This window comes from Sphingobacterium corticibacterium, from assembly GCF_004208525.1.
In the GTDB taxonomy this organism is placed as follows: Bacteria; Bacteroidota; Bacteroidia; order Sphingobacteriales; family Sphingobacteriaceae; genus Sphingobacterium; species Sphingobacterium corticibacterium.
On the sequence record NZ_SGIT01000002.1, the window covers coordinates 634387 to 692057 of the forward strand.

At 44.0% G+C, this 57671-nt stretch carries 38 protein-coding genes (2 of these 38 only partly in view); 2 read left to right on the forward strand and 36 right to left on the reverse strand.

Annotated elements, in window-relative coordinates; translation table 11 throughout:
* Nucleotides 1-764, reverse strand: the 5' portion of a protein-coding gene (gene glk, locus EWE74_RS11430; RefSeq protein WP_130141679.1) for a glucokinase. The gene continues 274 nt to the left of window position 1, outside the view; 764 of the gene's 1038 nt are visible here — the first part of the coding sequence; it begins with the start codon at nucleotides 762-764; the stop codon falls past the left edge of the window.
* A gap of 52 nt (nucleotides 765-816) precedes the next feature.
* Here glk and EWE74_RS11435 point away from each other — a divergent pair, with 52 nt between their 5' ends.
* Nucleotides 817-1215 (forward strand): hypothetical protein, encoded by a 399-nt coding sequence (locus EWE74_RS11435; protein ID WP_130141680.1) that lies wholly within the window; start codon nucleotides 817-819, stop codon nucleotides 1213-1215.
* 733 nt (nucleotides 1216-1948) lie between these two features.
* Here the strand turns inward: EWE74_RS11435 and EWE74_RS11440 are convergent.
* The 20 genes from EWE74_RS11440 to EWE74_RS11535 form a co-directional block, all read right to left on the reverse strand.
* Nucleotides 1949-3268: a DUF4302 domain-containing protein gene (locus tag EWE74_RS11440; RefSeq protein WP_130141681.1), complete on the reverse strand. Its 1320-nt coding sequence runs from the start codon at nucleotides 3266-3268 to the stop codon at nucleotides 1949-1951.
* Between the two features lie 6 nt (nucleotides 3269-3274).
* Complete coding sequence (locus EWE74_RS11445; protein ID WP_239018630.1) at nucleotides 3275-4168, reverse strand: zinc-binding metallopeptidase; 894 nt, start codon at nucleotides 4166-4168, stop codon at nucleotides 3275-3277.
* 8 nt (nucleotides 4169-4176) lie between these two features.
* Nucleotides 4177-5763, reverse strand: a complete 1587-nt coding sequence (locus tag EWE74_RS11450) for a RagB/SusD family nutrient uptake outer membrane protein (RefSeq protein ID WP_130141682.1) — start codon at nucleotides 5761-5763, stop codon at nucleotides 4177-4179.
* 24 nt (nucleotides 5764-5787) lie between these two features.
* Nucleotides 5788-9402 (reverse strand): SusC/RagA family TonB-linked outer membrane protein, encoded by a 3615-nt coding sequence (locus tag EWE74_RS11455; RefSeq protein WP_239018631.1) that lies wholly within the window; start codon nucleotides 9400-9402, stop codon nucleotides 5788-5790.
* 194 nt (nucleotides 9403-9596) lie between these two features.
* Entirely contained in the window at nucleotides 9597-10757 is a 1161-nt protein-coding gene (locus tag EWE74_RS11460; RefSeq protein WP_130141684.1) for a FecR family protein, read from the reverse strand.
* 192 nt (nucleotides 10758-10949) lie between these two features.
* Nucleotides 10950-11486 carry an RNA polymerase sigma-70 factor gene (locus EWE74_RS11465; RefSeq protein ID WP_130141685.1) on the reverse strand — a complete coding sequence of 179 codons (537 nt, stop codon included), beginning with the start codon at nucleotides 11484-11486 and terminating at the stop codon, nucleotides 10950-10952.
* A 197-nt stretch (nucleotides 11487-11683) separates the two neighbouring features.
* The gene (locus EWE74_RS11470; RefSeq protein WP_130141686.1) at nucleotides 11684-12334 is read right to left on the reverse strand and encodes a hypothetical protein; all 651 of its coding nucleotides are present in this window, start codon (nucleotides 12332-12334) and stop codon (nucleotides 11684-11686) included.
* A gap of 21 nt (nucleotides 12335-12355) precedes the next feature.
* Nucleotides 12356-13900, reverse strand: coding sequence for a right-handed parallel beta-helix repeat-containing protein (locus EWE74_RS11475; protein WP_130141687.1), 1545 nt, complete (start codon nucleotides 13898-13900; stop codon nucleotides 12356-12358).
* Between the two features lie 15 nt (nucleotides 13901-13915).
* Nucleotides 13916-15688: a RagB/SusD family nutrient uptake outer membrane protein gene (locus tag EWE74_RS11480; RefSeq protein WP_130141688.1), complete on the reverse strand. Its 1773-nt coding sequence runs from the start codon at nucleotides 15686-15688 to the stop codon at nucleotides 13916-13918.
* 22 nt (nucleotides 15689-15710) lie between these two features.
* Nucleotides 15711-18911 (reverse strand): SusC/RagA family TonB-linked outer membrane protein, encoded by a 3201-nt coding sequence (locus EWE74_RS11485; RefSeq protein ID WP_130141689.1) that lies wholly within the window; start codon nucleotides 18909-18911, stop codon nucleotides 15711-15713.
* Nucleotides 18912-18920: 9 nt separating this feature from the next.
* Entirely contained in the window at nucleotides 18921-20372 is a 1452-nt protein-coding gene (locus tag EWE74_RS11490; protein ID WP_130141690.1) for a fasciclin domain-containing protein, read from the reverse strand.
* Nucleotides 20373-20454: 82 nt separating this feature from the next.
* Nucleotides 20455-20910: a hypothetical protein gene (locus tag EWE74_RS11495; RefSeq protein ID WP_130141691.1), complete on the reverse strand. Its 456-nt coding sequence runs from the start codon at nucleotides 20908-20910 to the stop codon at nucleotides 20455-20457.
* A gap of 41 nt (nucleotides 20911-20951) precedes the next feature.
* Nucleotides 20952-22595: a fasciclin domain-containing protein gene (locus EWE74_RS11500; protein ID WP_165384696.1), complete on the reverse strand. Its 1644-nt coding sequence runs from the start codon at nucleotides 22593-22595 to the stop codon at nucleotides 20952-20954.
* A gap of 19 nt (nucleotides 22596-22614) precedes the next feature.
* Nucleotides 22615-24108, reverse strand: coding sequence for a RagB/SusD family nutrient uptake outer membrane protein (locus EWE74_RS11505; protein ID WP_206365207.1), 1494 nt, complete (start codon nucleotides 24106-24108; stop codon nucleotides 22615-22617).
* A gap of 16 nt (nucleotides 24109-24124) precedes the next feature.
* Entirely contained in the window at nucleotides 24125-27397 is a 3273-nt protein-coding gene (locus tag EWE74_RS11510) for a SusC/RagA family TonB-linked outer membrane protein (RefSeq protein ID WP_130141693.1), read from the reverse strand.
* Between the two features lie 9 nt (nucleotides 27398-27406).
* Entirely contained in the window at nucleotides 27407-29635 is a 2229-nt protein-coding gene (locus EWE74_RS11515; protein ID WP_130141694.1) for a fasciclin domain-containing protein, read from the reverse strand.
* A 454-nt stretch (nucleotides 29636-30089) separates the two neighbouring features.
* A complete protein-coding gene (locus EWE74_RS11520; protein ID WP_130141695.1) occupies nucleotides 30090-32963 on the reverse strand; it encodes a glycoside hydrolase family 2 TIM barrel-domain containing protein in 2874 nt (957 codons plus the stop codon).
* A gap of 90 nt (nucleotides 32964-33053) precedes the next feature.
* Nucleotides 33054-36053 (reverse strand): glycoside hydrolase family 2 TIM barrel-domain containing protein, encoded by a 3000-nt coding sequence (locus tag EWE74_RS11525; protein WP_130141696.1) that lies wholly within the window; start codon nucleotides 36051-36053, stop codon nucleotides 33054-33056.
* Between the two features lie 227 nt (nucleotides 36054-36280).
* Nucleotides 36281-37507: a hypothetical protein gene (locus EWE74_RS11530; RefSeq protein ID WP_130141697.1), complete on the reverse strand. Its 1227-nt coding sequence runs from the start codon at nucleotides 37505-37507 to the stop codon at nucleotides 36281-36283.
* A 73-nt stretch (nucleotides 37508-37580) separates the two neighbouring features.
* Nucleotides 37581-40343 carry an exo-rhamnogalacturonan lyase family protein gene (locus EWE74_RS11535; RefSeq protein WP_130141698.1) on the reverse strand — a complete coding sequence of 921 codons (2763 nt, stop codon included), beginning with the start codon at nucleotides 40341-40343 and terminating at the stop codon, nucleotides 37581-37583.
* A 34-nt stretch (nucleotides 40344-40377) separates the two neighbouring features.
* On the opposite strand from EWE74_RS11535, the gene EWE74_RS11540 reads away from it, so the two are divergent.
* A complete protein-coding gene (locus EWE74_RS11540; RefSeq protein ID WP_130141699.1) occupies nucleotides 40378-41073 on the forward strand; it encodes a DUF6250 domain-containing protein in 696 nt (231 codons plus the stop codon).
* A 110-nt stretch (nucleotides 41074-41183) separates the two neighbouring features.
* Here EWE74_RS11540 and EWE74_RS11545 read toward each other — a convergent pair whose 3' ends face one another.
* From EWE74_RS11545 to EWE74_RS11615, 15 genes are all read right to left on the reverse strand, one after another.
* Nucleotides 41184-42506, reverse strand: coding sequence for a rhamnogalacturonan acetylesterase (locus EWE74_RS11545; protein ID WP_130141700.1), 1323 nt, complete (start codon nucleotides 42504-42506; stop codon nucleotides 41184-41186).
* 95 nt (nucleotides 42507-42601) lie between these two features.
* Nucleotides 42602-43555 carry a glycoside hydrolase family 43 protein gene (locus tag EWE74_RS11550; protein ID WP_130141701.1) on the reverse strand — a complete coding sequence of 318 codons (954 nt, stop codon included), beginning with the start codon at nucleotides 43553-43555 and terminating at the stop codon, nucleotides 42602-42604.
* Between the two features lie 10 nt (nucleotides 43556-43565).
* A complete protein-coding gene (locus EWE74_RS11555) occupies nucleotides 43566-44597 on the reverse strand; it encodes a family 43 glycosylhydrolase (RefSeq protein WP_239018632.1) in 1032 nt (343 codons plus the stop codon).
* Nucleotides 44598-44659: 62 nt separating this feature from the next.
* Nucleotides 44660-47614, reverse strand: coding sequence for an exo-beta-1,4-galactosidase (locus EWE74_RS11560; RefSeq protein WP_239018633.1), 2955 nt, complete (start codon nucleotides 47612-47614; stop codon nucleotides 44660-44662).
* A 65-nt stretch (nucleotides 47615-47679) separates the two neighbouring features.
* Nucleotides 47680-48849 carry a Gfo/Idh/MocA family protein gene (locus EWE74_RS11565; protein WP_130141702.1) on the reverse strand — a complete coding sequence of 390 codons (1170 nt, stop codon included), beginning with the start codon at nucleotides 48847-48849 and terminating at the stop codon, nucleotides 47680-47682.
* Between the two features lie 18 nt (nucleotides 48850-48867).
* Nucleotides 48868-49860 (reverse strand): sugar phosphate isomerase/epimerase family protein, encoded by a 993-nt coding sequence (locus EWE74_RS11570; protein ID WP_130141703.1) that lies wholly within the window; start codon nucleotides 49858-49860, stop codon nucleotides 48868-48870.
* Nucleotides 49861-49894: 34 nt separating this feature from the next.
* Nucleotides 49895-51181 carry a Gfo/Idh/MocA family protein gene (locus tag EWE74_RS11575; protein ID WP_130141704.1) on the reverse strand — a complete coding sequence of 429 codons (1287 nt, stop codon included), beginning with the start codon at nucleotides 51179-51181 and terminating at the stop codon, nucleotides 49895-49897.
* Between the two features lie 203 nt (nucleotides 51182-51384).
* Nucleotides 51385-52899 carry an alpha-L-fucosidase gene (locus tag EWE74_RS11580; protein WP_206365208.1) on the reverse strand — a complete coding sequence of 505 codons (1515 nt, stop codon included), beginning with the start codon at nucleotides 52897-52899 and terminating at the stop codon, nucleotides 51385-51387.
* A 358-nt stretch (nucleotides 52900-53257) separates the two neighbouring features.
* On the reverse strand, nucleotides 53258-53632 hold the full coding sequence (locus EWE74_RS11585) for a type II toxin-antitoxin system VapC family toxin (protein ID WP_130141705.1): 375 nt from the start codon (nucleotides 53630-53632) through the stop codon (nucleotides 53258-53260).
* The gene (locus EWE74_RS11590; protein WP_130141706.1) at nucleotides 53626-53844 is read right to left on the reverse strand and encodes a hypothetical protein; all 219 of its coding nucleotides are present in this window, start codon (nucleotides 53842-53844) and stop codon (nucleotides 53626-53628) included. The genes EWE74_RS11585 and EWE74_RS11590 overlap by 7 nt, the downstream gene beginning before the upstream one ends.
* 307 nt (nucleotides 53845-54151) lie before the next feature.
* Nucleotides 54152-54349, reverse strand: a complete 198-nt coding sequence (locus EWE74_RS11595; RefSeq protein ID WP_130141707.1) for a hypothetical protein — start codon at nucleotides 54347-54349, stop codon at nucleotides 54152-54154.
* 2 nt (nucleotides 54350-54351) lie between these two features.
* Nucleotides 54352-54804, reverse strand: coding sequence for a DUF5675 family protein (locus EWE74_RS11600; protein ID WP_130141708.1), 453 nt, complete (start codon nucleotides 54802-54804; stop codon nucleotides 54352-54354).
* Nucleotides 54805-54811: 7 nt separating this feature from the next.
* Nucleotides 54812-55444 (reverse strand): fibronectin type III domain-containing protein, encoded by a 633-nt coding sequence (locus EWE74_RS11605; RefSeq protein WP_130141709.1) that lies wholly within the window; start codon nucleotides 55442-55444, stop codon nucleotides 54812-54814.
* Nucleotides 55445-56278: 834 nt separating this feature from the next.
* Complete coding sequence (locus tag EWE74_RS11610; RefSeq protein WP_130141710.1) at nucleotides 56279-57181, reverse strand: hypothetical protein; 903 nt, start codon at nucleotides 57179-57181, stop codon at nucleotides 56279-56281.
* Between the two features lie 151 nt (nucleotides 57182-57332).
* Nucleotides 57333-57671, reverse strand: the 3' portion of a protein-coding gene (locus EWE74_RS11615; RefSeq protein WP_130141711.1) for a hypothetical protein. Its footprint extends 2358 nt past the window's final position; only the last 339 of its 2697 coding nucleotides appear in the window; its start codon lies beyond the right edge, outside the window; the stop codon is at nucleotides 57333-57335.

Below are 57671 nucleotides of genomic sequence, written 5' to 3' on the forward strand. Positions count from 1 at the left end.
TCTAATTCCCGCATAGCGGCATGGCTAATTACCGCCGCCGGGTTATCGTTGTTTTTGAAATTTTCTTTCAACCAAGCGGGTTCGTTATGTCCTTTGGCATCCCGTAGGAATTTATATATCCTGTATATCCCAGGTCCGGATACAACATGCTCCCAACTGATAATTTCATCTTCTTGTTGTAAATATTTCAATAATTCGACGTCAAGATCAGTTCGTGGCGCAAATTCACTATGCCCACCTTCGGTTGCAAACGGACGATGATACGTTCCATCCCAAAATATTCCTGCCTCGCCCAATCCTGTCCCTGGCGCTAATACCGCCATATTACCATGGCTTGTGTCGGAACTTTCAAACAAAGGCACCGTGTCTTCCACACTTAACCCCACCAAACCATATGCCGTTGCCTCTAAATCATTGATAATGGATACTTTTTCGACATCAAATTCAGTCTTTAACGAGGCAGCATCCAATTCCCAAGAGAGATTGGTTAATGTTACCTTGTTCTCCAATACAGGCCCAGCCACGCCAATCGACAACACATCCGGTCTGCCGTCATTATCCGTTGCCAAAAATTTTTGTAAAATCTCTTCAAAGGTACCCATCGAACGAGACCCAAATATTTCTTCCCGGATCAAAGAGAGCGCATTACCTTTTACTTCAAAAACGCCGAAACTCGTCTTAGTTCCTCCTATATCGACCGCCAAAATCTTCTTTCCGTTTCGGGAACTATCTTCTTGATGTGGCAAATAAAATCTATATGACATCGTTTATGTGATTGTTACGCTATAATACGAATATTTTTAAGAGTATGCAACTGTGTTATCTATCGTATCAAAAGTTTTGGCGCAACCCGGACGGAAATGCTACGTCGGCGCACGGATGTGCAGCATCGGCGGACGGAAGTGTCACGTCGTCGTCCGTCGACATCATTTCGTTGCCCTTCCTGATGGAACTTCCGGCCATCTTGTTTGCATCGGTGTACGGGATGACCATTCCGGTGCCCAACATGTATGTATTGCCGTATACCGTGAACGTTTTGATGTACAGAAGTTGCTTCCTGGCGTATGGGGACATTCGCAAGAAGGACGAAAGTATCTATCAATGCATGGAAGAATAAGTTTTCCTGCACAGAGAAATAAGCGGAAAGACCATCTTTATCACTTCTCCGAACGGATTGGCCACATTTCCGTGCGACGACATTATGTCGTCGCCTGACGAACTGTTCAAGCCGTACGACGACACCACTTCGGCGGACGGGAAAACATCAAAAAGATATTTCTTTGCGATTATGTACATGTACATGCGAATGCCCGCACGGAACAATTAGATTTTGTGCCTTGACAAAGCGGCGATGTTCGGCGCATTGTTCATTCTGTCAGGATAGATTACGCGTATGTTCCCTGCATATTGGGCTAACTACTGTGCCTTCGCAATGCATGCACGCAACAAGTCCATTTTGTAAGGTAACATTTCGGTTATGTCACGCAACAATTACGTTGTGTAACGTGACATAGCCGACAACTACAGTAACTTATTGATTATGTCACTGTACATAGACGTTAACTACATTGCGGTAAACGCTATGTACACGTACGGCGGAGCTATGTATATTTACAAAATGGGGGACTTATCATCGATTTAGAAAGGAAAAATCTATAGAGCTATTGGAATTAAACATAAATACCATAATTTTTGCAGGATTATAATCCTTAAATATCATAATAGGACGGGAATAAGATTTTAATCTAACGCGGAGTTTAAGGCTATATCCCCAGTAATGTGGAAGATTTTTGCTTTGAATTACGCTATGATGTAAAATATAAAACCGTGCTTTTAGGTTTAAATAGCCCCATGTAAAATCATTCCATAAGATAGGGCAACATACTTTCTGTGTTGAGTAAACATAGGGAGAGTCATGACAACTCTCCTATGTTTAAAAAATAACCAATTAATTATTCAAAGGATCATAGATATCACCATTGAGTATGAGCTCTATCGTATTTGTTGGATCTTCCTTATCTGTTAATAACATTACGGATGGTTTCTCCAATTGATCCGATGTGATAACAAATGTTCTATTATTCAACATTTGCACCAAGTACACAATAGCATTGCTCCAATATGCTATATCAAAAGCAGCAGTAGAATAATAAGAACCTGTAAAGGCAAAACTAATCTCGTCTACTGTACCATTCACCGGAACCATATTATAACCAAAATATGCTGCTGAAGATTGTCCATTCACGGAAAGGAAAGGAGCAAAGCCGGTGAAACCTGGTGCAATTTGTGTACTGAAATCACCGATATCTACATAATTAAGCGTATAACCGAAATTTTGAAATCGGGTTCGTCCCTGACTCCACCAATATTGCCCTTCAGCACCTAAGCCGCTATACCGCATTGCCCATGTATTAGTTCTGAACCATACATTCAACGGTGTAATATCTGGCACAATCTTAAAAGTTGCATTGTCATTTGTATAGTATCCATAAGGATAAGCAGTCGTTGGTTCTACGAATTTTAAGGTCTTAAATGTTACGCCTTCCATTTCCTGTTCGGCATAAAACTCCAGTCCGCCCGGTATCACACGAAAAGACATTTCGTTGCCACTGGCATCCTTCGGGTTACGAAAAACTCGGATCGGTGAGGAATAAGGCATATCCAACAAATCTCCCGAGGCATCTTCCAGTTTAAAAACGCCAAATTCACCAAATTGAGCCGCAGCTTCTTGATAAGCCTCCCCTTGTTGCTCAAACTCGTCGCCGCTTAACGGCAGCATCACGACTTCCGTACCACTTTTCTTGCCTTTAAGAACAACCGAATCTGCTGTTGCTTTCAGCACGATAAATTCAAAATCACCCTTCATTCCAGTATCATCGGCACCAATCCTTCCATTGTCCATTCCAGGTTCGGAAAACCAATGGATAGCTTTATTATAGCCATTGAAAGATAAAACGGGACCAGTGTCATGAATCACAGAATAGGTACTCGTCTCCGAGCTTTCAATCGCATCCGAAACCATCGTCACCTGTGCGTTGGAAATAAACTTCGTAAAAATGGTGTAACCACCAAACTCTTGATTGTCGCTCGGGTAATACGTCATTACCCAGCCCGCTTCATTGCCCTGGAGGACTCCGTATGCATTGGCAATCGCTTCCGTCATCCGCACCGAGGCATTCTCCTCGAAGATACGGTCCTGCTCGCGTTTACATGACGTTATCAGTAAAACCGGAAGCAAAAACGTAAATATGATGTGTTTTAACTTCATAATTTTTTAGTTTAAAGATGTTTGATCAAAATTGGGCAAATCTGCCTGTCTGGCTAAAATTTCGTCTCTTAACACATCCAGATCGATATCCCAAACCGTTTGGAAGTACGTTCGTACAATGTCCAATTTCGTCTCTATGATTATCTTACCCTCTTCACCTCCTTGACTGATACGCTGTTCCCATTGCGCCGGGGATAGCGTGATATAATACGAATATGTTTCGACAAAATCCTCGTTAGCTTCTTTGGAAGCATAAGGAGAAACAAATCCGTCTGCAGCGGCTAAGGCGTCCGCTGAGGAGCCGGTATAGATGTCGCTCCACGCATCCGCCACATAACCGGCGCCGGTAATCTCCTTAAATGAAGCCGGGTAATCTCTCGTCTGGTGCAGAATATGCGCAAATTCGTGATGCATCGTATGGAAATAGTAATAGTTCAAAAAATCCGCATCCATACCCGTTTCCTCCGTGAGATTATTTAATAGATAGAGCGAAACCTTAACGCCTCCTTCAGCTGTACCCAATACAAACGTTCCGTTATTCCGATACCCCGCCGAACCGATGTAGTTCAGTAACTTGGGAAAATACGACCGTATAAAGTCCTTACTGCCCGTAATCTCATCATACGGTGCGATACCGAGATAATACAATAGCTTAGTCATGCGTACCGAACTCTCGTAACTCGCCGGACTGAGGTTATAGTCCAAATCCGACTCCGCTTCAACAAACTTATACACGATGGCAATATTATAATCTTTTGTAAACTGGTGTTCAATATAGTTATCCAGTTCGTTTGTCGCCACTTCGAGATCCTGGAAAACACTCGTTGGATCTAAACGTTCTTCTTTGCAGGAAAAAAGTAACAAAGAAGATAACAACAAAATATTTAGTTTCTTTATCATGTTCATCATTATCTAGGATTAGGAGTTAAACCTGCAGAAATTACATCCAATGGGATCTGTAATGCCGCTCTGTTATCGCGCGCAACCAGTTTAGTGTCGTTTTCTACGACAGAGACTGTGGTACCTGTCGTAATCAGCCGTCGTGCAACTTCAATACCATAACGCTTCACATCAAACCAACGCAACCCCATGTGCATGGTCTCTATCCGGCGGATATACAATAAGGCATGGAGCATATTTTCCTGCGTACCCGCCTCAAACGGAACCATCTCCGGACTCAGTCTCTTTTTTGGCGTAGGTTCGTCTGGCTCATAATATTCCAAACCATCCGCCCATTCGTTGATACTTTCTACGGTAAACGTTGCCGGTGGATTCGCTAAGGTATTATCTACCCAACGCTTCATATCGACTACTGCTTCTTCATAGCGTTTCAAGTGGATCAATGCTTCCGCACGGACCAACATCGTTTCTTCTGTGGTAAAGGGTGCATAGGCCCCTCTGCTATAACCAATACCGGCGACAACGTCGGTATATTCAAACTGATAGGAAACTCGGGGAAATAGATGTTTATCCAGATTCGTTCCCGAATACACAAACACCTGCGGAATATATCCGGTGGCCGTCCGTTTACCATAAGGAGCTTCTGCGAGCATGGTCTCTGTGTTACTGATAAACGCTCCATGGGCAAACCGAGCACCAGTATAATAATTTCCAAAGTATAAACCGTGGCTCGTTCCCGCCGTCGCTAACATTAAATTAGCTTTTATGGAACTTCGATTGTAGGCAATGGCAGCCGGTGTAACTTCTACTGCACTCGCGGCGATAGTACGGTTATCCCGCAATAAAGGTGAAGGATTGGAGCCAATAGCGGCAGTAGCATAACTAATTGCTTTTTCCCAATCCTGCATATACAAGGCAATGCGTGCCGCCAGTGCATTGGCCGCCCTGGAGTTCATGTGGTATTTTGGTGTTTCACCGTAGGACGCGTCATCAATCAGCGGTAATGCTTCTTCCAAATCACGTACCATATAATCGTACACTTCTTGCACCGTGTTGCGCTCGTATTGTGGATTCAGCTCGTCTTCGGTTTCTAACATGTAGGTGATACCTAAATCTGTCGCTGCATGATCTTTATGATAATGCTGTGCAAATAGGTTAACCAAAATAAAGTGAGAATATGCCCTCGCTGCCAAAGCCTCTCCACGCTGCGCATTTAAGCTTGCCGGATTTCCCATTTCCTCGATCGCGCCCAACGCCGCATTCGCACTGGAGATAGCTTTATAACAAGCTTCCCAAACTTCTTTGGGGCTGTCGTCCGTATTTTCGGTCACATCGTTCCAACGAAACAATTGTTCCAGATCCCGTTCGTTATACGGATTGCTTATTCCATAATCATCTATATTATCCGATGAAAACTCGGCTGACACCAAATAAGCTGTTGCAGGATAAGCCGACACCAAAACTTTATCAATTTTAGCCTCGGTATCCAGTTTTGCGCGGTTGTCGGGCATCTCATCCAAAAATTTATCACAGGAGAAGAAGCCCAACCCACAGATTAAGGCTATCGCTAAATATAATTTGTTCTTTCTTTTCATTTCAATCCTTTCTTAAAGTTTCCATTACAATCCCAAACGTAATGTCAATGTATACTGTCTAGCCATCGGTGCAGCTACACCTCCCGCGTTGACAAACTCCGGATCCTGCCCATTCAGCTTCTTATCCGCATAAATCAGGAATAGGTTGGTCGCGTTGAAACGTAAACCTAATGAATTTACCTTCCATGCATTTACCCAATTTTTGGGCAATTCGTAGGATAAGGAAACATCTTTTAAGCGAATAAAATCACCTTTCGCAGTACGTACGGAGGAATAATTGTAGGCATTAAACGTATACTGAAGGTCGTTGTTATATGCTCTGTTCTGCCCTTTGGAAGAAACAAGCGGCACATTCGTATAGGCTTCGTCTCCCGGCACCATCCAGCGGTCTGCAAACTCTTTAGTAGATGCCGTCAAATCATCGTACTCGTGCTTAAATACTGGATTTAAACGAACGACGTTTCCAAAAGAATATGTCATAAACACATTCAAGCCAAAGTTTTTGTAATTGAACTGGTTGCCCCAGCCTCCAGTATGGATCGGATCGGTCGGTCCTTCATATTTTAGATAATCGATTCTATCCCGCTCTTGGAAGTATATATCCGTTGTGGTTTCTTCATTATCCGGACCTAAGAAAACAGGCAAACCTTCGTTGTTCAAACGAACAAAAGGAATAGAGTACAATCCTCTTGACGGCCCGCCTTCTTGAGCAAAGCCCGTACCTGTGATCAAATCAATGACTTGACTGCGCGTATCCAGACGGGTAACTTCTGTTTTCACATGAGAATAAATCAAATTAGATTGCCATTTAAACTGGCCATCCCGGAAAATATGTCCGGTTAAGCTCAATTCCGCTCCACTCGATTTCATGTCGGCGACATTCCCCATTTTGGAGATTACACCAGTCATTCCCTGTGTATTCACCACGCCAATTAAGTCGAAGTTATTCCGTTTGAACCAGTCAAATTCAATATTAATGCGGTTGTCTACAAGACCTATCGATGTTCCGATATTGAGCTCATGTTTTTTCTCATACGTCAGTTCCGAGTTTGCCGGATCCATAATCTGCAAACCCGATTCCGTATCACTCGCTGTCGGCCTCCATGGGTTATACGAGGCATAAATCGCATGCGAGTTAGTGACATCTGCCGGCCCTCTATCCCCTGTCAAGCTATAGGAAGCTTTCAACGTCAAATGGGATAACGCCGGGAAAAGATCTGTGAAAAAGTCCTCTTCGTGCGCATTCCATGCACCCGCCACGTTAAAACTAGGCATCCATCTAGCCGAGATAGCTTCTCCTAGCTTGTTGGACCCTTCATAACGGAAGGTACCATTCAAAATATATTTACCCGCATACGAATAAGTCAGGTTGGTAAAAAATGCCGCTTGCTTATACTTGGTGTTCGTCGGGTCGTTGTCCTTGTTCCGGTTTACATGAAAATAGGGGGTATTTTCTTCCTGACCTCTTTTAAACACGCGATAATCTGTAAATGGGCTTTCACCCAATTCATATTGCAGCCCCCAACCACGGAACCACGTATTATTCCGGTCGGATGCCGTCAATTCAGAACCAGCAAAGGCACTTACGATATGATTGTAATTGAAGGTTTTATTATACTGTGCTGTGAAACGGAACAATTGTTCGAACATAGTATAATCCGTACGGTTGTAGATACCGCCTTCCGGCAATACGGAGATGGGCTGTGCATACGGATTGTCGGGATCGGTATATAAGAATGGGTTTTTATCTCGTATCACAGTGGTTCCAAAATCAATACCTGCTCTATACGCCTGTGCTTGATTGGACAAATCTTTTACATAATGGTGCTGTGCGGTGGACTGATAACGTACCGAACCAAAAGCACCTAATTCCAATTCCGGAACAACCTTCCATTTCAAGTCTCCTTGGAAACGGAGATCGGTCACATTCACGTCCATATAATTGTTTTCCAACTCGTGCAGAATATTGAACGGCGCATAGTTGCGGGTATAGAAGACGTTCGGATCAAGTGTACGCGAGCTGTTCATCGCATAGGCATAGGGGTTGATATCAAAATCACGTTTTACTTCCCCGAAAACCACGTCTGTCGTCTGCCCTAACGTTCCGGGCGCTTGTTGCTGACGATAAGAGCCATTCGTGATGATATTTAAGCGAAGATTATCCGAGATATTATAGTTGGCATTCAAATTACCTGTGTAGCGGTTAACCCCACTTCGCTTGGTCCACCCCGGATCTACCAAGGCACTGATGGACGAATAATACTGTGATTTTTCGGTACCGGACGACATGCTCACCGAATGGTTGTGTTGTACACTCGGCTGAAACAATTGGCTAAACCAATCCGTGTTACGGTATTCTGCTTCTCGCAGGAAGTTGTTGACATGATGCCTGTTAGTAAACAAATCGTTCACAACCTCACCAGTCTGTATACGACGATACAAATCGCCATACACACCACTGTTGGCTTCTGTCAACAGATCTCCTAAGCGGATATCTTGTTTCGGATAAACATCTTGATAAACTGACATCTGCTCCTGCGAGTTCATGATATTGAATTCGGAATATCGTGGTATAGCACGAATAGTGTATTCACCCGTATAGTTTAACGAGCTACGTCCGGCCGTTCCTTTTTTTGTCGTGATGACAATAACCCCCGCCATCGCACGGGCACCATATATCGAGGTTGCTGAACCGTCTTTCAAAATCTGGAACGATTCGATATCATGCATGTTCAAACCGGCTACGGCAGAACTGATTAACGTCAGGGCATCTCCAGAAGAAAGTGCATCTGCATTAACATCTGCGACGTCTTCTACAATAACGCCATCGATAACCCACAACGGCTTTGAGGCACCGTAAATAGATGTAGCACCGCGCACGCGGATTTTCGGCGCTGTACCAAACGTCCCCGTTACGTTTTGCACAGAGACTCCGGCTACACGACCTTCCAGTCCACGGCTGGGGTCAATCTGTCCACCAATCTGTGCAGCTTCACCCGAAATCTGTGAAGTTGCACCGGTAAACAAACGACGGTCTACCCGTTGGCCCATCCCCGTGACGACCACTTCTTCGATCGCTTGGTCTTCCGCCATCAGCTGTACATTCAACGTCCGTTGATTGCTTACAGGTATATCTTTCGTCAAATAACCTACGTAGCGAAACGTTAAAGTACTGCCGCTGGGAACATTAATCGAGAAATTACCACTTTCATTGGTTGTGGTACCTTGTGAGGTTCCTTTTACACCAATAGATACACCGGCAAGAGGCTCTCCGTTCATCGAAGTCACCCGGCCTGTGATGGGGCTTTGTACATCAACTGCGATAGTGGCGGCGTTGGGTGTCATCTCCCTATAATTTACCGTAACAGTACCCGCAATGATCTTAAACGAGTAATTCTGAGTCGGCAACATCATGTGCAGTGCATCTTTTACATCCGTTTCACGTATATTAAGGCTAATACGCGATGACTTCGCTATCACATCATCATTGTACAAAAATTTCAGACTGGTTTGTCTGCTAATCTGCTGGAAAGCATCTTCCAGCTTCACATTCTTTAATGAGAGTGATACTTTCTGTGCAGTTCCTTCTGCATAGGCACAGGTCATGAAAACCAGCAGGAGAAATGTTGTAATTTTCATCGTTCGGAGAATTAAGACAATAGGCGGCTTCCATGCTTCTTTTCGTCTTTTGTCAAATAAGAAGTAATTCATACATTTGAGTAATTGAGTTAATGTGTAAGGTTCATTGCTTTATTTAACTTGATTTCAACAGGGGTGCTGCAACATCCCTGTTTCTTGTTAAATACAATTGTTTCGTTTGTTGTTGTAAATTTCTATTTCTTCATTCGTTCTTGTTTAGTGATTAATAATTTATTAGAGTTTAGTGTAAATTTTAAATCGCTGACAAATGCCAACATGGTTAATACTTCAGATAGATTGACGTCCCGCCCGATTTCACCGGAATAAGTATTATGCAACGGTACATCCTGTGCTAAAGAAATATCTATATTATACCAGCGTTTCAGTTGGTTGGCAATATGGACAATATGATCATTCCTGAAATAGAATACGTTATTTTTCCAGGCAAGATCCCTTTGTAAGTTCGTTGTTCTCACCTTTAAATCTCCATCGCTCCACTCCGCACTTTGTCCGGGTACGATGACCACCGATTGTGCCTCATTAATTACCTTCACACTACCTTCCGCCAATGAAGTTCTGACATTTTTCCCATAAGCGGATACATTAAAATGTGTTCCCAACACACGAATATCCACTTCTTCCGTTTCCACAAAGAATGGTCTTTCCGTATCTTTTGCCACTTCAAAATAGGCCTCGCCTTTTAGATATACACGTCGTTCAGTATCTCCGAAATGCTCCGGAAACCGGAGTTCACTCGCGGCATTGACCCACACGGCTGTTCCATCTGATAAGGTTATCTTAAAGAAATTGGCTGCAGGAACGACTAACGTATGGAAAATGAGTTCACGTGTAACAGACTCATTAGAAAAGTCTAATTCATTCTCTATAATAGATGAACTCGAAGCGATATTAAGCGTATCATCTACTTTCACCTCTTTACCATTTGCGAGGATGATTTTGGCTCCTAAAAGAGCTGGACGCACATCATCTGCCGCTATACTGAGCGCTGGAGCAGCGGCCTTTTTTTCATCGTTGATACCCGTCCTAAGAAACCATACAGATAAACTTAAAGAGCAAATGAGTGCAATAGTTGCCGCCACACGCCACAAAAAATGATTACGGTATTTTTTTTCTTGTTTCCTTTCAATACGTTGCCATGCAGATTCCTCATCCAGGTTGTCGAGCCAATCGAGTTTCATGGACACGTCTTTTGTCATTAGTTCATCAAACAACTCTTTGTTATTGGGATGGGCCTGTATCCATGCATCCAATACGTGCTGTTCGTAGCTATCGAGCGGTTCATTTCTGAAACGCTTGGTAATTATATGTGCGATATTGAATGGGTTGGTATCCATAATTTAAGTTAAGAAACCTAAATCAGGATTTGGGGTGACAAGAAATCTGCTTTTCTTTTTTTTCCATAAAAAAATAAACAAAATCTCGCCACTTTAAAATTTTGAATGAGGGGATATTGCATACATAGTATTCCTACATATTTCAAAATTTTATATGTGGCATTTCATGTTAAGGAGGGAATTGTGCAATTCTCACAATGTACTAAGTGCCAGCAAAAACATCCAGAAGTAATTGAAATTCAGTTTTTCGCGCAAGACACTAAGCCCTCGGCGCTTTTGTGTTTTTATGGTATTAATACTGATCTCTAATTCTTGGGCGATTTCTTCATTAGAGTAGCCATCCACATAACTCATGACCATAATCTTTCTGCACCCTTCGGGAAGTTTTTCCAAAGCGTCATAAATTGCTGTCATAAACTCTGCCCGAATAATCTGATGTTCGTAATCGATGTCGTCCGATTCTGTAAACACCGTACGTTCCCAGAATTTTCGCACGACTTTGTTATGACGGCTCAGATTGAATACAGCATGTTTGATCGAACTATACAGAAAAGATTTTATCGCATTTTCATCATCTGGCAGTTCCGTTTTGTTGTTTAAGTAAGAAACGAACGCGTCCTGCGCCAAATCTTCCGCAGTTTTCTCATCCTGCACCATTTGCCAGGCAAAATAGCATAATGCACGGTAATGCTTTTTGAAAATGAGCCTATCTTGATCTGTAGCTTTCATGGACAAGTCGCTTACAATTTAAAAAAGTCAGTAAGTTAGTTGCAATTCAAAGCTAAATATACAAAATTTTATTATGTACGCTAATTTTTGTGCGATTTCAGTAAAAAGTCGACTAAAAGCAAACATAGGTCTTTCCTCTTCACTTCTTATAACAGAAATGATAAAGAAAAACCTTTCACTATTTTGCCGAATCCTATCTATGGCAGCACAAACACCAATTCTCCTTTCTGTTTTTCTTTGTAGAACACTATTGTACACAGGTTTTTACTCCGGTCAATGGTCAATATTTCCAATTTTGTCAACGATATCTCTTGTTTATTCTCTTCGCCAATAATACGAAGTGTTGCTCTTGGTTTTACGCCAACAGCAAATTCACCATTCCATGACAGCACAAATTGCTTCTTTTCGGTGACATTTGTCATCGCAACCTTATTTCCCATAATCGTTGTACTCCATTGGTTAGCTTGCTCCAAAGCAATAAGACCATCCCAATAAAACCGGGGATCGTCTGCGCTAAGTACGGCCGGAATCACTTTGACATCCACCGCTGCTTTTCTCCCTGTTCCATCCATGATGAAAAGTCGTTCCTCACCATAGTTTTCCGTTGCTGTAAATGTAATTGTATTCCCGACGATCTCTACCTCAACCAACGACGTCTCCGAAACGGTATAGTCTCCGTTACCACTTATAACTTCTACCGTTGACGTGTAACTTTCCAGTATTTCGATACTGTTTTTGTCCAGCTCCAACGCCTGCAACGGTACCGCCTTTTCTTTTTCGCAAGCTGCCACTACACTTCCGCATAACAACAAAAGCATAATGAAGCGTATATCTATCCTATATTTCATAATCATCTTATTCTAACTTCCTTATTTCGTTATTTTCAACCGGATCACATCGCCACTTGCGGTAACCGCACGAAGATCAACCTCTCCTTCGTATACCGTCAAATTCACTCGACCTGTATTAAAAGGAACCCGTGTACCATTGACAAAAAAGCTGTTAAAACGTCCTGCACCATTCCCAACGATCCGCGCCACATTATGTTCAATGACAATGGTCGGTTCTTCAATCCATTCATAAGACGTGACACTACCCAGAGGTGTATAGAAATATCCCATCCCCGCTGCATAAAATGCACTGCTCGTCTTCAATTTCAAAAAATCGATATCCGGCAAGCTACCATCAGCTTGACGTGGCCACAAAAGTTGGGTTTCATCCAGACTCATAAAATCATCCGCCGTTACTTCCATATTCACCGGCAGAAAGGAGTTATTGCTTATTTGAGAAAGCTCCTGATTTACATTCACCATATGTTGGCCTGCCGTACGCGGGCTATAGGATAGGTTATGCCGAATAATATGTCCATACCCATCCACATCTACAGCTTCCTCTCTGGATTTGCGCGTCAACATATTAAAGTTAGAAGGATTCCGATACCCCGTATTGTTTTCCCATAGGATTCCACCTAGATGGTGATTCGCATATAATCCTTGATTACGGTTTTGAAAGGCAATATTATTCCGGACAACATGCATCGGTATGGCCGATGGTGCATCCGCATTCTCTCCCATACCATAGCCTCCTGCTTTTATACCCGTTCCATCTCCCGCAGTTTCAAAGGTTCCCGGTTTATAGCCATTATAAAACGCCCAACAGTTTTCAATCGTATAAGCGGCATAAGCACTGATTAAATCGAAGCCATCGTCACTGTTCCACCAGGCTCTACAGCCGCGGAACACATTGCCCGTGCTGGTCGTGTTTGTCGGGTGCCCCCCAAAACCATCCACATTCCCTCCGCGACCACCGTCAGAAACATAGTCCCAGTTATTATAAGCGTCACAGTTCAAGACCAAGTTATTTGAACCTCGCACCAAATAAAAGCCGATCGCCATCCCATCGTGCATGGCGAGGTTTTCATAGATATTATTGTTTCCCCCATCGTTTCGGAAGCATTCAGACTGCGTATGTCCTACGATGGTCACTTGTGTGCCGATCACTTCAAAGTTTTTGAAATGCAGATTGGAGCCGCTGACGTAAAAGACAACCACCCGACGATCTGCCGGCTTCACGTCCGACATATCGAATATCGGACGCTCACCTTCGTAACCGTAATAATGTATCCGTTGGTTTTCACTCGCCCCACTTTTACTCATATCAAACACATGTGCCCATACGCTTCCACTGGTGGGTGTCATAATCTGCTCCGGCTTGATCCGATACGTTCCACCGCGGAAATATACCGTATCACCGGATTGCACCAGCGACTGCGCTTTGTTCAGCGTTGCAAAAGGTTCTCCCTTTGTTCCGGCATTATTATCATCTCCGTCCACGGCAATGTAATAGGTATGTGCGGACACCGAAAAACCTATCGTGCATAGCATTATTAAAATAAAAAGAATATTTTTTTTCATCGTTTTTGGTTTAAATTATTCCCCTACATCCCATTTAAACGGCAAATACCAGTTTTCACGACTCATCAATTTGCTGCGAACCGCATCTGCTTGTGGGTGTCCTTCCTTGCTCAATTTCTCATAAATCTTATTTGCCAGAAAAGATGGATCGTTCCGGCGCATCGCTATGCGTAGCAAATCCTCCCAACGGCTGCCTTCAAAGGCCATTTCCAAAGCAGCTTCCTCAATCAGGTAATTCTCAATCTGTGTTAGGCTGTCTGTCGGATTGACTTCCTTGATGGTTACGTAAGCCCTTCCACGAATACCCGCATGCCGGTGCCAGGTAGCACGGAAATGCGGGTTATTCCCGTTCCGCGCGTCGAAGTCGTACGGAAAGGGCAAAAAGGTTTGCATGACATCAGTTTTGTCTGTTAGGTTTGGATCATCGTAAGCACTGCCTATGGTACCGTTTAAGAATGCTGCCGCAAGCTTATGGTGTCCATCCCGATTGGCAGCCTCAGCAAAGCGCAAATGCAGTTTTGCTGCACGATACAGATGCCATTTGCCATCACGCTGAAATTTATCGATAGGTAACATCGTTTCGATATCTGAAAACTCGTCCGTATATTTTGTCACAACCCCTTCCTGTCCCATCATGGACACCGATAAATCCCGTCGTGCGTCGTAAGGCACGCCGTTCCGTTGGGTTTGGCTATTCCATAAATCGAGTGACTCCAAGCTCGGTTTCAATAGGTGGTCGCCTCCATTCGCCGCAAACAAGCTGATGAATGGATTCTGCGGACTAAAATTACTACTAAAGGGTAAGGACCATACCCATTCCGTATTCCACAGCTCATCCTGCGTACGCGAAAACATAGACCGCCAGCCCTGTGTCTTGCTGTTAATCAGTGTACGTACATCCTGTTCCCGATAGCGCAAATACCCCACTGCAATATCATTGTTGGTTGCCACTTCTGCCCATTTAATCTTATACCGATCGTAACGGAAGTTGTCGTTCCCTAAATTATCATAGCTGGTCATCACCAGCTTATAATATTCTGCCGCGCTCTGGTAATCGTTGTTCCACAAATGCAGATCGCCTAATAGGGCCTGCTTATTGATATAGAAGCGCTCCATATTATATCCGTCCACCGCATACATCAGGGATTCTGTACTTGCATAAAGCAGCTTATAGGGAATGGATTCCATATCGGCGATAAGCTTCGTCAGCAACTGCTCAAATTCCAATAGTGGATATTTGTCCTTATCCAGTACCGCATCCGTATCTTCCAACGGATCGGTGATATAGGGTACGCGTCCGAAGTGTATGCCCAATTGCAGATATACCCAGCTCCGCACGGCCATAATATCCGAATAGCGTTGATTATACTCTTCCGGCGTAAACTTATTTTCCGCGCGCATCACCTGAAAATTCGCCAGGACATCGTTACAATTGAGAATGACCTCGTAAAACTTACGTGGATTCACGTATGGATTATCCGCGCTGATGGCGCCAACATCGTTTGTATTGATTTCCTTTAAATAGGGGTTTGCCCGGTTGGTCACCGTAAGCAAATCTGCACGCAACTCATTCCAAAGAATGTGTTGTTCGGCCAGCGACAATAGCTTACCATACACGCCGATAACGGCAGCATCTGCATCGTATATATTTCGATACATCTGTTCTTTGACTAAGACCTCATCCGGTTCCACGTCCAAGAACTTGCTGCAAGAAGGCAAGGCGAGACATGCCAGCGCAGCATATAGACCATATAGGGTGATACGTTTCATTTTTATGATTCTTATCATGTTCATTCTTTTAACTATTATCCTAAAATCCAGCTTTGATACCCACTTGTATTGTCCTGAATTGCGGTGTCATACCAATATCGATACCTTGGCTATAGATCGAGCTGTTGGCACTAAATTCCGGATCATATCCTAGGTATTTCGAAACCGTAAACAAGTTGTTGACCGTCAGAAAAGCATCAAATGATTTCAGAATATCGCGATTAACCGGCACATGGTAACCAAAATTGATCGTGCGCAAGCGCAGGTACGAACCATCTTCTATCCAGCGATCGGAGAATTCCGCATTATTTAACGGATCGCCCCAGTTCGCCCGCGGTATATTGGTCTGCTGTCCTTCCTCTTTCCAGCGGTAGTTCACTGCGATGCTTTGGTTGTGATAGGAAGATACATTTTCCAAGCGATGGCGTGTCGCGTTGTACACATCATTGCCGAGCGAATAAGTAAACAGCGCATGCATTGAAAAACGTTTGTAGCGCAGCGTCGTGTGCAATGAACCGAACCAATCGGGATTAGGGTTACCGATCACCACCCGGTCTTTCTCATCGATGATATTATCGCCATTTTGATCGACGAAATGCACATCTCCCGCTTCAAACGGCAGCAAACTACCGTCTGTTAAACGTCTGCTCAAACCGGTATTCGCTGCATCACGTGCGGTTGCAAATACGCCGTAAGTCTGCAAACCGTAAAACTGGTTTGCTGCACCGCCTTCTTCCGTAATCATACGCGCACCGTAATACGTCGTTTCAAATGCGCCACCGGGTAGGGTCAACACTTTATTCCGATAGGCCGCCAGTTGTAGCCCCATATCCCACTTCAGATTCGGCTTGTTGATCAAACGTCCTGTGATATTCAAATCGAGTCCATTATTCCGCATTGCCGCACCATTTGTAAAGGCTAAATCCATACCCGTCTGCGCCGATAGCGCCTGATAGGTAATCATATCCTTAAAACGGTGATTATAAATATCCAACGATACATTGACACGTTCTTTCGCCAATGACAGATCAAGCCCCAGATTAGTTTTGAAGGCACGCTCCCATTGTAGCGCAGGGTTTCCGATATTCCCGCGGATAAGTCCCTGTACCCCCAGAAAATTCTGGGAAATATAATAGGTACGCGCGGCATAATCTCCAATATCGTCATTTCCCGACACCCCATAAGAAGCCCGTAGTTTCAGGAGATTAATAACATCGGTACGAAAAAAATCCTCAGCCGAAACCATCCAAGCCGCATGGAGCGCTGTATTCAATGCAAAAGCATCTTTACCCAGTTTCAAAGCACCATGACGCGCCTCGTTACCAAAGCGTGAGGAACCATCTAAGGCCGCATCCCAACGCACCATATAGCGTTCTTTATATGCATATTCATGCGACATATAGGTATTCATCCAGTTCGCATTACCAAATCCACCACGGATCTGGCGCAACAAATTGCTTCCGCCCGTTACATTCACGTAATTATCGTTTGCCGTATTAAACGCCAAACCATAATCATACTCCGCATTGCGCTGCTGTACCCGGAAACCAACGCGGTTGCTTAACCGATGGTCTGTCCCGAAGGTATTGTTAGCACTAAAGTAGGTCTCATTAAATAATCCAAACAACTTCCGGTTCTGGACACCCGCTTCATTCCGTATCTCCGCCGTCGGTTGATCTTCGGAAAACACGCCCAGCTCCGGTAAGAAAAAATTCTCCCGGCCTTTATCGTATACCAATCCGGCGATCGTACGCAAGGCATAACGCTCATTAAATTGATAGTTGAAATGCAAATTCCCCACAAAACGGTAACTCTGGTTCTGTCCTATCGTGTTCTCACTAACCAACACCGCCGGATTACTCTGATTAAAGACATCCACATCGGCAAATACCGGCGACATGTTGCCCTGTTCATCAAAACCATAAGGTGCCAGAAACGGTGATTTCACGAGTGCCTGATATAGCGGACTGGAATACGAATCCACTCCTTGGTTTCGAATATGATGTCGATTGTAGGAAAAAGAGAGGTTGCTCTGCATTGTAAATTTTTCTGATAAGGTAAGATCCCCATTCAGGCGCATGTTATAGCGGGTTAGGTCGTCATACTGCAAGACTCCCCGATCATTCGTATAACCGGCCGACAACGCATACTGCGCAATATTATCTCCCCCCGCTACTTTCAGATAATAGTTTTGGTTGATACTATGATCCATGACCTCCGATTGCCAGTCGGTTTCATTCATATAGCTATAGCGCTCGGTATTTTCGGCATCCAGTTTATAATATGGTAACCGCGCAATAGAATCAGCTCCCAACCCCTGTGTACTCAACAATTCCGACAAGTAGTTTCGATATCCCCTGCTGTCCATCACCGGTAGGTTTTTCGGCTTGTTGTTGAAACCAGTCGTCGCCAGAAAATCAATCCGTGTCGCCAGCTCTTTCGCACGGGCAGTAGTAATAAAGATGACCCCATTACTCCCTTTGGCACCATATAGTGCCGATCCATCTTTTAATACCGTGATGTTATCAATGTCTTTCACATCGATATTGGCCAGACCGGATTCACGGTAATTGGCGAGTAGCTCGGCACTATAATCCTCATCATCGTAGAGCACACCATCTACCACCAAAAGCGGTTTGGATGTACCATAAAACGAATTGATCCCGCGAAGGCTTAGATTTGCACCGGTGTTGGTTGTCCCCGAATTACGCACCACATTCAAACCGGCAATTTTCCCTTGCAGGAACTGCGCCGTATTATCATTGGAAGTCGTTTTCCAACGGTATTTCCCTAAATCCACCGTCTGCACCGCCGCAACCTGCGACAGCACACTTTGTTTTTCATTAAACAAGACTGCTTCCTGGCGAATAGGGTTGTAGTCTTCTTCGTATAACCAGATCTCCAGATTGGATTCTCCGGTCTTCGCAAATACGATTTTCTCTTGATAACCCGGTGCATTGATGGTTATTTTAGCCGTCGGCGAAGGCAGTTTGAGGGAGAACGTTCCATCATCTTCTGTAATGGCTGCCGAGAAACCAACCACCTGCACGTTGGCTCCTATTACCGGTGCCCCGCTATCTGCCACCCGGACGGTTCCCGAAATCGTCAATTCCTGAACAGCCCCCGCTGCTATCTCCAGTTTTACGGATGGCGTGACCGATCGTGCCTGCAACGACCCGACCGACATGCAGGTGGCTAATGCCGCACCTCCGATAAATAGTTTATATTTCAATTGCATCATCTAATTGGTTTAGTTGGTTTTTTGTTTCGGTACAAAGCGCAGATAGTCCAGTACCAGTGTATTGTTGCCTGCTGTCGTAGTTGCAGCTGATTGCAATACCGGAACAATCCGGTTGTAGTCTGCCAGATTAAACTCTCCGAGGTAAACCTCATCGTAGCTATTCCGTTCTACATTGGTATATGGAAACACATAAATTCGCTCTCTGACTTCTACATCAGGATCCTCTTCGCTCGGACGCGTATCAAATTCAAAAATACCGACCTGCTGCTGGAATACATTGGTCTGTACATCGTTCAGCGCTCGCCAATATACATCGTAGGTTGTACTGTACATCCGAGGGGTCCGATATACGATCTGCAGACTAGAAACACCGTGATTTTGCACCATAATATCCTTAAAAAACTCGCCGTAAGGGTCTTTCCGTATCCGGTGGAAGGTACTCGCGGTAACAGATTCGGAAAAGCCCCAAGGCTCTTCTCCTTGCACATAGGTATCTATTAGCTTATTGACAACGGGCAGCGTTGATCTATCTAACACATGCACCCAACCGTTGCTTAACCGCACAGACTGGCTGATAGCCGATTTATCTACCGGAAACGACACATTCGATGCACTCAGTAGCATAGCTGGTAAATTGTCTTTGCTATATGCCTGTTTAAAAAGCATATCTTTTACTATTTCGTATTGACCAATGGCATAGGAGGAATCGGCATGGTTACGGTAGTTTACATAGGGTAAAAACTGCGCTACCTCTGCTGTAAAATCTTCATCCTTCAATATAAAATAGGTAAAATGCTGGTTTTCATTCCGCACATCACCCACTTCCCGCAGGAATTCGTTGTTTAAGTAGTAGTCTTCGGGATCTTCAACTACGGCCGTATCATAAAGGTTGTATTCATTGAGACTGAGAATAAACGCATTCTGCAGCTCATCGCTATGTGCATTCATATATTCCCATAGGCTTTGTCTCGGCGTCAATACGTCTGTAATGATGTGATACATTCCATCAGCTCCCGCCTGGTTCGACTTGCTAAAGGCTGCCCCATCGATTTCGCTGTTTACGAAATCCAAGGTCTTCCCACTAAGCATCGTTAGGCGAACAGTATCCGCGGAGGCATTCAAACGATGGGTGGATACGGCAATATGATTTTTCACAAAATTTACCCGAGTTTCCGGATCATCGGGCAACCCGGCCAATGCAGCCTGCATCCGGCTATTTTCCGGAACAAAAACCGTATACGCATTATTCCCATCCAATATTTCGTCTACGCCCGAAGTGCGTAGCAACTTCATAAACTCGCTGGCCTCAGATTCTTGGTCCAAACGTTCCAACAGCGGTTCGTTCGTCAGTCCCTCGTTATCCCGCGCATGTTCATCCCAGGGGTCTGAGCAACCAACTTGCAGTAATAGGATACAGATCAATCCTATCAAAGGTGTTAATATATGGTGTTTTTTCATCATTTTTTCATTTATCTCTCAACTCGATCATAAAATGCATTTTGCTCCGATCTAAAACAGTATCAATTACGAGATTATGGAATGTCTAATTCGGATAATATGTCGGAAAAACATAAAAACTAAAATTTGGGTCATATCGAAATAATGCGCCTACATGTGCATAAAACGGCTTCGGCTCCGTATAATTCAAATAGACACTACCTGAAAATTTTTTTGAACCCGTATAAGGATACGGTGTATATAATACGTCCCACCAAGCTGATTCAGTGTGAGGTTCGTCAAGCTCCGCATGTATCGAAAACTCATCGACTTCTTCCCAAAAAGCAAGGTTTACTGTAACTTCATACGTCAATGTATGACCATCAGAGAGTAATTCATATTTTCCAGAAAATTTACCATCTCCAGAGTCAAAAGTCAATTTATTATCGTCATAATAGGTTACATAATTAGAGCCTACATTTTCCCACCATTCAATACGTTGTCCAAAGCTAATGTTACATAATAGTATTATGGATGCTATTATTAAAGTTATTCTTTTCATAATATAAATATTTTAAAATTTGTCACTGTATCTTATTCTTTTTACGGGTAAACAGCATTGCCTTGCGTATCAAACTGCGGATAAAGTTGTTCTTGGTCTATCGGGATAAACTGAATAAAATCTAACCAAAACTGAGCGTTTACATTAGTATTTGTTTCAAAACGTAAAGTATGTCTATCGGTAACATCAATATCCACAATACCCACCATTTTACAATTGTAATTATTGACGCCCGAAAGGTTGCCGGCAACATGCTTTTTATAACCTAATGCTTCTAACTCTCGATCAGGCAATGTACGTATCCGATATTCTCCAAGATTGAGCGAGCGCGATAATTTTACACCATTAAGATAGGTATCAACAGTATTGCCTCCATTTTGACGCCACCCAACCCAAACTTTATATCTGCCCCGCACAATAACTGGGGTCTTAAACTCGACCCATGGAATAACCGCAGTTCTTAACGTAATCTGTAATCTATCACCGTTCACAGCCCCTTGCATATTTGAGGCAGTCGAAAGCAGATAAGCTATCGTGGCGTTATCTGCACCACCCCATGTCACGTCACGAAGAAAACCTTTCGACATAACCAAATCACTTCTCCCGTAAGCGCCCGCTACCCGAATTTCAGGTTGATCCGCTGGATCCCAATCCACGCGAAAAGGTGAACGTTGCTTGATATAGATATCGTCTTTAATATAATGCAACACACCATTAACGGTCGTATTGTCGCTGGCTTCCCGGTCTACTTCCGCACCTTCCTCCAATTCGCCAAGCCATTCTTCTTCGTTCAATAGGATCTTCTCCCGATCCACTTTGACCAAGAGTACCTCCCTCGGAACCTGTGTGGTATGCGAACTGGAAAATGCTAAATCGGATACGTATTTCAAATCCGGCAACACATGGTACGCAATATGCATATACAAGCTATCCTCCGGATTTGTTGGATTTCCGGTGTGGTTGTATTTGTCAACTAAATCTTGTATCGTGTTGAAACCCCGTTGGGCAAAAGCCGTATTGCTCACGGCGAGTACCGAGAAAAACTGTTCCGCTACCCGTTGATTGAGCAAGGCATCCAAACCGGTCAGGTGCAAGGCTTCAGCAAAAAGACTGAGGTTCGGGTCGGCTTCAATTTCCTCCATCACCGTGTTCGTGACTTTCGTAAACACCTTATCGACGCCGTGTACCACACCATTGCCCGTGCGGACATTCGGCATAATAATTTTCGATTCCTTGTTGAGGACGAAATAGGACTCCCCATCTATATTTTGCACCGCCGTGGTGATAAACATCCCGAACACAGAGTTGCGTTGAATCTTGCCATCCCGAAACTGTCCTGTAGATACAGTGTCCTGTATAATATGGAGGTTAACCAGATCTTTCACATCGCTTTTCGAGAGATCACCCACGCTACCCTTTCCCTCGCTTTGCAAAAAAGCTTGCATCGCGTTGTTGTTCGGTGCGAATACTGTATACGTTCCCCAAGCATCCAGATAAGAAGCTGCCCCAGCCTGTACAATCGCTTCGGCAAAGAGGCTGTAATCCTCCTGCGCCGCGAGGAAACTGTTGATATTCGGGCTGGTATCCGTTGTTTCCGTGAAATTTTCCTTTGTACAGGAAAATAGCAACATAAAAAGCCCCGTCCATACGCATAGACTGATGCTCGATTTTAATATTTTCTTCATCTTCATCGTTCTCCTATCGTTAATTTCCATAAAAAGGGTTCTGTTCCAATACCCCGCCACTACGTTGCATTTCGATATAATAAATCGGCAGGTAATGGCTATTGACATCCCTGTATTTCGCCAGCATGGACTGTTGTCGATCGGGAGGCGCAAAACCAACGATCATACTGGTGATCAAATCGATCCGCTCGTAGTTATTCCGACCGGCATTCCGCAATACATCAAACCAGCGTTTTCCTTCGTACGCAAATTCCCGGGCACGCTCCTCCACGATAAAGGTCGTGATCCCCTGCTGATCATCGGCTCCCGGATTCAAATCTGTTCCTTGCATTGCATTTCCACGCTCGCGGATCATATAAATCAAGTCTAAAGCCTCCTGTCCGCGGTTCAGGCCATTCAGCGCCTCTGCTTTCATCAGCAGCACATCCGCATAACGATACACCATCCAATGCGTATAGGATTCTTCCAACGATTTAGTCTGCGTCCGGTTTAGGCCATGATACTTGTAAATCATATTGGTCGCGGTAGACAGTGCACCCCGGTCGCCCCGCACATCAAAGTTTTCAGGATCAGCCGCATCAAATTGGAATAAAACTTCATACACATTTTGTCCTGCCGTATAAATGGCGTTCTGCCGAAACAACGCATAAAACGGATTTAGTTGCTGCCGGTCATATTGCAATTCAAAAATTCCTTCTATGGAATTGCCCTGACCGAAGAGTTCGCTCAACCACGTCGATGCATCGCCGGATACCAATTCAAATATCTCGGCATCAATAATCTTATCACAAACATCCGTTGCTTTTTGAAATTCGTCTTGCCACAGGTAGGTATCCGCCAGCAGTGCATTTACGGTATAACGGGTAATTTTTCCTTTATCTGCCGCCGTGTTTCCGAACGTTTCGCGCACCATTGGTTCAGCCCGGACTAAATCGGCTACGACCGCGTCCAACACGTTACGTTGCGGTGATTTAGCGATAGCCGCCAAATCCTCATCCGAGGCCGTATAGGTTAACTTAATCGGCACATCACCCCAGATACGTGCCAGATTCAGATACATCCAGGCTCGGATCGCTAAGGCTTCGCCTATATAAGCATCGAGATCTGCTTGTGTAAACGTCGGATCAAGCTCTTTAACGCCCGGAGCATTGTCGATCACGTTATTACAATAATTAATAATCCGATAAAAGGTTCCCCAATTGCTAAACGAGTTGGTCGGCAACATATCCGCAAATCGGTATTCGGTATACGGTTGAGGAGCGAATGTGCTCACCTCGACCATGTCGGTACGGATCTCGCCGTGCATAAACAACTCTTGCGTCAAGGGGCTCGTAATTAAAGAGATATAAAGTCCATTGACCGCCGCACGCACCTGCTCTTTTGTTTGCCAGTAGTCTTCCGCCACCACGCCTTCCTGCGGTTTCAGATCCAGCCATTTGCTACAGGAACCCAAGCTTAGGAGCGCGAATGCCAGTGCCGGAATTGCTAGTTTTTTTGATAATATATTCATCATAACATCTTCTTCTAGGTTAAAAACTTGTCGATAAACCGAATGTAAAGCGCATCGTCGGTGGCGTACGCGAGTTATCACGTGCCAATCCAAAAATGCCCTTCTCCATATTGACTTCCGGATCCTGCCCCAAATAGCGCGTCCAGGTATAGAAATTTTCGCCCGTTACATATAGGCGCAGATTACTCATGCCTATACGATCAATCAAGCTTCCGCGGTTAAAGGTATAACTGACCGTCGCCGAGCGGAACCGGAGGAATGAAGCGTCTTCGACATAGCGGTCAGATCCCAACCAATTATACCCCATACCCATCAATGCCCGTGGTATATCCGTGACATCGCCTTCTTTCCGCCAACGGCGCAATACAGCTGTGGATTGGTTATCGTAATTTGTCATCTTTGTCGTGTGCATCAATGCATCGTTGATGGCTTCGTATCCTAAACGGAAGTTAAAAAACAGGTTAATCCGTAAGCTGTTCTTAATGGTAATCGACGGACCGAATCCTCCTGTAAATTTGGGATTGGAATTACCGAGGTATACAATATCCCGTTCATCAATACTTCCGTCATGGTTAATATCCGCATATTTCGCATCGCCTGGTTGGAATACATAATCGGTATAGGGGTAGTTAAACCGCATATACACGGGTTCGCCATCCGGTCCATATATCGATTGGCCATTCACATCCTTTGCGATGGTTTCGTCCAACGTGGAATACACGCCTTCATATCGGTAGCCGTAAAAAGAACCAATAGGATTATTAATCCGTAGATACCGCTTGTAATCACCGTTATTCGTACCTGTACCCGCTTCGTTCACAAAAAACTCCGGCACTTCGCGCACCACGTTCAGGTTTCGTGCAATATTGAATGCAAAGTCCACCATCAAATCTTTGGTACGATACGGTGTCGCGTTCAAGTTCAATTCCCAACCCTGATTGTCCATCACACCGTAGTTCAGCCAAATACTTTCAAATCCCGAGGTGTTGGGTACGCCAAGGTTGTCGAACAACATATCGGTGGTACGGTTCCGGTAGAATTCCATATCCAGGCGAAAACGTCGCTTCCACATTTCCAGATTCAATCCTACATTGGCCCCTTTCACACGTTCGAATTTGAGGTTCCGATACGCCATATTTGCGGGAACCGTACCCGCTTCGCCTAGATATGTTTGGTCGTAACTGATGATATTGCTGTAAAAGAGGTAATCATTACGGGGTGCTTTTCCGGAATGTCCGTAACTTGCGCGGAAACTCAGCTCATCGATAAAAGGTAAGTTCTCCATAAAGCGTTCGCCGGAAACACGCCATCGTGTAGAAATCGACGGAAAATAACCATAACGGTAGTTGGCTCCGAATTTAGAGTTTCCATCCCCACGCACACCCACGTTGACGATATAGCGGTCTAAGAATTTGTATTGCGTACTGAAGACGGCTCCAATGGATCGAGATTGACCTTCTCCCCCTCGCAAAGATAATTCGTTATTTTGCGTCCGGCCCGGATTGGACGGATCGGTCAGCAAGATTGAAGCTGTATTCGAAATCATCGATTCATAGCTCAACCCACGGAAATCGTCCGTTTGCCAGGAGAACAACATCTGTAGGTCATGCTTCATTTTATCGCCCAGATTTGGCGTATAAATTAAGTTTGATTTGGTCTGTATCCGAAAATCGTCGCGATCAGATTCTCCTGCACGATTCACCACCGTTTCCGTATAAGGCCTACCCGTAGCTAGCTGCGGTAAAAAATTATTTACGCGTGTATTATTCATATCGAACATCACGCTAAAATCAGAAAACAAGATTCCCTTAATCAGCTCATAACGCAGATTAAAAGTCGGCGTAATCCGTTCACCCATGTGTTTATTATAGGCATAGTCTGCCATAGCCGCCGGATTATACGTACCTGGATACGCGCCTTGAATATTCCGGTCGGGCGAAAAGTAAACCGGCATGAGGTTGCCATAGGGATCATACTCATACAAACTCATGTTCGGCATTTTAACATAGGCAGCACCCCGGATATTATCTTGATCATCCTTGGAATTGACATAGTTCCGGTCGGTTACCGTATGGGTATAAGCAATATCCGTACGGAATTTAATACGTTCGGAGATATCATAATCGAGATTCAAGCGGGCAGATATACGATTTAAGCCAGAACCAACCGTTACCCCACGCTGGCCTAAATAAGCGACCGAAGAATAATAGCGTGCTTTCTCTCCACCACCTTGTATAGAGAAGGTATGATCATTGGACAAGCCCGTCTGATTAATGGCTTTAATCCAGTCGGTGTTCTGGCTATAATTATTATAATAATAGACATCCCCCGGATCGTATTGAAACTCTTTACTCGCCAACGTGTTCAACGGTAGCCCCGTCCGGTTCATGTACATTTCAGGGATGAGTGATGAGTATTGGTCACCACTCAGTAACGGAATAGCACTGGGTACCGTTGACATCGCACCTCGGAAAGAATAACCAATTCGCGGCTTTGACATGGTTCCACGCTTTGTGGTGATGAGCAGGACACCATTGGATCCTCGGGATCCCCACATAGCCGTTGCCGCGGCATCCTTTAATACCGATATCGTTTCTATATCCGCCGGAGCGACATTCAGTAACTGCGCATAGGCATCTTCATCTGCTGCCCCAAAGTTAAAATCACCGGGCACCTCCGTTTCGTAGGGCATTCCGTCGACCACGATCAACGGTTCCGCACTACCACTCAGCGATGAGGTTCCGCGTATACGAATCGACATTCCCGACCCGGGATCGCCGGAATTGGCGGCGATATCAACACCCGGCAAACGTCCCTGCAAAGCTTCATCGATGGAACTGGATTGCATTTCCTGCAACACGCTCGCATTAATGGTAGCCGTTGCTGTCGTTAAATCACGAGCAGAAATATTTAATAAGCCTGTGTTGGGCTGTGTTCCACCTACGCCAGTGATAACCACTTCTTCGATTTGACTATCACTCGTGCTCAACTCCATGTTGATCTGATTTCTACTGTTGATACGCACCACCTGCGCATTATAGCTGATAAACGAGAAATTCAATCGATTCAATGCGGTGGTAACCGCTAAGGCATAGTTACCTTCTATATCTGTTGTTGTCGCAGCCACCGTACGGTTGTCGGCACTCAATTCAGACACCGTAACACCCGCCAACGGTTGTTTGGATGTTGCATCAACCACTTTTCCACGCACAATATGTTGCGCGAAAGCCGTATGCCCTACACAGCACATCCAAAACAATAAAAGTGTAAAACTATAGGTTAATTGTCTCATAATCTGGATTTAATTGTTGTAGTTTAAATATCCATTCAGTTCGTGCAACACAATACGGTCGCTCAGGTATAGATCAGGCGTATAAACTGTGGGTATCGTTCGCCCTTTTCTATCCACAAAACGCAAATTCCCGACCGCATTGGACACATTGACTGTCAACGCTTCATCGTTTTCATCTTTCATCAAGGTGATGGCCGATAAGATGTCCTGATTACCGTTGGCAGCGATGTTAACATTCGTTAGGATATGATATTTAATAAAACTTTCGATCTGGAATTTGCCCACGATATCGCCCGTCAATGGATCGGCAGGCAAGACCCCATCGTCGATTGCTTGCTGTATCGCTTCATTATTGGGCATCAACAAAGTATACGAACTTCCGCCCGCCACTCCGGTGATCACCCGGTCGTTGGCAATATACAGCGGTGACCTTAATACATACTCCCAAAAACGGCTAACATTTGGATTCTCTGTTGCTATACGTGCCATCGCTTCCCCTGCCGTTTCACTAGAGAACTCTAAAAGATTGTTCACATAATAGACACGCCCGTTGTTGCCGAATTTCGCTGTCCCGACAATCTGTACCGGTTCCTGCAAGCGTTCGTTACCGGCAGCATAAATATTACCGTTATTCCATTTGATGAATTCTCCCGGCAATGCGCGATCACCTGTTTGGACAAAGCCTCGCGTGTTGCCAACATTCGCTAACTCATCATTTGGCGTTTCCACAATATGGCTATATAACAAACGCGCGAGCCGTGTCTGTGTTTGACCATGTCCTATTGTGTTCCCGTTACGATCTATCCACGACCATTCATTTAACCGTTCATTATAGGAATAACCCAAGCTATTAAGTAAGCTATTGGAAAACAAAAACAACGTGAAATTCGTACCCGGATTAATCACTAAACGTTTGTGTTCACGTTCCAACAGCATGAGCATCAACGAATAATCCGGATCTAAAATTACGTGCTTATATACCGTATTGAACAAATCGGATTCCTGTATTTTGTTTGTACCATAAAAGAAACCATTACTCAATATCTGTTTGTCTGTTACATCCGTTTTCGTAAAGCGGGCAGGTTCTTCATGTAGGTTGGTTTTTGTCTCGAACTGGCTGGGCCATACCGCACTCTGCCATAACATCGTATTGACCAGGTCTGCCATGACGCTTTTGGGCACCCGATTTAACGTTTTGTAATGCTCCAAAAATACAGTTCGTATCCAAGGTTCTATGACATCATTGGTTGGAATAAACATGCTGTAACCATCCTGCTGTCCATCGTTATCTGCTTCTTTGAGAAAATTCTCATTGTTTGGTGAAAAAGCTAGTAACGGATCGTATACCTTGATATATACCTCTTCTACCTGCCCAGTACGGTATTCATAGGTCTTGCTCGCCGCTGCACTGTACTCGTATGTCACGAAAAACTGGTTTAAGATCGAATCCCGGAAAAAGCTATACGCATCATGCTCCTTTAGGTATTGATCCAAACTCGGACGCGGTAATGTCACGACGTCCACCTCATGTATCACCCCATTCTCGGCGATGATATCGGCTTTTGCCACAGCTCCCCCCATAAAGAAGAAGTTTGATGCCGCTAAAGAGGGGTAAAAGAATTGGTAATCATCCACAGAAAGACTGTTAAACTGCCGGTACTTCTCGTGGAAATAGGTAACATATTTATTATTGTTATCACCATCCACATAATACGGTGTTCCAAAGTTAACCGTCATGTTGTTCCGGTTTGAAGCACCTACAACGATCTCCCTTTCTACACCATTCATTTTCACTTTCTCTTTGCGAAAGCCATCGTAATAGGCCGTACGCCTCCGGAATCCCAGGCCTTCCTCCCAGCCTAAACTAGATTGGTAATCCGAAATACGATTGGTTTGGAAAGCATTATACACCAAGGCATAGCGCACGACTTGCTCCGCAATAGCATCCGGCACCTGATCGACATTCGCATAATTATGCTCCTGCAGAAATTTGTTGACCGCATCATCATTAGGTGCAAACAATGTCCAATACCCCGCTTGGTTGAGGGTTTCCATATAACCCGCCTTTTCGATTAACCGGCGGAACTGGGAAAATCTCCCTTCCTCTTCCAGACGGGTATATATGGGTGACTCTAGATCATCTGGGCGGCTGTAATAGTCATCGAAAGCTTCTTTCCGACAGCTCAGGCAGAATGCTGTTAACAGTCCCAATAACAAGGTTAATTTGTAAAAACGCATACCATAGTTTTATAGGTTTATCAAAATTTAAGTATTACTATTTTTCTTTCGTTAGTCAAGTTTTTTCCAGTTTGATAAATTATCGGTGTATACCATTCCTAGGCGGAAAGCATAGTTCCATCTACCATCATCTCACAGCGTCGACTAAATTCTATTTACTTATTCGGTTTTTTTGTATAGTTTTTTTTACTTCTTCTCAATTACTGTTTATCGTTAGTTTTTATGGTTATTTAATTATTTATATCAAATATATTACGAAGTCTTTGGAGCGGCAACCTGTGGCATCCTGCGCCCGATATTAATAAACCCATACAGATGTTGTCTGTGCATAAGCACTTAGACCCGCAAACCAACATACGATTCCTAATACAACCTGCATTTTCATCACTAACATCTTTTAATTATAACTCACTTCATCCTATTTTTTATTATCTCTCAGCGCTTTAATTACACTTTATTTTAAACTTATACCAAATTCACCAATAAACGGTTCGCCCGTATCAGTCAAAAGCAGGGGGAAAGAATCATCCGGTTTACGTCCTTTTTCAGGTTTACTAAGCACTTCCGACAGTATGTTTATTACATCCGGACTAGCAGCATTGTGCCCCATATAACCAACGTGCGAAATATGCACACCGCCTACACTACCCGAACGTTCTATCCAACGAGTAGCCTTTTTCCCAATAACATCAGCACTACCAGTTTCACCACCCCATACACCAAGAATCGGTGCAGAACGCTTATTCGGATAAGCGTTCCAAGGACCTAATCCGAGCCAGCGGATGTTATTCATTTCCGGCATTGTTTTCAACGACATTCCCACTATAGGAAGACTCGGGGCAAACACTTTCGGCAAAATTTCATAACGAACATTCAATCTTCCGTCCGTCGATATCGTGTATTGATAATCGGTGGTAAAGCTTGTCGTATCGTTCACTATATATTCAACTTTTGCGTCTATAGTGACCTTGTCGGCTTCCTCGCTGATATTCCAAGATTTCACCGACGGTGTGTTACGATTCATGTCCGGTATATAGCGTATCAATTTGTTACCGATAACACTTGCGGCACCGTGATCGGGCTTCTCCCATAAGGTGGGAGTCAATTCTGTAATCAACAAATTATGATGTAGCGCAGCAGACACAAGATGACCTGTCATCGGGTTGAATACATAACGTACGTTACCCACGTCTACGGTTGTCATTTCGTCTTTCGTCAACACGATATGTTCTTTCCCATCAAGCAGATTATCGGGAATATTCAACGGACAGAGCTCCACAGCTTTACGTGTGATTTCCTGTCCGTCAGCTCCCGTGAAAATAAACCATGCATAATACGTCTTACCCTGGGTAACACGTTTGATTTCTTTAATCGGTAGATCGAATACCCCTTCAGCATGAGGTTTTCCGTTGATTGTACTGGTACCGCTCGCTAACGTTTTATCGTCCTCACGGAGCGACCAGTCAATCTTAATATTATTCAAATCAGTGAAGTCAAAATCATTCTGAATCGGAATGCGCACAGTAGATTGACCGGGAGTGAATTCCATTTTATCCACGACAGGATAAACCTGCGCATAGACGGCTTTTACTTCCCAAAAATCTCGGGTTTTGTTTCGGTACGAATCCACAATTCCATCCCATCCGGCAGCATCAATCCGCATATATTTATCATCACGAACAATATTGTCATATTTTTTGTCAGGTCTGATGGTAGGTGTTTTTATCCCTTGATCTGCCCACATCCATATTGCACCGCCTGCTCCAGCGGGATGCCTCGTCAGCGCTTTCCATCTCGCTTCCAATCCTCCGAAACCTTCTGTTCCATAAGCGTGGGTATACTCCGTAGTAATGATAGGACGATTGGCTTGAGCAGCAAACGTATCATATTCATGAGGTTGCCAGTAGTGTGCAGAAAGAATATCAATCTCCTCGGGAAGCCAAGATTCGTGCCTCCAAGGAATCAAAACGGGTCTCGTGGAATCGAGCGCTTTAAGAACTTTTATTGATGTGAGGTGAAAACTTGTCAACGGATCCTCATTGCCTACAGACCAATAAACGATTGATGGACTATTTATATCGCGTGTAATCGTTTCATAGGTACGTACGAGGGCTGCATCCATGTAAGATGGGCCCTCACGTAGATGACCGGCGCCTCCTAAGGATACTTCGCTTCCCACGTACATCCCCAATTCATCACATAACTCTATAAAACCTTTCGCATGCGTATAATGGGCCGTCCGCACGTAATTGATATTGGCTTCTTTCATCTTCATAATATCTTCGAGCCAATGTTCATGCCTCGTAGCGCGTCCAACATCGGGATGTTCGTCATGGCGATTCACCCCCCGAAGTTTAACTGTCTGTCCGTTAATGCGAAACACGCCGCCTTCTGTGGATATCTCTCTGAATCCGATCTTTTCCACACGCGAATGTATCGCCTGATCATTTTCCAAAAGTTCCGCTTTCAATGTGTAGAGATAGGGGGTTTCCGCTGTCCAGTGCTTAGGAGATTCTACGCGGAAAGTCAGACTGATGTCTCGTCCTGTGGACGTGTGTGCCGGAACCTCTATAGTCCGCGCGGCGACTGAATTCCCCTCTTTATCAGAAAGTGTCAAACGGAGATGATAGGGTTCGCCAGGTGTTGGATAATTACCTGGAATCGTTTGTTTATTTCTATCGTTTACCATGACACGAACTTTCAAATCCGCATCATCATAATTTTTATCAAAAACGGTTTGTGTCGTCACTTGATCGAGCCAGCGGTTGCTAGGCATTGCTTCCAGCGTTACGTCACGATAGATACCGGCAAGTGTCCAGTCATCGAACGTGTCGAATTTATATTCTCGACTTACTTGTCGCACGCGAACGGCCAATACATTGGTACCTTTTTTTTTCAGCGCTCGACTGACGTCAAAAGCAAAAGATGTGTAGCCGCTATTGTGCTGTCCAAGATGCGTCCCGTTCAACCAGACCTCGGCTGAGGACCATACGCCTCCAAAGTGGAGCAGTACGCGTTTTTTATTCCAATCCGCTGGTATTTCAAATTCGCGAAGATAAAAACCTTCCGAACCTTTATCGTCGGGGTATCCTCGATACACGGGCTCTTCAAAGCCGAGAATTTCCCAGTTAGAAGGTACTGGAACCGATTGAAGCTTATTGCTTTTAAATCCCGGAACATAAAATTCCGAGAGACCTTCTGCCTCCTTATCGGTTTGGGCTAGGGCAAATCGCCATGTTCCGTTTAGGTTAATATTATTCTGCGCATAAACACAAAAGGTTGAATTTGCTATTAGCAATAGCAACAAAAGAAAAATACGTGTAGACATAAAATACTATAGGTTTATTTTTTATAATTTGATTCTATGATACCGAAATCCTAATCGGCATCATAGATGGCCTTAAATTCCATATGAACCCTATTGGTCGTAACTATGATAAAAAGGTTGAAATGCTTTCGTTATTTTTTTATTATCTCCAAAAAGATCATTTAAAACCGAAGGCCATGTTGTCGTGGAAAATGGAACAATGGTAAACATTCCCTTTATACCATCACTTTCTTTAAATGAATATAAATCTTGAGGCCATTCGTATTTATTAAACACACTGGATACATGCGCGTTATGGCTAACAACAATTCCTTTTTCAGTTCGCTCCACAGCTATATTGGCTTTATTGGCAATCAACGCAAAGCCATTTCCATGTACGTCTGTAAACACGGCACATTCGACATCCTGGCGGTTGCCCGCAAAATAAAGATCGTTACTATTCAAATGATAAACGCCAAATTCACTTAACCTATCCTTACCCGGATACGCCGCATAAGGTCCTTTTCCTATCCATTTAAATTCTGTAAACGAAGAGGGAATTACAAATGACAAACCCGTTTCCACCGCTTCTTCCTGACCCTTTGGCAATAAATTGTAATGAACATTAATGTATCCTCTATCAGAAAAATCATAGGTAATTTCTCCAGAAATCGCCCTATTTTCCATAGAATCCGGTTGATAAGTATAATTAACACGTAACTGTTCAGCATCGTGTCGTATCACCTTCACTTTCGGATCTGTCAATAAAAATGGATTCCATAATGTGTGTCGGATTTTAGATCTTCGAGATGTTGTTGTAGCATCCTGAGCCATGGATGGCTTACGCCCCACGCGTGCAAACATGCCGTCTGCGATCAGCAAAACTCCATTTCCATTCTTTAGTTGTGTTATTCCAGATTGTTCTTCAAATTCGAATTGGTAATCGTTTGATTCAACGGCATTCGCTTTAAGGATGGGCTTTGCATTTGGTGATCCAATCTTGTCGATCAAATCGACTGTACTTTTTTGTTGATACAGTGGATATGTTTTTTCATAAACTTGAAAATGTTCTTTATCTTCTACAGTTAATCTTAAATAATAAAATAATGCCGCAGGAGTTTCTGGTAAAGTTGTATTAATCGACGCTGTAATCGTTTCATGTGGGTTTCCTTTTAGAGGCACAATTCCTGAATTGATAATGGTTGTATCCGCGTAGAGTTCCCATTTAAATTTCACAGCTGCTAAATCTGTAAAATCATAACGGTTTTGTATTTTTATTTCAAAATTTTGGTTCCCACCTCTAAAGTATAATGTATCATCTAGTGCCTTTACGGGCGTATAAATTTTCCGCATCTGAAAAAAATCGGTCTGCGGTGTTCTATCTGCATAAACAATTCCGTCTGTTCCCTGATTTCCTCCAGTATCATATATCGTATTTTCATCTGTCCATACATAGATAGTAGACTCCCCTTTCGATATTTTATTTTGGGATTTTCTCAAAATTCCTTGATCAAAAAGCTTCCAAACAGCTCCTCCCGCCAATTTAGGTTCTATATACATCACTTCATAAATTTCCTCCGCCATTCCGAAATCCAGCCCCAGTGCGTGTGCATATTCGCTAGCGATCAGTGGTTGTTCAATTGTTTTTGCAAATTCTTTTATTTCAGATGGCTGCGGATAATGAAAATCAAGCATATCAATTGAATCAGGCAAGGCTTCCATCATATTTTTAAATACTGTTGGTGTTTGGGGGAAACAATACGGTCTCGTATCATCTAGCGATTTCACATATCTGCCGGTAATCAATCCAATTTCCGTCACGGGATTCTCATTACCAACACTCCAGATAATAACTGATGGTCTATTTTTATCTCGCCAAATAGTCGCTTTTGCTCTTGTCTTCAAGATCGGCAGATAACTCGTGTCGGTCAGCAATTCATCTCCGTATCCATAAGGTATCTCATTCATCACATAAAAACCCAGTGAATCGCATAATTCCAATAACCTAGGTTGTGGCGGATAATGTGCCGTGCGAATAAAATTAATGTTTCCTTTACGCATCAATTCTAAATCTTTTTTCATCTCCGACTCTGTTATCGCACGCCCGTTACTAGGCGTAAGATTATGATGATTGATTCCTTTTAATTTAATCGGGCTGCCATTCAATTTAAGAACACCGTTTGTCCAAGTTACTTCTCTTATGCCAATTCGTTCCGTATATTTCTGTAGAACGGCGTCATTATCCTTTAATAACAAACGGAGTGTGTAGAGATAGGGTGTTTCAGCAGTCCACAGTTTTGGATTTTCTACTTTTAATACACCGTTAACATATACGATATTAGATTTATTTTTTAACCCCTCGGGGGTTAAGATAAATTTTTCAATGACCGTTCCCGAAGCATCTAGTAATTCTCCTTGGATATTTAATTTTTTTGAAAATTTCACGTTTGAGATTTTCTCAATCTTAGCCGATATATCGATATTACTACTAGCCGGATTGACGCGCGTCTTAATAACTAAATCCTCTATATGCACAGGAGAAAGGGTAAATAACGTCACATCCCTATAAATTCCAGAAAGAGACCAATCGTCGTTCGTATCAAACTCCCAACCCTTAGGCTGTGTGATTACCTTCACCGCCAATGTATTTTCACCTCCTATATTCACATAAGGCGATATATCAAATGTCTGTAGATTAAAGGCACTCGCAAACTCACCTACATACTTTCCATTAACCCAAACCGTGTATCCGGTTTGGACACCACCGAACGCAATATAAATAGAATTGCCTTTCCAGTGCGTCGGGACATCAAATTGAGTTCGATAAAGACCTGTACCATTCTTGAGTTTTTTACCATATGTTGGTTCAGCAAAACCTTGTAGCTCCCAGTTGCTTGGAACATTAATTTTTGACCATGAATCGACATCATAATCCGGCTTGTAGAATAGCGAATCATCCGCTATGTCAGCGGAGGGAATATATTTGAAATACCACTTTCCATTCAAAGACTGCTTCGCGTCTTCTTCTGAAGGTATAAGTGTCTGCGCAAATAAACCACGAGAAAATGATGAACAAATAAAAATAATGAGTAACGAAATTTTCAATTTCATATCTGAATAACTTAACTAGGTAATATAATATGTTTTCTGTCTTCTAAGATAGTTTGGTCATATGGAATCGAACGAATCCAAGAGTGTCCAAAGTATATCCAATCTCATGGACAACACAAAACCCTTAAATACAACACATTAAATAAAACAGAATAGTTATTAGGTTTATATTTGGCAGGAAAAAATGTGAAAAAACTGTAGATAAAAAGAACTTCTTGATTCCTCCGTTAAAACTGGAAATACGTTTCGCCCTCTAGTGATTGTAAAGTGCATTTTTTTAAATAGCCATTCCCTTCAAATTCCATAAAAAGTCCTCTGAGCATACCAAGGGATTTTTCATATGTATCTTCAAAAATCTGTCGATCATTCACAAATAAGGTTACCCGTTTATCCTCATTTATCAACTTTACGGTATTCCAATTTTGCGTCTGGATTACAAATTCAGACAAGTTTGTCTTACTGCCTTCAAATACTTTTTCTCCCACTATATTTAGTACTCTAAAACTACAACCCGAATTAACAAATCTAAATCTGATGACTCCATCGGCACCAGTTATCTGAAACTGTGTACTATTACAATACAAACCTCCGTCCCTCGGTTTATTTTTAAAGGTCGTTTCAAACACAAAATTATCGGCCTCAGCATCTATATCCGTATAATTGCATATCCTTGTAAAAAAGGAGGTCGTGGTATCCAATCCCATTTTATGCATTTGCAAACTGGAGATATGGAATACACTATCTTTCGTTTTTTTTATAATGGGAAAAGCGTAATAGCGATCTGGCAATTCTCGTTGCCAATGGTATCCCAACGCTATCCAGCTGTTAGACGAGATGGAAACATCCTGGGAGGCCACCACCTTTTTTGATGCATATAACTTGGCGCGGAAAACATCCGGAAACAGGTAATTATGTGCTATCCGTTGACTCGTAGCCATATACTTCCTTGGGGATTTATCACCAAAATCAATAAAAACACTGTCTCTGGTGGAAGGAAGTGTCACCTCAAAAAAGACCGTTGCCGGCAGTTCTCCTTCCATTCCTATAATGGAGATTTTAGCTTGTGTTTCATCCGATGATTGCCAGAAATATCCAAAAGTAAAAACAGCAATCAGGATAATTACCAAACCAATAGATAATCTAACTACATTTAGTTTCAGAAATGGTTTTTGCACTGTAATTGGAGACTCATTTGAAAAGTTCATTTCTTCTGTCCCCTCATTACCATATGTTCTCAATGCGTCAATTGTTGCCCGTTGCGGAAAGTAATCTTCATCCACGTCGATCTTTCCAAAAATTCGTTTAAGTGTATTGGTACTTATGACAACGTTTGTAGAACGCCTTATTTCGCGACGCAAATCATCGTAATCACTGTGGCGCCACTCACTATAGCCCCCTCTATTAAAACGATATTCACATTTTTTAATAATAGCTATTAGTTCATCTCTCCTCATCAATGGAACATTTATTTGTAAATTTAACAAATAATTGCTGCGCGCAGACTTGATATTCTCGAAACTATAGATGCTAATCTTCTAACTCATGCCCCACATCCCCATCGATCGCATCGCCGGCAAACGCCAGACATTGCATCGCTGCCAAGCTCCATTGGGCAACCGCATTTGTAGACACCGGTGCCTCCTCCCGTTGGCTGAGTACTTCCGGAGGCCTAACAAGAACTACTGGTGGTATACCTAGTTTCATTCCCGCAGCACCGGCATAAAATTCCTTCCAAGCACGTTCCTTCAGTGCACGGTCTTTCAAAAACCAACCAGCATAGGCGGTAAGTTTGCTATGCCCCTGCCCTAGGTTGGGTGTTTTAAAGGTTTGATGAAGATGCTTTTTTTGCCAGGTTGCATCCGCATTATACCCCGCACAATATTGCAACCATGCTTTCGTAAATACTGGCACATCCAGCGAACCAATCAGTTCCGTACAGATTTCCGCCAAGCCAAACGCCGCACTGAGATGGGACACCCGAATATGCTGGTGCTTCACGCGTTCAAACATGCCGTTGTTCAAATCCATATTCGCCGAACTCGTAAAAAAACCATGAGGTTGGTTGCCAATGCTACGCATACTATTCAGCAAACGCTGTTTCACCTTTTCGTCACCCGTACGCTCCCATTCGGTAAACCAAGCGGATGCCAAAGCACCCCAATCTGTACCGAACGACATACTCACCTTGCTATCATCTTTGGCGGCTATTTGACCTACCTTGCGACCGGGCACAATTTGCTTGAGCGTATGTGCTGCTTCGATCTGTTCACGCATGAGGTCACCGATACGCTCATCAGCCGTGAGATAGTAAAGAAAACGTCGATTAATAACGGTGCTAATGCGCAGTTGCTTGGCACTGCATCCCCAATGCATAACATTATGTCGTGAACCCAAGGGAGAAAAACGTCCGATATGATGCACATCAACTTCGCCAGTGTGCCGTGTCATCGCCTCCGCCATGCGGAACACATCATGCCTACCTGAGCGCAGAAAATAATACCATAACCAAAGGTCCGTGGATAATTCAGAATTGTCCCATGCGTATCCACCTACATCATACCGCCATACGTGACGATCCTGATCATAATTATGCATCACATCACCATAGTTCCAAAACCCATACCATCGGTGTTGCTCAATTTGCTTTTTGTAATAATCGATATAAAATGCCAGCTGCGCTTCGATAGCTTTTTCGGCATTACTTTTAGGCGGACCAACAGTATATGCCCCACCAAACACGCCACTTTGCTGATAGTGGATGGGAGCGCACACCAGCAACGGCGGATCTTGGATATGTTTGGCCATGAGCGCGAGTTCTTCATGGGTTGGTGTACGGTCTACGATACAGATTTCAAGCTCGCTGGTTCGGGCTATTCCATAGGGTGTACCAAATCCGGGTTCGTAGTCCTCGTAAGTGATATCTAACCCCTCCAACTGCTTTTCGTAGGTATCTTGTCCCATGCCATCGTGGTAGAACCGGATATCCATGGCGGGAGCATCCGGTGCCCACATCCAGAGCGTGAGTTTAGCCGCATCGGTATGCGCGTGCCGAATGTCTATCTGTGCCGGAAAGCTTTGCCAAAAATTTCGAATACCAAATACAATCCCCCCATTAGCCCCACCGACATACCCACATCCAGCGGCACGTCGGCCGTGAGCGCAGGCCAACCATCCATGACCGGATGACGTTCGTTTACGGATTTCAAAACCATCTGGTGTAGATTGCGTGAGTGAATAGTCGCCAAAAGCAGGTATATAAGGTAAACCATTTGCCACACGGGAGTTGAATGTCGAAACCGGAGGAGCAGCCTTACCGGCAACCTGTGCATCACGAATTTCCTTTCCCGGATCGCGCCGTAAGCCCGTCAACCCCTTTACCGCCTCGCCAAACACCCCTCCATCCTCGGAACAGAATCGAATATGTCTGTCGTACAGGGCGTCTGTCATCGGCACCGTGAACTGCATCCCCAATCCATGGATGAAATCCTTGTATTCGTCTGCATCATACACTAACGTATGGACCATACGAATGGCAGCTGTATGGAGGTAACAATAAAATCGCACCGTAAACGGTAGCAGCTCACGCCCTGTATCCGAGTGGTGTATACCTGTTGTTTTGATGACCACGCGAACAGGCCCTTGATGCTCCACAACCGTCTCGTGGATTTCGCTCCGAAGTTCTTCGCTTAGCAGCGGTTCACCCATAGTCTGTTCCGGTAAGTTTTGCCACTGGAGTACCAATTGACCATCGGTAACGGTGGTTTGTTTACCTTGATGAATGGATCTGATTAAGATATTCCCCTTTTTGGAGAATACACATTGCATAGACCGCGTATCTACCTGAATTATATCGTCATCCTCCCTAACAGCAATTGCTTCATCTCCCGTATGGGATGAAGATCCTCCCTTACGCAAAACCAAGGCAGCTTTGCCATTTTCCTGATCCAATACAGCGGCGTGTGCCGACCATTTTACCGATCCGTCAGGCCACCGGGCCGTGACCCAATGTTGACTAGGTAGCGTGCCACCACCGGGGGCAACCAGTGTGAGCGCATTCGTTTCTTTCAGTTCTCCCTTACTCCACGGAACACCCCACGTCACACCTCGTGTTCTCTTGGGCGCATGTTCTCCCAACCAGTGTAAGTTTTTATCCTGTTGATATTGCCTATCCCCGGCGAATGCATGAAATGGGACTGAACCACTGAGAGGCAAGGTGGATGCCAATATGGCCGACTGCTTTAGAAAATGCCTTCTCGACTGCTGATAATGGTTTCTTTTTTGTGGGCTCATTACTGTTTTGGTATTTGTTTGTTATTTTTGTTCTATGAAATTTGTCTATACGATTCTCTTTCCTATTTGGGTAACCGTTATCCTCACAGCATGCCAAAGTCGTTCGACTAGCTCTGCTGAAACTGAGCTACTCTTCGAGGAGACCTTCGAAAATGGATTAGATAGTTCTCGGTGGGTAGTCGAGATTGAACCCAAACCAGACTCACGTGTTTACGTGGCTGACGGCAAACTTTGGCTGGATACTTATGGTGGAGTGACGGTATGGCTAAACTATCGGTTAGATGGGAATGTCGCCATTGAATACGATCGCACCGTGGTGATAGACACCGGTGCGAACGATCGGCTTTCAGACCTAAATCAGTTTTGGATGGCCACGGATCCAAAAAATGACAATTTGTTTTCCCGATCAGGTGTGTTTGAAAGCTATGATTCATTATCGTTATATTATGTGGGCATGGGCGGTAACACCAATACGACCACCCGTTTCCGAAAATATGAAGGCGATGGAACCAAACCCCTAATCTACGAACACGATAGCAGACTGGAATCCAACCGTACCTACCGTATCCGCACGGAAGTAATTAACGGCATCACCACTTTTTCGGTGGATGGTCAAGAGCTATTCCGTCATAGTGATCCGGATCCGTTAACATCAGGTTATTTCGGGTTTCGTTCTACGTATTCCCGCCAAGCGATTGACAACCTGCGCATCTATCAGCTCCATGATTAGCCCTCGGCATAATTCGCCGTAAAATTGCCATTATAAGTTTATTCTCTTACGAAGTTATCTTTTTGTCAAAACGGCAGCAACCTGTGGCGTCCTGCTTGGTAAAGTTCTTTTTAATTCCCATCCGGCTTCACATCACTGTTCTTAATACTCAGCGGCCATTCCCATAGCTGAGGTCTATCGGGTTTTATAGGATCGTAGTTTTTAAAGTCAATCATATGTTTGCGAATGTTTAAATGGTTGTCGATGATGCCTTGAAGCACCATCTTCGCAATTTGATAAGCGCCATACGTATTGAAGTGTGTATTGTCTTGCAGCGGTGCTGGTTGATCGGGAAATGTATTGGCAGCATAATGAACCAGTGCTTGCTTGGAGCCTTCCACCCCTAAGGTTTCATAGAATGTACGTGTCATTTTATTCAGATCGATCAAAGGGACCCTTAATTCCTGCGCAACCTTTCGGGCAGCATCGGGATAATCGCCTAATGTATATTGCAATGTACCGTTTGTATCAAAAGCGCGTCTAGCGGTAGAGGTTAAAATAACAGGCGTTCCGCCGACAGCACGAAATTCCTTAACAAACTGACGCATCCTTTCCGTATAGCCTTTATATGCACCTGCTTGCTCTCCTCTTTCTTTCTGATCGTTATGCCCGAATTCGATAAAAAGATAATCGCCGGGTTTGGCAACAGACAGAATTTTATCCAGCCGTTTGGAGGATAAAAATGAGCTTAATGCCAAACCGGATTCCGCATGGTTGGCTACGGCAATGTGTGCATCAAAAAATCGCGGAATCATCTGCCCCCACGATGCCCAAGGTTCGTGTTCTTGGTTCACGACAGTAGAGTTACCAGCTAGAAAAATGGTCGGCACATCATTTACCTGCTCCACGCGTATGTAGCTGATGTTGTTTGTATGCTGAAATTCTAAGGTAAGCTTATCATCCCAGTCTAATTTCTCCAATTCCCGTGGCTTTTTCAGGCTTACATATTCCCCCTCACGAATCCGTGCATCTTTTCTGTTGACGATAAAGCTTTTTTCTACGGTCTTATGCTGCCTAATCTCGACCTTCTCCAACTGTAAACGTCTCGATTCGGAGCGTACGGTACTCTTGAACGTGCTATCACGCAGACCTTGGTATCCAACGGTTACTTTATAGTTACCTTCGGGCACATCGACAGAGAAATAGAAGGGCTGTTTGCTAAACAAGGTATGGCTATCTTTCGATATGCTGACATGTTTTTCGGTACCATATTCAAATCCATACTGTCCGTTTTCCTCGTAAGGTTCAGCAGTTTGTATTACAGTGGAGCGATCGCTATATGCCTTGCCAAAACTGAATTCACTAAATTCATTGCTTATTTTTTGTGTAAATCCTTTACTACTGATAAACAGCAAACCTATATAGATGACAATGACGAAAATATTTTTTTGCATCTGATTCGATTTTGTTATTTGATTTATCGTTGGCATCCCCTAAGGTCGTATTTTGTCGCGTCGACGGCAACCTGTGGTCTCCTGTTTCAAGTGGCTTATTGCAATCCCTCCAAGATAGCCTCTGAGACAGCAAACGTAGTACCATGCCGTATTCCTTTGGGAAAAGAAACAGCATCAGAAACATCTTCCCAGTTTTTCATATCCTGGGAGCGCACCGCTCCGTATTTACGATCGGTATATTTATCAAAATATACATATACATAATCGTCTACGATCAAGGGAGCCGGACCTTCGGCCCAATAATCGCCTGTAATCGGAGCTGAAACGTTCGTCGGAAAGTCAAAAGGTTTATCATGAGATGTTACCCGGATATTTTTCTCCGGTGGTGCCGAGTTTTCGTTTTTCACAAAGAGATAATAGGTATTGTCTTTCTGGAGTATAGCACCGTCTATAACGCTAAATCCGGGCTCAAAAAACAACTTGGTTTCACTGAACGTCTTGAAATCTTTCGTTGTTACATAATATTGGCGATGGTTCAGTCCTTTTTCACTTTCGGATGTCGGTAATTCGGGAAACGCACCCGGAATAGTGGATGCCCAAAAAATATAAAACGTTTTGTCTTTACCATCATAAAACAACTCGGGTGCCCATGCGTTCCTAGCGCCTTCATATTTTTCCATTACCGGAATGTTGTGTTGTTCTGACCAGTTCTTCAGGTCCTTAGACGATGCATAGCCAATACCCTGATCCCACCAACCGGTGGTCCAGACCATGTGGAACGTTCCTGCATCATCCTGTACGATGCTCGGGTCCCGCATCAGTTTATCTTTTCCGATTTGCGGCTCTAAGATAACAGCATCCTTACATAATGCTTCCCATTGCAATCCATCACGGCTATAGGCCAGATGCAACCCATCGCCATTGCCTTTAAAATACGACATCAGATAGACATTTCTGTTGTCTCTTTCTGGATTTTCCTTACTGGTGTTTGGCGTACAAGAACAAAGATACCCTATCATAAGGCACATCAATCCAAATATTGGTTTCATTATTTCTTTTTTATTTTTTTAACTGTATGTATACGGGCTTATCTCGATCACAGTGGATTACCCCATCTTGAAACTCCAGTTCTGCCACCTGTATCGAACTGCGTCGAACATTGTACGCATCGTTGGCCGCACCGGCTCCACCATCATTTCCTGCCGTTCTACCGGGATGCGTAAAATAAAAGATATAGGCTTTATCATCTTGCACAACGACATCGGCATGCAATCCTTTCGTACCGTCGTCAACCCCTTTACCCGGTTCCCGCAGGATATTATCTGGTTGCCGTTGCCATTCGTTCAAATCAACAGAAGAGTAGACACCTAGCCCATCCCAGTGATCGATGATCATAAAGTAGCGGTCATGCCAATAAAATACTTTCGGGCCTTCACCCGCTTGACCATTAAAGGCTTTACCTAAATCCTCCCATTGGTATAGATCCTTGCTTCGGGCGGAGTAGATGGATTTCCCATCCCGCTCGTTATTGTAATACATATACCACCAATCGTCCTCTCCTTTGAAAACACCCGCATCAATAACACGATCCGAAGCCAGTTTCAAAACGGACTCTTCTTTCCAATCGATCAAGTTATCGCTCGTCAAGTGGACAATATCCCGCGGATGACGCCAATCGGAGAACGTACCGGGAACGACGGTCAAATACATGTGATAACGTCCATTGTCTTCAATCACATCGGGCGCCCAATAGGTATAATCTTCTTTGCCATAGGTGATATTCGCATTGGCACGGTACTGCCAACTCGCACCGCCATCTGTGGATTCAGCAATTCCAATAGGCGTGCCGTGCACCCAATCCACTTCGTTGGCAACCTCTATATTGGCCCTCCGGTTCGTATAAAACATAAACCATCGGTTTTCTTCTTTATTCCAGATAACAACCGGATCGGCAGCCCCATCGTAAATGGTATCGCGATAAAGTGGTTTATTCGCCAATTTTGCCGTATCTGTGCTTTCATTATTGGACATACAGCCAAACAAGGCCAAAGATGCCAGCAGACAAACAGCCCATTTTTTTATAGTGTTCAATTTACTCGTTTTTTTGTTTATAATCCTTAAAGATAAGTTATTCTTCAACAGCATGTATCATTCTATTTTTTATTCCGGTTAGAATTTGGCATTAATTCATCCGGGCTGTCTACCGTATAAATTTTATACTGTTGCTTCGAGGGGCTAACCATAATGTCCTCGACGACCGCCATATCTACCTCTTCCGTCGGATCAAACTTATCCGAACCCATGTATGTGATTAAACTTTTAAACAATTGCTTTGATGCCGGCCTGTCTATATCGGCGTGTAAATCTGCACTGCTCATGACCAGTTTTCCGTTGCCAACCTTCGCTTCGAAAACCAAGCCGAGCCTTCTGTTAATGAACCAGGTATCGATAGGTTGTACCAGCGGACGGAAGCCTACCGGAAAATCTTCAAGAATCATGACCTGTGCCCGGTTTTGAATATCCCACCATTGCAGATCAGAATGATAGCTCGTGGGGAATTGCGAAAAGGCATCGCTTTCACTGTCGATTAGCATTCCCGTGACATGTGGTGGACGCATCTTAAACCACGATGTGTTCCAAAACACCGGCAGGAAATGCATCTCCACCTCTTTACCCTTTACAACTTGACCCGATACGTTGAGGAACACTTTACCACCGTTGTTCAAGATTTCTTTGGCTTGATCGTCCAAGACGGTGGTGTAATGGATGTCCGTTTCCATTTCTACCACCTTTTCGGGGTAAACCCAAAAGTCCCAATCATTGAGAAAATCGGTACCTGCCACCGACACTTCCAACCTCAACTGTGATGGTGCTGTAACCGTGTGTAAGGGATAGGAAATATGACCCACCGGTATCCCATTTCCGTTGGAGATCATACCGACATCCAGATTACCGGACGCTAGGGATTTTCCTTCAGTATCCTTTATTGCCCAATTCAGTACGGCATTTTCTATAGGCGCAACGCCGGAATGGAAGAGGTCTATCTGTACATCGAGACGCTCGTTATTTGTAAAGACAAATTTTGGAAAGCGTGCCAAAGGCACCGTGCTATTGCAGAAACGGGCGAACGCTGCCGGCTCGATGTAGCCTTTCTCCTCCCAAAAGGCATCCAGCACCCCGACCAAGGCCGACCCTTGCCCAGGAAAATCCTGCAGGCCGAGCAGCTGAAAACCTGCATAACCAGGTGTTCGGAGGATCTTCTCCATATCATGTTTATAACAGAGTACCTGTAATTTTCCGGAAGCCATCAGAAATTCATGGGCTTGTTTACCCATTCCTTGATCCGTCAAATCCTGACGAAAAAGCTCCAAGTTTTTGGCACGATAGGCCCCCGTATATTTCTGTATTTCGTCAAAATTAGGGAAAACACAATACTGACCGTTTTCATGTGCAACAAAAGGCGCATCAAACTTGGATATCGCCTCCCTGAAATCCGATACGGTCTCCGGTCGCTTATCCCAGGAAAGCCCCCTTACCCCACCCCTGACCTGAAATTCGGCATGTGGCACTACCGGCCAGCTACCGCCTACGCTCATCCCTGTATAAACCCGTCGGCTGTCTTTACTTTTCCAGTAATCCACAAACTCATTCAGGTACCTTACCTGATCGCCTGCCGGTTCATTTCCGGCCGATAACATCACAAACGAGGCATAGTTCCCATATTTTTCGACCATCCGATCGGTTTCGTCATACAGATACTGATCGATAGGCTCACCCACACCGATCTTAACGCCGTGGTTCGGCCAACTTGGCCCTTCGGGCTGCAGGTACATGCCCACGATATCAGCAGCTATAAATGCCGCCTCGGGTGGGCACCAGGAGTGGAAACGTATGTGGTTCAATCCATGGGATTTCGCGGTTTCAAAAATGTCTTTCCAAGCTTCGACGGTCGTAGCCGGATAGCCTGTGAGCGGAAATTCGCCATTATGCAGCGTCCCCCTTAAGAACACGGGTCGCCCGTTGATCAGAAACCTATTCCCTTCTATTGTAAATTCGCGCATACCGAACTGCAATTCCTTTATGCTTTTCTCCTTGCCGGTTTTAAGTGTAGCGGTAAGTGTATACAGTGCTGGATTAAATTCATCCCAAACCTGCATTTTATTGCTGAAAGGTAAATCGACAGACAACGTATCCGTATCTCCGGACCCTACGGAAAAGTCTGCCGTAACTTGGTCCGTCTTATCTTTTTCAGGACTATTAAAACTATTCGCCGAAAGGACAATCTCACCCGAAGCACGGTCTGCCCCACTGTTTTTAAGGACAATCCTCACCTGCGCTTTTCTATTTTTTAAATCTGGAAAAACCTGGATCTCGTCAAAATAGATGGGCGAACCCGCTTCAAGCGACAACTTGCCTACCAGCCCGTTCCAATTTCCTTGGGTATGATCGCTCACACTATGCGAATCGGGACCAACATTGATAAGCAAACGGTTATCCACCCGAATGGAGATCCGATGTTTCCCCGGCGCCATGTTCCTTGGCAGTTCAAATTCGTGTGCTGCCACTAAGCTGTTTGCCATCCCTATTTCTTTGCCGTCAATCCAGACACGTGTTTCTATATGTGCTCGCTCCAGATGAAGGACGACCCTTCTACCCTTCCAGTTCTCCGGAATAGTTATTTCCTTTTGGTACCATGCGGCACCGACATAGTGCTTCGCAGGCGTTAGCCAAAAAGGGATATGGATGTTGCCCGGCTGGCGATATTTTTCCAGTTTGGGATTAAAATAAAAAGAACTGTCATAAATGCTACCTGTCCACTGTGTTTCCAGTGTGATGTCGTCGCCGATATTTTGCTCGATCAGTGATCCGGGTAACTTTACATCGCCGGCAAGGGTTTGACTGAACCATTGGTCTTTTATACCCCGATCTGTTTTATCGAGCGCAAAACGCCAAATACCAGAGAGATCCAGAAAATGTTGCTGCGCCTGTAAAGCGGAAACAGTAAGCAGAAAAAGGGCGATAAAAAACAAGTATCTATACATGGCAGCCATCGTCTTTATAATCGATTCACATTTGGTATTTCCAAAGATATCGAGTTGCTTTGTCATGGGCAACCTGTAGCAACCTGCTCCTCAATCCCCCATCCGGCGCTTTCACCTCATGTGGAAAGCACCTATTCTACCCAATCCACCCATTTTGTATCGTCATTCCAACCCGCTTTTACAATCGTTTCAATAAACTGCATCCCCCTCACGCCGTCGTGTACATTGGGAAAGTCCAGCATTTCCGCTGTTGGCTGCTCGCCTGCTTTGTACGCTGCCACCGTCAGCGCGAAATTACGGTAAATATTAGCGAAAGCTTCGATAAAGCCTTCCGGATGTCCTCCCGGCGTCCGTATATTCCATTGGGCGCGTTGGCTTAAATAAGGATAGTCTCCACCGATATAAATAATCTGCTCGGGGTTATGGCTGGTATTGAAGAATAACTTATTGGGATCTTCCTGCACCCATTTTAGGCTGCCCTTCTCTCCATAAACACGGATATTAATATTATTTGCATTGCCAATAGCGATCTGACTTGCCGCCAGCAACGCTTTCACACCTTGTTCCATCCGCATCATGGCTGTTCCATCGTCGTCAATAGGGCGTCCGGGCACAAAGGTATTCAGTTCAGCACACATTTCTTCAACCTTCAATCCAGAGATATATTCACAAAGATGCCAAGCGTGCGTACCGATGTCGCCCATACAGCCTGCCTTCCCCGACAGACTGGGATCGGTACGCCAACCAGCGTTGTTTCCACTTTCGATTTCGATACGTTCTGCCAGCCAACCTTGCGGATATTCTACATAAATGCGACGTAGCTTACCAAGTTCCCCTGCGGCTATTCTCGTCTTCATTTCTTTGACCGCCGGATAGCCAGCGTAGACATGCGTCACGGCTAATACCAACCCCGTTTCCGCTACTTTTTGCTGCAATATCTTCGCTTCTTCCAAGCAGAACGTCATAGGTTTATCCAGTACGACATGCATTCCGTTGTCCAAGGCGAGCATAGCGGGTTCAAAATGATGGTTGTTCGGCGTGACAATAACGACGAAATCCATACGCTCCTCTTCTGGCAGCGCGATCTCCCCCGCAAACATCTCCTGATAGGAGTTATATATACGGTTGTCTGGAAGATTATAAAACCTTCCGGACTCTTTCGAGACTTCCGGCTTTGAACTGAAACAACCACAAACCAATTCAATCTTATTTTCCATGAGCGCCGCCCGCAGATGAATCGCACCGATAAAACCGGTAAGTCCGCCGCCAACCATGCCCATCTTTAGTTTTCTACTTTTCATATTTCACGATAAACAGGATTAATCTTTTGCAAAAAAAGCATCAAAAGCATGCTTTGAAGCTTGAAAATCGATGCGTTTCGTAAACGTACAGGACTCCCGCGCACCATGCTCACGGTCCATGGCACTATCTTCCCATTCTATAGATAGCGGTCCTTGATAACCAATAACGTTCAGTGCGCGAATGATATCTTCAAAATTGATTTTACCTCTCCCTACGCTTCTGAAATTCCAATAACGGCGGGGGTCTCCAAAAGGAACATGCCCGCCAAATACCCCCACCTGTTTGGGTGTGTCGCTCCAATAGACATCTTTCATGTGTACATGAAAAATCCGCTCTGGAAACTGATATATAAAATCCACGTAATCCACACCTTGATACCCCAGATGACTTGGATCGTAATTAAATCCGAACGCAGGGTGATGATCGACTGCTTCTAATGCTCTACGAGCCGAAAAGGTATCAAAAGCAATCTCCGTAGGATGTACTTCCAGCGCGAAGCGGACACCTATTTTCTCAAACGCATCCAGAATGGGAATGAAACGGCGGGCAAATGCTTTATACCCCTCTTCAATCATCGATTCGGGAACGGGGGGAAACGCATATAACAAATGCCATATTGGGCTTCCCGTAAACCCCACGACTGTATTTACACCTAATGCTTTTGCGGCTTTTGCTGTTAATATCAATTCTTCTGCCGCACGTTGCCGAACACCATCGGGCTCGCCGTCGCCCCATATATAAGCCGGTAAAATACCTTTGTGCCGCTCGTCGATTCGATCACATACCGCTTGTCCGACCAAATGTGAAGAAATCGTTTTTAGCTGTAATCCATACTTTTCTAAAAGGTTTTTGATGCCCTTATAATATTCGGTATCCGTTTGCCGAACGTCCAAATGATCCGGTAATCCAAGTTCCAGTCCGTCGTAGCCAAATTCTTTTGCTTTGGCACATACATCTTCCAATGATAAATCACCCCATTGGAGGGAGTATAATGTTACTAATCGAGACATATTGCTATATTTATAAGTTTAGTAGGCCAGGTTGTTAAATTTGGGGCAGTTTATAACCGTTATGGTATGCTGATACCAGATAACGATTCGCCTCGGTATCTGCAAATTTTCGATTTTCTTTATTCCAATAGAGTTTCTTTCCGGTTCGATAGGCAATATTGCCCATTTGTGAAAAGATCGCAATGTGTGCCCCGGCTTCGATCGGCGCATGCAATAAATTGCGATCATTACGTTGTATCGCTTGTACGAAATTTGCCATGTGGTTGTCCAGTCCACTGTCCTGACTTTTTTGAAACGATACCGCTGCCATCCGCTCACCTTCCGGGATAACTTCCCATCCCCCCCTGTTCAGCACCAGCGTACCATTATTACCTACAAAAGCAACGCCGTGGTTCTTGCCATACGGTCCAAGATCAATCCCTGTAGCCTGCTCCCATTGTATATTAAAACCATCAAACTCAAATACTGCCGTCAAGGTGTCCGGTGTTTCGGCCGCATCATCCGGATAGGCAAACTTACCTCCCGCAGCCATCACCGACTTCGGATCGGAAACTTGCATCCCCAACAGTGCATAATCCAACATGTGTACCCCCCAATCGGTCATCAGTCCGCCGGCATAATCCCAAAACCAGCGAAATTCAAAATGGAAACGGTTGGGGTTGAATGGTCTTTTCTTGGCGGGGCCTAACCACTGATCGTAGTGGACACCTGCCGGAATTGGTTCATCGGGCTTTACCGGTATACTTTTCATCCAACCCTGATAGGCCCATGCTTTCACCAACCTAATTTTCCCCAGTTTACCCGAGTGTACAAAATTAATAGCGTCTCTAAAGTGTTGTTGACTACGTTGCCATTGTCCGACCTGTACAATGCTATTGTGTTTTTGTGCTGCTGCCACCATGAGCTCACATTCGCCGATAGAATTCCCTATAGGCTTCTCCACATACACATGCTTACCTGCTTTTACGGCATCTACCATTTGTAGGCAATGCCAATGGTCTGGTGTTCCGATGATGACGGTATCCACAAGATCGCCTTCCAACAAATCTTTATAATTGATAAAGCGCTTGACTTCAATCTGCTTCTTCCGGAGTTCGTCTATACGTTGGTCTAGAATGCGTTCGTCGACATCACATAGCGCGGTACATTCCACGTTAGGTTGCTTCAGCAGCGCCATTAAATTGGCCCAGCCCATCCCTTTTACACCGATAAGCCCGACTTTAAGTGTCTTGCTTTCGATGGAAAAAGCATTTGCTTTATAAAACATGGTAGAAGCAGCTAATACAGCAGCACTTTTAATAAAACTTTTTCTTTTCATCATATAAGTTTTTAATATCTACAGGTACTTTAAATTTCCTTTTACCGTTTTGGTAACAAGCTAAAGGAAACCGGTTGCATAAAAAATGCAATTAATTGCTTAAGTTACGTTTAATGAATAACTTTTGCAATAGCTACGTATAAAGTTTTAACGATAGCCTCCCGATAGGAGATTATTATAATATAGGAATTTAATCATTACCTTATTCAGAACGAAATTTTAAATACGGAAATATCCTCATTAGGATTTTTATCAGGAAGGATAATTTCCAACCCATTACGAGTTTGCGTGAATGACACCTTTTTAAACCCCAATAGTTCAACCTCCTTTACTTTTCCAATATTCTCGGTTGAGAACGATTTAATTATTGCATTATTTCCCTGCCACCTCACATAAAAAGCATAAAGTATTTTGTCCCCCTTTTTTGTGAACCTGAAATCATAGTCCGACTTGTTATCCTCAACCGAAGGTCCCTCACCAAACAGTTCCCAAGCTCTGGTACCATACACCGCATCACCGTTTATTTTCAACCATTTTCCAATGTTTCGCAATACTGCCTGTTGGTTTTCAGGAATAGTTCCATCTGCCTTCGGTGAAATGTTAAGACATAAGTTCCCATTTTTCGAAATGTTTTCAATTAGTTTCCGAATAATTTGCGATGATGTCTGTAATTTTAAATCTTCGACATAGCCAAATTTGTGACCGATAGGCTCATCCACCTGCCAGTAATAATCTGTTAATACTTGGGGAGCACGTCCCTGTCGCTCAAAATCTTTCACCGTACCATATAAATAGGCATCGTGCTTAGTGCTCAACGACACTTCATTACCCCATTGTGCGGCACGATTGTAATAATAAGCGGCCAATCGCAATTTCAATGGGTCAAGTGTACGGCTGTTTATTCCGTTGTCGAACCAAAGCATATCCGGCTGATATTTGTCGATAATTTCCTGGCATCTTGCCAACCATTCCTCGAGGAAAGCCTGATTTTGCGGTGCTTCTTTGCCTTCCATCACCTCTTCGGCAGAAGGTCCCATTGCCGATGCCTTTGTTTTGTCTGGCTTTTGTGGAGGACCATAGAAATCTGCATATTCGGGTTCGTACAGATCGTGCTCTGTGGCTGCTGTAGGATACATAAAATCCCAATGTTCCATACGATGGTTCGACATCCCGAATTTCATCCCTTGCTTCCTCACGGCCTTCGCTAAATCGCCTATCAAGTCACGCTTTGGCCCCATATCCTTCGCATCCCAGCGGGTTAGATCACTATCGTATAGCGCAAATCCATCGTGATGTTCTGCTGTAGGGATAACATACGTGGCTCCTGCTTCTTTAAATAGTGAGGTCCACTCTTCAGGATTGAATTTCTCCGCGGTAAATAGCGGTATAAAATCCTTGTAACCGAAATCTTTGGGATTCCCCCAGTTTTCCGTGTGGTGCTTTAACATTCCGCCATACATGTGACGGGGATACCATTCGCTACCAGCCGCAGCTACGGAATATACACCCCAGTGTATAAATATTCCAAATTTTCCGTCAATAAACCATTTTGGAGTGTGATAGTTTTCTTTTATCGACTCCCAAGTAGGTTGATATGGTCCAGGCGGAATATCGGCTGCCTTCTCGTTGGGCAGTTTTATAGTTACCCGCGGTGGAGGGTCTTGTTGCGCCAGCGTAGACACAGAGATCATAGACAGCAATATTAAAAGTATTTTTTTCATGACTATAATGTTCATTTAATTTTAGTCTCAAAAGCAGACCATACCTGATTATCGGAATATATCGTTACGCGTATTAAAGTTACATTGAATCATGACTATATCGATTTCTGTTCTGGTTTATAACTATACTCAAAATTACATTTCAGAAACGGCATATTATTGTTCATTACCTACATAAAATTACACTTTATCGATATTATTCTTTTTTTTAACCTTAAACATAGACGATAATGAACAAGGAAGACCTAAGAAAACTATCCGGAGAAAGTCCTGGGAGATATAAAAAAACTCCCGAGGCTCATCACCTCGGGAGTCTATTACATCACCAACGCCGTCGCCGTCGGTTCCACTCCGGCAGCTAGCGCAATACCTTTAAATTGTCGATTCGCTTAAAATGTTTTTTATTCAATGTCACTATAGAAAGGTCATGTACAAGACATGTAGCTGCTATAAAAATATCACGAAACTCAATCATCTGATTACGTTTACGCAATACGTGATATATCTCCGCTGCTTTCTGGGCAATCTGATCAGTAAATGGCAAGGTTACGAAACTCTCGGTAATAATCTCAACGTCTTTCACTTTCTCCGGTGTTATAGCCCCCATATGAAGTTCATATAACGTCACCGAAGATAAATAGATTTCCGTACCATCCGCTATTTTATAAAGAGTGGTCGACAACTTGTCCTTTGCTCTTAGATGTTCAATAAAAATACCTGTATCAGCTACCATTGAGGAGGTGTAAGTTTGTCAAATACTTGCTTGTTTTCTTCAAAAACTTCCATATCTTTATCTGACCATACCGAAATATTGGCCAACTTTGCCCTAACATCTGATACACTCTCCTTTTTACTGGCAGATTGAAACACAACCCCAAGCTCTTTGAGAAGTTGCTTCACCAAAGCACTTTTTGTTTCTGGAATATTAATAGTCAACTTTTCCATATCACGAATTTACGAATATTTTGTGATAATGAATGACATTATAGGAAACCAATATCATGGTCATAAGATTAAACCTATAACTAAAAAGCTCCCGAAAACCAAAGTTTCCGAGAGCCTTTTCCGCTAATTTGCTTTAAACAATCCTAGTTAGCGTTACCGTCTTCGCCGTTTTCCCTGTAGCAATCGGCTCGTCAGATAACTAATGGCGGCGCCGATGATGGCCATGAGACAGGTCTGCACAACGTTTCCCCAGTCCAGACTGCTCCACACCGAACAGACAGTACCGCCGAGAGTTCCTAACTGTACGTTAGTCATCATCCGCATCGCGGTCCTCCTTCCTTTCCGTTTCTAAAGGCTTATCCTCTTCGTTATTCAATACGGTTTCGATAATACCCAAGCCCACCGCGATATACTTCAATACTTGCAATGCCTTTCCCGGCAATTTTATAGGAGCCAGCAATACCACTTGTATCGCCCGGCTAACTTTTTTGATTATTTTGTTCACGTTTAAAAATTGTTAGAAATGACTAAATACACTTCTCCTTTTTCCATCACGGCACACAACCGTTTGTATACAGATACATACGCCTTTTTAGACTGACGGATCTCATACTCATGCTCTTTCTGGAAGTGCTTCACTGTTTTACCCACCAAGAGACAGCCCGACGTGTCGGAGAAGTCATTCCCCATATGGATATAGATATACGAGTAATTCGGAACATCCATAAGCTGTATCATACCGCGATGAAAATCGGGAAACAATTTCTTATAGCGACTGTTCATCCCGCCATAGCGTCTAAATGCCAGCTTATAACGTCCTGCTGGAATAGCCGTGCTACCCTTGATTTTCTCGTCACGCACGGAATCTTCCAACCCATAACAGCTAAATTCATTGTCGATATAAAATTCAGACAGGGTACTATTCTTCCCCTGCCTGACACGTTTTACGTGTATCTCCATACTGACCCTATCTTGCCATTAAGGATACTGTTTCACTCCAATCGCCATCGCCTTTTTTATTGGTCGCTCTTACCCGGAAATAGTAGGTTACACCTGGGACTGTCGGCGCATACACATTGCTTCGGCTCACACTTGTCCGGAAAGCTTCACCCCATTCCGGAATACCGTCAGCGTCTAAACTATCAGCCACTTGATACTCATAAAACAAGGCCTCTTTTAGTGAGTCAAAGCTAAAAATCAGCTGTCCTCGTTGCAATCCGTCAATTACAGTAGCACCCGTTACCACTCGGGGTACTAATACAGGCTTGGGATCAGCCTCCAATGTCAGCCCGGAACTCAACAGCATGGAGCGCGAACCATTCGCCATTTTATTGACATAAAAAGCGATATCTTTTAAACTCGCCAATAACAAACCCCGCGCATCGTTCTTCTCGGCAAATCCTAACGTGCTTCCCCCGGGGGATACTTGTTGCCACCGAGCACGGAAATCCAATAGCTGCTCTTCCAGTTCCACCGCCGTAACCGGCAAATCGATAAACAGCGCATGTCCATCTAAACAGTCCAGCACTCTTCCTGTCAACGTGCTTAGTTGGTCGTCATTCAATCCTGAATAATCCAACAATACTCTTTTTTTTCGCATTTTTCTTTTGTTTATGGGATTGCTCCCGGTTTAACCATAGCGATGATCTCCGGATATCATCTTGGGAGCAAACATAGAGGCGGATTTGTGGGATTACCAGAACTGGGACAACATGAGACAGGTCTCTCGAAATACCCCCCAATTGGGACACTAAACTCCCAAACTGGGACAGTCGTTTGTGGCTATATTTCTTGGGACTGCCCCAAAATAGCCCCATAAACCGTACGGTTTATGACGTTGACCGAACCCTTTCTCCTATAAGGGGAGCACTATATCCCAAAAAGGGAAAGCTTTTGATTAAAAAGGGAATACCGTATCAAATAACGTGTTCCCCTTTCTTCTATATACCAAACGCTTTATCGGAGAAAGGGAACACATAGCATTAAAAAGGAGTTACTTAATCGTACAAAGGGAATACTCCTCGAAAAAAACCGTTCCCTTTTTACTAATACGGGGATACCTTATACTAAAAGGGGGAACACTGGATGTTAGAAAGGGATCACTTGATGGCATATACCATCCCCTTTACACCACTAAGGGAATACTTGGTGGCGTAAAGTGTTCACCGAATATCCTATAGGGAACACATTCTTCGGAAAAGGGGATACCATTTACGATACAGCCAATGGTAAAAACGGCTAAGCGATCACCTGATCGCGCAAAGGGGATACGTTATCGTATAAACCGTTCCCTTTTTCCCGTAAAGGAATCACCGGATGGAAAAAAGGGATCACTTGTTATGAAAAAGTAATCACAAGATAGGAAGATCCATTCCCTTCTTATCAGAAAGGGAATGCCAAACATCGTCGACCGTTCGGTAAATCTCGGAAATATTTATGTTTTTCTCTTCTGCTGTTCTTTCAGATACTTGGAAAAAGTCCAGCATCCCTTGTCATGTCTTATCATTAAGGCCGTCACTTCTTTCTTCAGGTAATAAGGGCGGTTGCCTATCCGGCATACTTCAAATAGAATCTGATTCCGTATACATCGATAAAACGTGGAACGCCCTACGTTTAAAAAGTCCAAAATCCAATTGATCGTAACATGCTCCGGCTCCGGAGGCTCAGACAGGGGTGGCGGGGATTCGGCAGGTGTTTCTTCGGGGAAAAACACTCCTTTGGACGGTTCCTCTGGCCTAAAGCCCAGTAAGGTATTTATTTGATGAACAAGCCGTATGACCTTAGCAGGTACCGTTACAGTCTGGCCATCGAAGGCACTCATCGCGCCGCCGTCAACAGAAACCAGCGCGGTCGCTCCCTCCGGTATGTGGTTTTCTCCCCAACTCGCGAATAGTTTATCCCATCGTTGAAAGAGCAATTCCTCTGCGAAAAAGAAAATTATGCCATATTTAGCATAGTTAACATACCAACCAAGATAAAATAGGCCGTAGTCTTTCCAGGGATGTTCTTCAGGCGTATTGACCACTTCATCCGCCATAAAATTGCTGACGACATGGAACAGCACATACCCCAAAACGCCAATAATGACCATACCGCCAAAAAAGAACAAAAGCGCGCTACCGACGCGATGTAAACGTACCGCCAATAACGTGGCATAACGTACCAGGTAGGCAATTCCCATCCCTACTCCAGCGAGCAGGATCAACGTGAACAGCCGGGCGACTGACATCTCGCCAACTTCCCAATTCCGGATCAGAAATACGATAAGATAGACGAATATCAACGCCATGTGCAATAAAAGTCGTCGGTACTGCGATAGGTAAATAACAGGTTTCATAGGGTCATAAAAGCTTATCAATAACACGTCAAATGGGGGCTTTTAGAAAAAAACCACTTGAGATATAGATTTACATCTGGTAATCATAAAGTTAATGATTTTTTGTAATAATTGCAAATTATGCCATTCTACTTAGCAAAAGGCAATCACATCACTTTTCACGGACATGGACATCCACGATCTTTCTTTCGACAGCCCCGTACAAATCCAGTCCTTCGATCACTAAACGATACATACCGGGTTCATCGGAGGTATAAAAATCAAACTGGGCTTTACCGGACTTATTGATAACGATGCTGGGCTCCCAATGAATCGTAGTCCTAAGATCGCACTTTTGTACTTGTCCTGCTTGGTCGGTTTCAAGATGGACAGGTTTATAAAAAATCCGGCTGATATATAACCCTTGTGGATTGATGAGCTTGGTATCCGTGCGGAGACTCGGTCTGCTAAAGGCGTATCCTTTGGCGCCCGGCTTTGTAGTCATAATAAA

What these genes read in the sequence shown, in the direction of transcription:
- EWE74_RS11605 (WP_130141709.1), bottom strand. Translation starts at nt 55,444, where the DNA reads ATGCGAAAAAAAAGAGTATTGTTGGATTATTCAGGATTGAATGACGAC.
- EWE74_RS11480 (WP_130141688.1), bottom strand. Translation starts at nt 15,688, where the DNA reads ATGATAAGAATCATAAAAATGAAACGTATCACCCTATATGGTCTATAT.
- EWE74_RS11540 (WP_130141699.1), top strand. Translation starts at nt 40,378, where the DNA reads ATGAAATTTGTCTATACGATTCTCTTTCCTATTTGGGTAACCGTTATC.
- EWE74_RS11490 (WP_130141690.1), bottom strand. Translation starts at nt 20,372, where the DNA reads ATGATGAAAAAACACCATATATTAACACCTTTGATAGGATTGATCTGT.
- EWE74_RS11585 (WP_130141705.1), bottom strand. Translation starts at nt 53,632, where the DNA reads ATGGTAGCTGATACAGGTATTTTTATTGAACATCTAAGAGCAAAGGAC.
- EWE74_RS11560 (WP_239018633.1), bottom strand. Translation starts at nt 47,614, where the DNA reads ATGACAAAGCAACTCGATATCTTTGGAAATACCAAATGTGAATCGATT.
- EWE74_RS11510 (WP_130141693.1), bottom strand. Translation starts at nt 27,397, where the DNA reads ATGAGACAATTAACCTATAGTTTTACACTTTTATTGTTTTGGATGTGC.
- EWE74_RS11505 (WP_206365207.1), bottom strand. Translation starts at nt 24,108, where the DNA reads ATGATGAATATATTATCAAAAAAACTAGCAATTCCGGCACTGGCATTC.
- EWE74_RS11460 (WP_130141684.1), bottom strand. Translation starts at nt 10,757, where the DNA reads ATGGATACCAACCCATTCAATATCGCACATATAATTACCAAGCGTTTC.
- EWE74_RS11535 (WP_130141698.1), bottom strand. Translation starts at nt 40,343, where the DNA reads ATGAGCCCACAAAAAAGAAACCATTATCAGCAGTCGAGAAGGCATTTT.
- EWE74_RS11570 (WP_130141703.1), bottom strand. Translation starts at nt 49,860, where the DNA reads ATGTCTCGATTAGTAACATTATACTCCCTCCAATGGGGTGATTTATCA.
- EWE74_RS11485 (WP_130141689.1), bottom strand. Translation starts at nt 18,911, where the DNA reads ATGATGCAATTGAAATATAAACTATTTATCGGAGGTGCGGCATTAGCC.
- EWE74_RS11475 (WP_130141687.1), bottom strand. Translation starts at nt 13,900, where the DNA reads ATGAAAAAAAATATTCTTTTTATTTTAATAATGCTATGCACGATAGGT.
- EWE74_RS11440 (WP_130141681.1), bottom strand. Translation starts at nt 3,268, where the DNA reads ATGAAGTTAAAACACATCATATTTACGTTTTTGCTTCCGGTTTTACTG.
- EWE74_RS11610 (WP_130141710.1), bottom strand. Translation starts at nt 57,181, where the DNA reads ATGAAACCTGTTATTTACCTATCGCAGTACCGACGACTTTTATTGCAC.
- EWE74_RS11550 (WP_130141701.1), bottom strand. Translation starts at nt 43,555, where the DNA reads ATGAAACCAATATTTGGATTGATGTGCCTTATGATAGGGTATCTTTGT.
- EWE74_RS11515 (WP_130141694.1), bottom strand. Translation starts at nt 29,635, where the DNA reads ATGCGTTTTTACAAATTAACCTTGTTATTGGGACTGTTAACAGCATTC.
- EWE74_RS11455 (WP_239018631.1), bottom strand. Translation starts at nt 9,402, where the DNA reads ATGAAAATTACAACATTTCTCCTGCTGGTTTTCATGACCTGTGCCTAT.
- EWE74_RS11525 (WP_130141696.1), bottom strand. Translation starts at nt 36,053, where the DNA reads ATGAAATTGAAAATTTCGTTACTCATTATTTTTATTTGTTCATCATTT.
- EWE74_RS11545 (WP_130141700.1), bottom strand. Translation starts at nt 42,506, where the DNA reads ATGCAAAAAAATATTTTCGTCATTGTCATCTATATAGGTTTGCTGTTT.
- EWE74_RS11445 (WP_239018630.1), bottom strand. Translation starts at nt 4,168, where the DNA reads ATGATAAAGAAACTAAATATTTTGTTGTTATCTTCTTTGTTACTTTTT.
- EWE74_RS11590 (WP_130141706.1), bottom strand. Translation starts at nt 53,844, where the DNA reads ATGGAAAAGTTGACTATTAATATTCCAGAAACAAAAAGTGCTTTGGTG.
- EWE74_RS11575 (WP_130141704.1), bottom strand. Translation starts at nt 51,181, where the DNA reads ATGATGAAAAGAAAAAGTTTTATTAAAAGTGCTGCTGTATTAGCTGCT.
- EWE74_RS11530 (WP_130141697.1), bottom strand. Translation starts at nt 37,507, where the DNA reads ATGAGGAGAGATGAACTAATAGCTATTATTAAAAAATGTGAATATCGT.
- EWE74_RS11565 (WP_130141702.1), bottom strand. Translation starts at nt 48,849, where the DNA reads ATGAAAAGTAGAAAACTAAAGATGGGCATGGTTGGCGGCGGACTTACC.
- EWE74_RS11495 (WP_130141691.1), bottom strand. Translation starts at nt 20,910, where the DNA reads ATGAAAAGAATAACTTTAATAATAGCATCCATAATACTATTATGTAAC.
- EWE74_RS11520 (WP_130141695.1), bottom strand. Translation starts at nt 32,963, where the DNA reads ATGTCTACACGTATTTTTCTTTTGTTGCTATTGCTAATAGCAAATTCA.
- EWE74_RS11450 (WP_130141682.1), bottom strand. Translation starts at nt 5,763, where the DNA reads ATGAAAAGAAAGAACAAATTATATTTAGCGATAGCCTTAATCTGTGGG.
- EWE74_RS11500 (WP_165384696.1), bottom strand. Translation starts at nt 22,595, where the DNA reads ATGAAGAAAATATTAAAATCGAGCATCAGTCTATGCGTATGGACGGGG.
- EWE74_RS11600 (WP_130141708.1), bottom strand. Translation starts at nt 54,804, where the DNA reads ATGGAGATACACGTAAAACGTGTCAGGCAGGGGAAGAATAGTACCCTG.
- EWE74_RS11580 (WP_206365208.1), bottom strand. Translation starts at nt 52,899, where the DNA reads ATGAAAAAAATACTTTTAATATTGCTGTCTATGATCTCTGTGTCTACG.
- EWE74_RS11465 (WP_130141685.1), bottom strand. Translation starts at nt 11,486, where the DNA reads ATGAAAGCTACAGATCAAGATAGGCTCATTTTCAAAAAGCATTACCGT.
- EWE74_RS11470 (WP_130141686.1), bottom strand. Translation starts at nt 12,334, where the DNA reads ATGAAATATAGGATAGATATACGCTTCATTATGCTTTTGTTGTTATGC.